At 63.2% G+C, this 57,671-nt stretch carries 49 protein-coding genes (2 of these 49 only partly in view); 11 read left to right on the forward strand and 38 right to left on the reverse strand.

The window, feature by feature from the left end; genetic code table 11:
- The 8 genes from ilvD to NBW56_RS02140 form a co-directional block, all read right to left on the reverse strand.
- A protein-coding gene (ilvD, locus tag NBW56_RS02105; RefSeq protein ID WP_250257794.1) for a dihydroxy-acid dehydratase crosses the window boundary here: on the reverse strand, window positions 1-424 show its 5' portion. Its footprint begins 1,409 nt before the window's first position; 424 of the gene's 1,833 nt are visible here — the first part of the coding sequence; its start codon is at window positions 422-424; its stop codon lies beyond the left edge, outside the window.
- A 92-nt stretch (window positions 425-516) separates the two neighbouring features.
- Window positions 517-2,112: an alanine/glycine:cation symporter family protein gene (locus NBW56_RS02110; protein ID WP_250257795.1), complete on the reverse strand. Its 1,596-nt coding sequence runs from the start codon at window positions 2,110-2,112 to the stop codon at window positions 517-519.
- Window positions 2,113-2,366: 254 nt separating this feature from the next.
- Window positions 2,367-3,956, reverse strand: a complete 1,590-nt coding sequence (locus NBW56_RS02115; RefSeq protein WP_250257796.1) for an alanine/glycine:cation symporter family protein — start codon at window positions 3,954-3,956, stop codon at window positions 2,367-2,369.
- A 117-nt stretch (window positions 3,957-4,073) separates the two neighbouring features.
- Window positions 4,074-5,585: an Asp-tRNA(Asn)/Glu-tRNA(Gln) amidotransferase subunit GatB gene (gatB, locus tag NBW56_RS02120; protein ID WP_250257797.1), complete on the reverse strand. Its 1,512-nt coding sequence runs from the start codon at window positions 5,583-5,585 to the stop codon at window positions 4,074-4,076.
- Window positions 5,582-7,087, reverse strand: coding sequence for an Asp-tRNA(Asn)/Glu-tRNA(Gln) amidotransferase subunit GatA (gatA, locus tag NBW56_RS02125; RefSeq protein WP_250257798.1), 1,506 nt, complete (start codon window positions 7,085-7,087; stop codon window positions 5,582-5,584). Before gatA ends, gatB begins: the two co-directional genes overlap by 4 nt.
- A gap of 3 nt (window positions 7,088-7,090) precedes the next feature.
- Complete coding sequence (gene gatC, locus NBW56_RS02130) at window positions 7,091-7,387, reverse strand: Asp-tRNA(Asn)/Glu-tRNA(Gln) amidotransferase subunit GatC (protein ID WP_065248772.1); 297 nt, start codon at window positions 7,385-7,387, stop codon at window positions 7,091-7,093.
- A 17-nt stretch (window positions 7,388-7,404) separates the two neighbouring features.
- Entirely contained in the window at window positions 7,405-9,819 is a 2,415-nt protein-coding gene (ligA, locus tag NBW56_RS02135; protein ID WP_502799321.1) for an NAD-dependent DNA ligase LigA, read from the reverse strand.
- A gap of 4 nt (window positions 9,820-9,823) precedes the next feature.
- A complete protein-coding gene (locus NBW56_RS02140) occupies window positions 9,824-10,672 on the reverse strand; it encodes a hypothetical protein (RefSeq protein ID WP_250257799.1) in 849 nt (282 codons plus the stop codon).
- Window positions 10,673-10,830: 158 nt separating this feature from the next.
- Here NBW56_RS02140 and NBW56_RS02145 point away from each other — a divergent pair, with 158 nt between their 5' ends.
- Genes NBW56_RS02145 through NBW56_RS02165 form a run of 5 tightly spaced genes read left to right on the forward strand, consistent with a single transcriptional unit; the run spans window position 10,831 to window position 14,900 of the window.
- Window positions 10,831-11,547, forward strand: a complete 717-nt coding sequence (locus tag NBW56_RS02145; RefSeq protein ID WP_250257800.1) for a DUF4129 domain-containing protein — start codon at window positions 10,831-10,833, stop codon at window positions 11,545-11,547.
- Window positions 11,544-12,098, forward strand: coding sequence for a hypothetical protein (locus tag NBW56_RS02150; RefSeq protein WP_250257801.1), 555 nt, complete (start codon window positions 11,544-11,546; stop codon window positions 12,096-12,098). Before NBW56_RS02145 ends, NBW56_RS02150 begins: the two co-directional genes overlap by 4 nt.
- Window positions 12,095-13,060 carry an AAA family ATPase gene (locus NBW56_RS02155; protein ID WP_250257803.1) on the forward strand — a complete coding sequence of 322 codons (966 nt, stop codon included), beginning with the start codon at window positions 12,095-12,097 and terminating at the stop codon, window positions 13,058-13,060. Before NBW56_RS02150 ends, NBW56_RS02155 begins: the two co-directional genes overlap by 4 nt.
- Before the next feature lie 2 nt (window positions 13,061-13,062).
- The gene (locus NBW56_RS02160) at window positions 13,063-14,292 is read left to right on the forward strand and encodes a DUF58 domain-containing protein (RefSeq protein WP_250257804.1); all 1,230 of its coding nucleotides are present in this window, start codon (window positions 13,063-13,065) and stop codon (window positions 14,290-14,292) included.
- Entirely contained in the window at window positions 14,289-14,900 is a 612-nt protein-coding gene (locus NBW56_RS02165; protein ID WP_250257805.1) for a hypothetical protein, read from the forward strand. The genes NBW56_RS02160 and NBW56_RS02165 overlap by 4 nt, the downstream gene beginning before the upstream one ends.
- Here the strand turns inward: NBW56_RS02165 and NBW56_RS02170 are convergent.
- The 9 genes from NBW56_RS02170 to NBW56_RS02210 all read right to left on the reverse strand — a co-directional run bounded on the left by NBW56_RS02170 (window position 14,897) and on the right by NBW56_RS02210 (window position 23,630).
- Window positions 14,897-15,985: a hypothetical protein gene (locus tag NBW56_RS02170; protein WP_065247997.1), complete on the reverse strand. Its 1,089-nt coding sequence runs from the start codon at window positions 15,983-15,985 to the stop codon at window positions 14,897-14,899. The two genes, NBW56_RS02165 and NBW56_RS02170, sit on opposite strands and share 4 nt — an antisense overlap.
- The gene (gene mnmA / locus NBW56_RS02175) at window positions 15,982-17,085 is read right to left on the reverse strand and encodes a tRNA 2-thiouridine(34) synthase MnmA (protein ID WP_250257806.1); all 1,104 of its coding nucleotides are present in this window, start codon (window positions 17,083-17,085) and stop codon (window positions 15,982-15,984) included. Before mnmA ends, NBW56_RS02170 begins: the two co-directional genes overlap by 4 nt.
- Window positions 17,086-17,169: 84 nt before the next feature.
- Entirely contained in the window at window positions 17,170-18,315 is a 1,146-nt protein-coding gene (locus tag NBW56_RS02180) for a cysteine desulfurase family protein (protein WP_250257807.1), read from the reverse strand.
- Window positions 18,309-19,193 carry a hypothetical protein gene (locus NBW56_RS02185; RefSeq protein WP_250257808.1) on the reverse strand — a complete coding sequence of 295 codons (885 nt, stop codon included), beginning with the start codon at window positions 19,191-19,193 and terminating at the stop codon, window positions 18,309-18,311. The genes NBW56_RS02180 and NBW56_RS02185 overlap by 7 nt, the downstream gene beginning before the upstream one ends.
- A 2-nt stretch (window positions 19,194-19,195) precedes the next feature.
- Window positions 19,196-20,200: a vWA domain-containing protein gene (locus tag NBW56_RS02190; protein WP_250257809.1), complete on the reverse strand. Its 1,005-nt coding sequence runs from the start codon at window positions 20,198-20,200 to the stop codon at window positions 19,196-19,198.
- A complete protein-coding gene (locus tag NBW56_RS02195; protein ID WP_250257811.1) occupies window positions 20,197-21,219 on the reverse strand; it encodes a vWA domain-containing protein in 1,023 nt (340 codons plus the stop codon). The genes NBW56_RS02190 and NBW56_RS02195 overlap by 4 nt, the downstream gene beginning before the upstream one ends.
- Window positions 21,210-21,674 (reverse strand): hypothetical protein, encoded by a 465-nt coding sequence (locus NBW56_RS02200; RefSeq protein WP_065248003.1) that lies wholly within the window; start codon window positions 21,672-21,674, stop codon window positions 21,210-21,212. Before NBW56_RS02200 ends, NBW56_RS02195 begins: the two co-directional genes overlap by 10 nt.
- Window positions 21,661-22,554, reverse strand: coding sequence for a DUF58 domain-containing protein (locus NBW56_RS02205; protein WP_065248004.1), 894 nt, complete (start codon window positions 22,552-22,554; stop codon window positions 21,661-21,663). The genes NBW56_RS02200 and NBW56_RS02205 overlap by 14 nt, the downstream gene beginning before the upstream one ends.
- Window positions 22,555-22,562: 8 nt before the next feature.
- Window positions 22,563-23,630 (reverse strand): AAA family ATPase, encoded by a 1,068-nt coding sequence (locus NBW56_RS02210; RefSeq protein ID WP_065248005.1) that lies wholly within the window; start codon window positions 23,628-23,630, stop codon window positions 22,563-22,565.
- A 134-nt stretch (window positions 23,631-23,764) separates the two neighbouring features.
- On the opposite strand from NBW56_RS02210, the gene glgX reads away from it, so the two are divergent.
- From glgX to glgB, 3 genes are all read left to right on the forward strand, one after another.
- Window positions 23,765-25,966, forward strand: coding sequence for a glycogen debranching protein GlgX (gene glgX / locus NBW56_RS02215; protein WP_250257812.1), 2,202 nt, complete (start codon window positions 23,765-23,767; stop codon window positions 25,964-25,966).
- A gap of 61 nt (window positions 25,967-26,027) precedes the next feature.
- A complete protein-coding gene (locus NBW56_RS02220) occupies window positions 26,028-28,022 on the forward strand; it encodes an alpha-1,4-glucan--maltose-1-phosphate maltosyltransferase (RefSeq protein ID WP_250257813.1) in 1,995 nt (664 codons plus the stop codon).
- 24 nt (window positions 28,023-28,046) lie between these two features.
- Window positions 28,047-30,251 carry a 1,4-alpha-glucan branching protein GlgB gene (glgB, locus tag NBW56_RS02225; protein ID WP_250257814.1) on the forward strand — a complete coding sequence of 735 codons (2,205 nt, stop codon included), beginning with the start codon at window positions 28,047-28,049 and terminating at the stop codon, window positions 30,249-30,251.
- A gap of 86 nt (window positions 30,252-30,337) precedes the next feature.
- Here the strand turns inward: glgB and NBW56_RS02230 are convergent, their stop codons facing one another.
- Genes NBW56_RS02230 through NBW56_RS02240 form a run of 3 tightly spaced genes read right to left on the reverse strand, consistent with a single transcriptional unit; the run spans window position 30,338 to window position 33,509 of the window.
- The gene (locus NBW56_RS02230) at window positions 30,338-31,210 is read right to left on the reverse strand and encodes a tetratricopeptide repeat protein (protein ID WP_250257816.1); all 873 of its coding nucleotides are present in this window, start codon (window positions 31,208-31,210) and stop codon (window positions 30,338-30,340) included.
- A 32-nt stretch (window positions 31,211-31,242) separates the two neighbouring features.
- A complete protein-coding gene (locus NBW56_RS02235; RefSeq protein WP_065248009.1) occupies window positions 31,243-32,277 on the reverse strand; it encodes a DUF8094 domain-containing protein in 1,035 nt (344 codons plus the stop codon).
- Complete coding sequence (locus NBW56_RS02240; RefSeq protein ID WP_250257817.1) at window positions 32,274-33,509, reverse strand: hypothetical protein; 1,236 nt, start codon at window positions 33,507-33,509, stop codon at window positions 32,274-32,276. The genes NBW56_RS02235 and NBW56_RS02240 overlap by 4 nt, the downstream gene beginning before the upstream one ends.
- Window positions 33,510-33,674: 165 nt before the next feature.
- Here NBW56_RS02240 and nucS point away from each other — a divergent pair, with 165 nt between their 5' ends.
- Both nucS and NBW56_RS02250 read left to right on the forward strand, forming a co-directional pair.
- The gene (nucS, locus tag NBW56_RS02245) at window positions 33,675-34,358 is read left to right on the forward strand and encodes an endonuclease NucS (protein ID WP_250257818.1); all 684 of its coding nucleotides are present in this window, start codon (window positions 33,675-33,677) and stop codon (window positions 34,356-34,358) included.
- Window positions 34,359-35,567 (forward strand): N-acetylglucosamine-6-phosphate deacetylase, encoded by a 1,209-nt coding sequence (locus NBW56_RS02250; protein ID WP_250257819.1) that lies wholly within the window; start codon window positions 34,359-34,361, stop codon window positions 35,565-35,567.
- Window positions 35,568-35,693: 126 nt separating this feature from the next.
- On the opposite strand, the gene NBW56_RS02255 is transcribed toward NBW56_RS02250, so the two are convergent.
- The 17 genes from NBW56_RS02255 to lysA all read right to left on the reverse strand — a co-directional run bounded on the left by NBW56_RS02255 (window position 35,694) and on the right by lysA (window position 52,353).
- A complete protein-coding gene (locus NBW56_RS02255) occupies window positions 35,694-36,017 on the reverse strand; it encodes a F0F1 ATP synthase subunit epsilon (RefSeq protein ID WP_250258522.1) in 324 nt (107 codons plus the stop codon).
- Window positions 36,018-36,022: 5 nt separating this feature from the next.
- The gene (gene atpD, locus NBW56_RS02260) at window positions 36,023-37,507 is read right to left on the reverse strand and encodes a F0F1 ATP synthase subunit beta (RefSeq protein WP_250257820.1); all 1,485 of its coding nucleotides are present in this window, start codon (window positions 37,505-37,507) and stop codon (window positions 36,023-36,025) included.
- Window positions 37,508-37,534: 27 nt separating this feature from the next.
- On the reverse strand, window positions 37,535-38,452 hold the full coding sequence (locus tag NBW56_RS02265) for a F0F1 ATP synthase subunit gamma (protein ID WP_250257821.1): 918 nt from the start codon (window positions 38,450-38,452) through the stop codon (window positions 37,535-37,537).
- Between the two features lie 44 nt (window positions 38,453-38,496).
- Window positions 38,497-40,125, reverse strand: a complete 1,629-nt coding sequence (gene atpA / locus NBW56_RS02270; RefSeq protein WP_250257823.1) for a F0F1 ATP synthase subunit alpha — start codon at window positions 40,123-40,125, stop codon at window positions 38,497-38,499.
- A gap of 71 nt (window positions 40,126-40,196) precedes the next feature.
- On the reverse strand, window positions 40,197-41,009 hold the full coding sequence (locus tag NBW56_RS02275; RefSeq protein WP_250257824.1) for a F0F1 ATP synthase subunit delta: 813 nt from the start codon (window positions 41,007-41,009) through the stop codon (window positions 40,197-40,199).
- 14 nt (window positions 41,010-41,023) lie between these two features.
- A complete protein-coding gene (locus tag NBW56_RS02280) occupies window positions 41,024-41,566 on the reverse strand; it encodes a F0F1 ATP synthase subunit B (RefSeq protein ID WP_250257825.1) in 543 nt (180 codons plus the stop codon).
- Window positions 41,567-41,578: 12 nt separating this feature from the next.
- Window positions 41,579-41,809, reverse strand: coding sequence for an ATP synthase F0 subunit C (gene atpE, locus NBW56_RS02285; protein ID WP_250257827.1), 231 nt, complete (start codon window positions 41,807-41,809; stop codon window positions 41,579-41,581).
- 92 nt (window positions 41,810-41,901) lie between these two features.
- Entirely contained in the window at window positions 41,902-42,708 is an 807-nt protein-coding gene (atpB, locus tag NBW56_RS02290; RefSeq protein WP_250257828.1) for a F0F1 ATP synthase subunit A, read from the reverse strand.
- A gap of 185 nt (window positions 42,709-42,893) precedes the next feature.
- Window positions 42,894-43,313, reverse strand: a complete 420-nt coding sequence (locus tag NBW56_RS02295; RefSeq protein WP_250257829.1) for a Cg1360 family ATP-synthase-associated protein — start codon at window positions 43,311-43,313, stop codon at window positions 42,894-42,896.
- Window positions 43,310-44,434: a glycosyltransferase family 4 protein gene (locus NBW56_RS02300; RefSeq protein ID WP_074299575.1), complete on the reverse strand. Its 1,125-nt coding sequence runs from the start codon at window positions 44,432-44,434 to the stop codon at window positions 43,310-43,312. Before NBW56_RS02300 ends, NBW56_RS02295 begins: the two co-directional genes overlap by 4 nt.
- A complete protein-coding gene (locus NBW56_RS02305) occupies window positions 44,431-45,210 on the reverse strand; it encodes an L-threonylcarbamoyladenylate synthase (RefSeq protein WP_250257831.1) in 780 nt (259 codons plus the stop codon). The genes NBW56_RS02300 and NBW56_RS02305 overlap by 4 nt, the downstream gene beginning before the upstream one ends.
- Window positions 45,207-46,133: a N5-glutamine methyltransferase family protein gene (locus NBW56_RS02310; protein ID WP_250257832.1), complete on the reverse strand. Its 927-nt coding sequence runs from the start codon at window positions 46,131-46,133 to the stop codon at window positions 45,207-45,209. The genes NBW56_RS02305 and NBW56_RS02310 overlap by 4 nt, the downstream gene beginning before the upstream one ends.
- Window positions 46,134-46,139: 6 nt before the next feature.
- The gene (prfA, locus tag NBW56_RS02315; RefSeq protein WP_065248023.1) at window positions 46,140-47,237 is read right to left on the reverse strand and encodes a peptide chain release factor 1; all 1,098 of its coding nucleotides are present in this window, start codon (window positions 47,235-47,237) and stop codon (window positions 46,140-46,142) included.
- A 104-nt stretch (window positions 47,238-47,341) separates the two neighbouring features.
- Complete coding sequence (gene rpmE / locus NBW56_RS02320) at window positions 47,342-47,554, reverse strand: 50S ribosomal protein L31 (RefSeq protein WP_016664822.1); 213 nt, start codon at window positions 47,552-47,554, stop codon at window positions 47,342-47,344.
- 156 nt (window positions 47,555-47,710) lie between these two features.
- Window positions 47,711-49,600, reverse strand: coding sequence for a transcription termination factor Rho (rho, locus tag NBW56_RS02325; protein ID WP_250257833.1), 1,890 nt, complete (start codon window positions 49,598-49,600; stop codon window positions 47,711-47,713).
- Between the two features lie 278 nt (window positions 49,601-49,878).
- Window positions 49,879-50,808: a homoserine kinase gene (gene thrB, locus NBW56_RS02330; protein WP_250257834.1), complete on the reverse strand. Its 930-nt coding sequence runs from the start codon at window positions 50,806-50,808 to the stop codon at window positions 49,879-49,881.
- Window positions 50,809-50,940: 132 nt separating this feature from the next.
- Window positions 50,941-52,353 carry a diaminopimelate decarboxylase gene (gene lysA, locus NBW56_RS02335; RefSeq protein WP_250257835.1) on the reverse strand — a complete coding sequence of 471 codons (1,413 nt, stop codon included), beginning with the start codon at window positions 52,351-52,353 and terminating at the stop codon, window positions 50,941-50,943.
- Window positions 52,354-52,517: 164 nt separating this feature from the next.
- On the opposite strand from lysA, the gene NBW56_RS02340 reads away from it, so the two are divergent.
- Complete coding sequence (locus NBW56_RS02340) at window positions 52,518-54,776, forward strand: bifunctional alpha,alpha-trehalose-phosphate synthase (UDP-forming)/trehalose-phosphatase (protein ID WP_250257836.1); 2,259 nt, start codon at window positions 52,518-52,520, stop codon at window positions 54,774-54,776.
- A 52-nt stretch (window positions 54,777-54,828) separates the two neighbouring features.
- On the opposite strand, the gene NBW56_RS02345 is transcribed toward NBW56_RS02340, so the two are convergent.
- Window positions 54,829-57,671 carry the 3' portion of a type I restriction endonuclease subunit R gene (locus tag NBW56_RS02345; protein WP_349815702.1) on the reverse strand. 319 nt of this gene lie beyond the right edge of the window, so 2,843 of the gene's 3,162 nt are visible here — the last part of the coding sequence; its start codon lies off the right edge, out of view; it ends in the stop codon at window positions 54,829-54,831.

Genomic DNA, 57,671 nt, shown 5'->3' on the forward strand with positions numbered 1-57,671 from the left:
AGACCACGGGAATGTTGAGTCGCATGGCGGCCATGAGCATGCCCGGCGTGATCTTGTCGCAATTGGAGATGCACACGAGTGCGTCCGCGCAGTGCGCGTTGACCATGTACTCCACGCTGTCGGCAATCACGTCGCGGCTCGGGAGCGAGTACAGCATCCCCTGGTGCCCCATCGCGATACCGTCATCGACCGCGATGGTGTTGAATTCCTTCGACACGCCCCCGGCCCCGCGAATGGATTCAGCGACCATCTCGCCAACGTTTTTGAGGTGAACGTGCCCGGGAACGAACTGCGTGTACGAGTTCGCGATCGCGATGATCGGCTTACCGAAGTCGTTCGAGCCCATGCCGGTCGCGCGCCACAGCGCGCGAGCTCCCGCCATGTTGCGGCCGTGAGTTGAGGTACGTGAACGAAGATGTGGCATGCAGCCCAGCATAGGGCGAAACGTGAGATCCCCGCCCAAATCTTGGACGGGGATCTCACGTTTCAAAACACTCAGCGAACTACTGAGGCGGATCAGCCTTCGCGGTGCGGCCAATCAGGATCATCCGCAAGGCGCTGCTTGAGAGCCTCGTAATCCGCCTGCTCTTGCTCCTCGAGCGCACGCGCCTCGGCCACCTGCTCCTCCGTAGGCTCGTGATCACCCATACCCACGGCGAGATCGGGATGCACGACCGCAATCGCGCCCGTCTCGAGCTTCACCTTGTGGCGAAGAATCTCGTAACGCACAACCTTCGCGAGGAAGTAGATACCAAGGAGGTTCGGGATCGTCATGAGGAAGAACACGGCATCCGAGAAGTTGATGACAGCATCCATCGACACGGCAGAGCCAAGAATGACGGCCAGAATCCACACGATCTGGAAGGCACGCTTCACAAAGGTCGAACGGCCAAAGAGGAACTCAGCGGCGAGATTGCCGTAGTAGTAGTAGCTCAGGATCGTGGAGAAGGCGAAGAGCGCCACGGCAACGGTCAGAATGTAGGGGAACCAGCTTGCCACCGTGCCAAACGCGGTCGCCGTCATCACAATGCCATCACCGCTGCTATCGGTGTAGACGCCCGTCACGGTGATAGCGATCGCCGTGAGGGTACACACGATGACCGAGTCCACGAGAGGCTCCCACATCGCGGTGAAGCCCTCCGTTGCCGGCTCCTTGGTTTTCGAGGCCGAGTGCGCCATGCCCGCGGAACCCACACCGGCGGCGTTTGAGAACAGCGCGCGCTGAATACCAACGATGGCTACGCCGATCGCGCCACCGGTCACGCCCTCGCCGGTTGTCGCCGTCGTAATGATCTCGACGACCGCCTCCGGAACAGCCTGAATGTTCATCACGATGATCGTAAGAACGCAAAGGAAGTACACGATCGCCATAAGAGGAGTGATGCGTGCCGTCCACGTGCCGATCGATTGGATGCCACCAACGATCACGAGCGCTGCAAGCGCCGCCATGATCGCGCCGATCACCCAACGGTTGTCTTGGAGGAAGGCAATCCCGAGCTGATCGCTGAGAATCGCCGCTCCCTGATTCGACTGGAAGAGGTTGCCTGCACCGAACACACCGATGAGGGTGAAAGCCGCGTACATAAACGACAGCACGATGCCGAACTTCTTGAAGCCAATTTCTGCGAGACCGTGCTTGAGGTAGTACATGGGGCCACCGTGAGTGTGGCCATCCTCATCGATTTCGCGGTACTTCACGCCGAGGGTCGCCTCGGCCATCTTCACACTCATCGCAAGGCAGCCGAAGAGCACGATCCACAGGGCCGCGCCAGGGCCACCAACCGAAATTGCAACCGCGACACCCGCGATGTTGCCGAGACCAACGGTGCCCGAAAGTTCGGTGGCGAGCGCCTGGAACGAACTCACCTCACCAGGATCAGTCTTGCGCGTGAATTTTCCTCGAATCACGTCAATCGAGTGCGCAAAGCCCGTGATGGGCTGGAAGCGCAGCCACACCGTGAGGAAAAGGGCGGCGGCGATGAGCCACAACACGATGATCGGGACCTCGACACCCGCGATGGTCGGGGCGTAGAACACGATTGCCGACAGGAAGTTCGCAAAGGGGGCAAAGTAGGTATTTAAGAACTGGTCGATCACACCAGAACTGTGCATCGGTCTCTCCTAGTGGGGAAAAATTTTCGCCAAACAAGCACTACTTTTCGGAAGCACGGGGACGGACTCAAGCACATTCGCCAAAACGAAATCTTGGCGACAAAAGGCATTTGCCCGCATCCACACTCCCCTAGACAAGGGCTCACCTCAATAAAATCACAGGTCAGAGGCTTGACGTAGCAGGCGTCGGAAAATCAGTCAAGAAGTTCCTCGCTGATCCCCGCCGTGTGACTTACGCAACCTGGTGGTCCCCATCACTCTTTTTCGCTCTGCTGGCCCCACTCGCCGTCCTCGTAGAGACGCTCGCGAATCTCGTGCCACTCGCGTGCCTCTTCTTCGTCGCGCTCGCGCGCCTCGGCGATCTGCTCTTCGGTGGGCTCATGATCGCCCATGCCCACCGCGAGCTCAGGATCAATCTGCGGGATCGCCCCCGTCGTCACCTTGACCTGGTGACGGAGAATCTCGTAGCGCACGATCTTCGCGAGCGCGTACACGCCGATGAGGTTCGGAATGGTCATGATGAAGATCAGCGCATCCGCGAGGGTCACGACCGAATCAATCGTGATAGACGAGCCGACCACGAGCAGCCCAATCCACAAGACCTGAAAACCGCGCGTGACCCACTTCGAGTTGCCGAGAATGTACTGGATCGCGCTCAGCCCGTAGTAGTAGTACGCGAGCGCCGTCGAGAACGCGAACGGCACAACGATCACCATGAGCACGTACGGGAACCACGGCGCGACGGTGCCGAAGGCGCCTGCCGTCATGACGATGCCATCTGCCTCCCCGCTTTGGTAAGCACCGGTCACGACCACCACGAGAGCCGTGATCATGCACACCACACACGAGTCGAGGAACGGACTCCACATACCCGTGTACCCCTCGGTCGCCGGGTACCGAGTTTTCGCGGTCGCGTGGGTCATGCCCGCAGTTCCGACGCCTGCCGCGTTCGAGAAGAGCGCACGTTGGATGCCGATCACCGCGGCACCGGCAGCACCGCCGGCAACACCTTTCGGCTGGAACGCCTCCGTGACGATCGTCATGAAGGCCGAAGGAATCTGCGGAAGGTTGAACAGGAGAATGAGGATCGCGCTCACCATGTAGATGGTGGCCATGAGCGGAACAGCCTTCGACGTGATCTTGCCGATCGACTTCACACCGCCGATCACCACGAGAGCGAGAAGCCCACCGAAGATCACGCCCACGATCCACCGGTTGTTCATGAGGAAATCGCTGCCGAGCTGTTCGCTGAGGATGAGCGCAGTTTGGTTCGACTGGAACATGTTGCCGCCGCCGAACACGCCGAGGAACGCCGAAATGGCGTAGATCATCGCGAGAACCTTGCCGGCCTTTGCCCAGCCAATCTCCTTGAAGCCGTACTTGAGGAAGTACATGGGGCCCGCGTGAACGGTGCCATCTTCATCAATGACTCGGTATTTCGTGCCGAGAGTCGCCTCGGCCATTTTGAGGCTCATCGCGAAGAAGCCGAAGATCGCGATCCACAGCGCCGCGCCCGGCCCACCGAGCCCAATCGCGACCGCAACGCCCGCGATGTTGCCGAGCCCAATCGCGCCCGAAAGCTCGGTGGCAAGCGCCTGAAAGCTGCTCACCTCACCGGGGTCGGTTTTGCTCGCGTAGCGGCCGCGCACGACATCGATCGCATGCTTGAAGCCCGTGATCGGCTGAAAACGCAGCCATACGGTCATGAAGATCGCCGCGACGGCGAGCCACACGACAATGAGCGGGACTTTGATACCGCCGATATTCGGAGCGTAAAACACAACGGAGCTCATGAACTGAGCAATGGGCGCGATCAGTTGGTCAACGTACTGGTCGAAATTCATGGGTGCCTCTCGGTGGGCCCGGATCTGTTTTAGGCCGCAAAATGGGGCCTCGGTCTGCTAAGCCCGGGGCCCCATTTCATGCTAGGTAGTTCTTGAATACCTATTATGTCCGGCGGATTAGCCCACCTCAAGTTTGGCCATGATGATCTCGCGGACGCGGCCGGCATCGGCCTGACCACGGGTAGCCTTCATCACCGGGCCGATGAGCGCGCCGATCGCCTGGACCTTGCCCCCCTTGATCTTCTCGACCACGTCGGGGTTGTCGGCAATGGCCTGATCGACGGCGCCTTCGAGAACCGAGTCGTCGGAAACAACGGCGAGGTTCTCCTTCTCAACGATCGCGGCGGGGTCACCTTCACCGTTGAGAACTTTCGCGAGAACCTGGCGGCCGATCTTGTCGTTGATCTTCTTCCCTTCGACGAGCGACACGAGTTCGGCGACCTGCTTCGGGGTAACCGAAAGCTCCTCGATTTCCTTTTCCGCTTCCTTCGCGATGCGGGCGAGTTCGCCCATCCACCACTTGCGCGCAGCCTGCGGCTTCGCGCCTGCAGCGACGGTGCCCTCGATGAGGTCGAGCGCGCCGGCATTGATCACGTCGCGCATCTCGAGATCGGTAAAGCCCCACTCGCCGAGCAAACGGCGGCGACGCGCCGCGGGAAGCTCGGGAAGTGCTGCACGCAGTTCCTCGACCCATTCGCGGCTCGGCGCCACGGGAACGAGGTCCGGTTCCGGGAAGTAACGGTAATCCTCGGCGTCGCTCTTCACGCGGCCCGGGCTCGTGTGGCCCGTGTCGTCGTGGAAGTGGCGGGTTTCCTGGATAACTTCGACGCCGCTTTCGAGAACACCGGCCTGGCGGCCGATCTCGAAGCGCACGGCGCGCTCGATCGAGCGGAACGAGTTCACGTTCTTCGTCTCGGTGCGCGTGCCAAGCGGAGCTTCCGGCGAGGGGCGAAGCGACACATTGATATCGGCACGCACATTGCCGCGTTCCATGCGGGCTTCCGAAACCTCGAGGGTTCGGAAAATATCGCGGAGAGTACGCACGTACGCCGCGGCGACCTCGGGTGCGCGGCCACCCGTGTTCGGGATCGGTCGCGTCACGATCTCCACGAGGGGCACGCCCGCGCGGTTGTAGTCGACCTGCGAATGGGTCGCACCCTGGATACGGCCCGTGCCACCAATGTGGGTGTTCTTACCGGCGTCCTCCTCCATGTGCGCGCGCTCAATGTCCACGCGCACGATCTCGCCATCGTCGAGCTCGACATCAACGTAACCGTCAAACGCGATCGGTTCGTCGTACTGCGAGGTCTGGAAGTTCTTCGTGAGGTCGGGGTAGAAGTACTGTTTGCGTGCGAAACGGCAGTTTTCGGCGATCGAGCAGTTGAGCGCGAGACCAATCTTGATCGCGTACTCGACGGCCTTCTCATTCACGACCGGGAGCGTGCCCGGGAGACCGAGCGAGACGGGCGTGATCGCCGTGTTGGGTTCGGCGGCGAAAACATTGGGCGCGCCGTCGAACATTTTGGTTGCCGTGCCGAGCTCGACGTGGACCTCGATGCCGAGGACCGGGTCGTACTTCTCAATCGCCTCATCGTAGTCGAGAGGCTCGATGTCGGTGTAGGCGTTCACTTGGCGCCTCCTTCCAGGGCCGTAGCGTTGTTCAGGATCGGCCCTCCCCAGGAATCTTCGAGCAGTGCCTCGAGCGCACCACCGGCGCGGTAGAGACGGTCATCGCCCATCGCTGGTGCGAGGAACTGGAAGCCCGCGGGCATCGAATCCTCAGCGAGGCCGCTCGGGAGCGAGAGGCCGGGAACGCCCGCGAGGTTCGCGGGGATCGTCGCGATGTCGTTGAGATACATCTTGAGGGGGTTGTCGGTGTTCTCACCGAGGCGGAAGGCCACGGTTGGCGCGGTCGGCGAGGCGAGAACGTCACACTTTTCGAAGGCCGCGGTAAAGTCGCGCTGCACGAGGGTGCGCACCTTCTGGGCACTTCCGTAGTAGGCGTCGTAGTAGCCCGAGCTCAGTGCGTAGGTGCCAAGCAGAATGCGTCGCTTGACCTCCGCACCAAAACCCTGGCCACGGGTCGCGGCCATGACCTTTTCGGCGGTCGGGTGATCCTCGGGAACGACACGCAAACCAAAGCGCATGCCGTCAAACTTCGCGAGGTTGCTGCTCGCCTCGGACGGCATGATGAGGTAGTAGGCGCCGAGCGCATACCTGAAGTTCGGGCAGCTCACACGGACAATTTCCGCACCTGCCTTCTCGAGAAGCGCGAGCGCCTCTTCGAAGCGCTGCTTCACGAGCGGATCGAAGCCTTCGCCCTCGAGCTCTTCGATGACGCCGATGCGCATGCCCTTGACGTCCTTGGTGCGCGCGGCTTCAACAAAGTTGCCGAAGCCGCCCTTGATCGAGGTCGAATCCTTCGGATCGTAACCGCCGATGACCTCGTGCAGGAGCGCGGCATCTTCGACCGTGCGCGTACACGGCCCGGCTTGGTCGAGCGAGCTCGCCATCGCGATGAGGCCGTAGCGCGACACGGAACCGTAGGTGGGCTTCACGCCAACGGTGCCGGTCACAGCCGCAGGCTGGCGGATCGAGCCGCCCGTGTCCGTACCGATCGCGAGCGGAGCTTCAAAACCGGCGATGGCCGCGGAGGAACCGCCGCCCGAGCCACCGGGGATACGGTCGAGATCCCACGGATTGTGGGTGTTGCCGTAGGCGCTCGTCTCGGTCGAGGAGCCCATCGCGAACTCGTCCATGTTGGTCTTGCCAAGGATCGGGAGCTTCGCCTCTTTGAGGTTCTCCACGAGCGTTGCGTCGTACGGCGGGATCCACCCTTCGAGAATCTTCGAACCGGCCGTGGTCTGGGTGCCCTTCGTGACGACGACGTCCTTCACGGCGACGGGAACGCCCGCGAGCGGCGCAAGGTTTTCGCCCTTGGCGCGCGCCTCATCGACGGCGTCGGCGGTGGCACGTGCATCTTCGCCAGTCACGGTGAGGAAGGCGTTGAGCTGGCTCTCGACGGCCTCGATGCGCGAAAGGTGCGCGTCGGTCAGTTCACGCGCGCTGAACTCGCCGCTGTCGAGGCCCTTCGCCATTTGCGCGGCGGAAAGCTTCACAAGGTCAGTCATCGGTTACTCCTCCCCCAGGATCTGCGGAACGACAAAGCGGCCGTCGGCGGCTTCGGGCGCGCCGGAAAGAGCCTCTTCTTGCGTGAGGGTTTCGGTGACCTCGTCCTTGCGGAACACGTTGGTCATGGGGATCGGGTGGCTTGTGGCCGGAACGTCTTCACTCGCCACTTCGCTCACGGACGCAACCGCGTCCAAAATGGCGTCGAATTCGCCCGCGAAGCGTGCGATTTCGTCGTCGGTGAGCTCAATGCGAGCGAGGGACGCCAGGCGTGCGACTTCTTCAGAACTCATTGCTGGCATGGCATCCATTCTAGGCGCTACGCCAAGGCGTTTTCTCCACCCTCGAGGAGCGATGTGAAACCTTCCTCATCGAGGATCGTGATTCCCAGTTCCTCGGCCTTGGCCGCTTTCGAGCCGGCGTTCTCGCCTACGACCACGTAGTTCGTTTTCTTCGAGACGCTTCCGGAAGCCTTGCCCCCACGCTGCAGGATCGCCTCTTTCGCACCGTCACGCGTGAAGTTTTCGAGCGATCCCGTGACCACAATCGTGAGTCCCTCGAGGGTTTTCTCGATCCCGCTCGCGGATTCATCAACCATCACCACGCCCGAGCGCTTCCACGCCTCAACGAGCTCGGCGTGCCATTCCTCCTGGAAGAACGCCGCGACGCTCTTCGCGATCGTCTCTCCCACACCATCGGTTTCGGAGAGCTCCTCGACGCTCGCGTTCGCGATCTGGTCGATGGAACCCCAGGCGGTCGCGAGAGCGCGGGCAGCCGTCGGACCCACGTGGCGGATCGAAAGGGCCACGAGTACTCGCCAGAGACCTGCCGATTTAGCCTTGTCAAGTTCGCTCATGAGAACCTCGGTGGTTTTTCCGACGGTCGCCGGCTTCACGAGGCTCCAGGATTTTTTGGACTTGTAGTAGCGCCACTGCGGGCGGTTCCAAAAAGCGCTCACGGTGCGCCACTCGCCCGTTTCCTCACCGTCGCGGCGCACGCTCTGGTACACGGTCACGTCGCGCAGATCCTCGGGGGTGATCTCGAAGAGGTTCTCCCCCGTACGCACGACGCCGTCTTGGGGCGCGGGGATGCGGGGATCCTCGGGGTCGGTGATGCGGAGCATGGGAACGCCGTCGATGTCGTCTGTAGCGATGCCATTCTTGAGCGTCACGAAGGCATCGCTCGCAAAATCCTCTTCCGTGAGTACCGGGAGGTAGAGCGCATGGCCGGCCTTGAGGGAGGCGAGGGCTTCGGCGCGGCGCTTATCGGGGTCGGTGAGGGCGATCGCGGACTCGTCGCCGAGCGCTTCGATGTCGAAGGCCCCTCGGCTTGCGGCGTGCGCGATGCGGCCGGTGACCTGGGAGGGGCAGTCCTTCTGGTTGGGGCAGCGCCAGTCTTTATCGCCCTCTTTTTCCGGCCGAATCTCTGCCCCGCAGCTCGGGCATGTTTTCGGCATGACGAACGGTTTTTCGCTGCCGTCGCGGAGCTTCTCAACGGGGCCGAGAATCTCGGGGATCACATCGCCGGCCTTGCGCAGGATGACCGTGTCGCCGATCAGCACGCCCTTGCGTTCGACATCGAATTGGTTGTGGAGCGTCGCACGCGCGACCGTCGAGCCCGCAACCTTGACCGGTTCCATCACACCGAAGGGCGTCACGCGGCCAGTTCGGCCCACGTCGACCTGAATGTCGAGCAGCTTCGTTGTGACCTCTTCGGGCGGGTACTTGTAGGCGATGGCCCAGCGCGGAGCCCTCGACGTTGCTCCGAGAGCACGCTGATGAGCGAAGTCGTTGATTTTGATGACGATGCCGTCGATGTCGTGCTCGAAGTCGTGGCGTTTCTCCCCCGCCCGCGCGATGTACTCCGTGACCTGCTCGAGCGAGTCGAAAACCTCAAAGTGTGGAGAGGTGGGAAGGCCCCACGAAGCGAGCATCTCGTAGACCTCACTTTGGCTCTCGGGGTATCCGACGGCGCCTTCGTGCGCGCCGATCCCGTGGACGTACACCTCGAGGGCGCGTGAGGCCGTGATCGAAGAATCCTTCTGGCGAAGCGATCCCGCGGCGGTGTTGCGAGGATTCGCGAACTCGCGAAGCCCCGCCTCGCGGCGCTCCTCGTTGAGTTTTTCGAACTCGTCGACCGGGAAGAACACCTCGCCGCGCACTTCGAGAAGCGCGGGCGGCTTTTCGGTGCTCAGAGTGTGCGGTACGTTGCGAATCGTCTTGACATTCGCGGTGACGTCCTCGCCCACGCGGCCGTCGCCGCGCGTCACGCCGCGCACGAGTGTGCCGTTTTCGTAGACGAGCGAAATGGCGAGGCCGTCAATCTTGAGCTCCGTCAGGAACTGGGGCGTTTCGGGCGCATCCTCCTGGCAGCGCTTCGCCCACTCGCGAATCTCGTCGAGGCTGAAGGCGTTGTCGAGGCTCATCATGCGCTCGATGTGGGGCACCGAGGCGAAGCCCTGGGCAACCGCGCCGCCTACGGTTTGTGTGGGCGATTCTTCACTCGCAAACTCGGGAAACTCCTCCTCGAGACTCTTGAGCTCGCGTTCGAGGGCGTCGTATTCGCCGTCGGCCATGATCGGTGAGTCGTTCTCGTAGTACTCGATGCGCGCCTCGCCGAGGCGTTCGCGCAGTTCGAGAATGCGTCCTTCGGCCTCGAGTGCGGTCATCTCCGAAAGGTCAGCGCTTGCCGAGGGGTCGATGGCGTGTGTGCTCGGTGTCTGCTCGGTACTCACGCTCTCAGTCTACGGGCCGCTCCGCTTCACCCTCCTGCTCGCGCTTCGCTTTTCGCCACAGGAAGAACGAAGAGAGTACACCCACCGCAAAGATCGCGAGCCACAGGATGAGCGCTCCCGTGCCGAAGGCACTCTTTGCCTCACCGCCCAGGTTCAAGGTCAGCACGATACCGGCGAGCACCACGAGGGCAAGCTGGAAGTACAGCTTGCGCTTTGCGACCGTCGCGCGATCCTTCGGGAGGCTACGCGCGTAGCGCACGGGATCGCCGCACTCCTCCCCCACGCTCCGGTGCGCGGCCCCGGCGCGCGCGTACGCGTCGTCTGCGAGCGCCTCGATGCGCTTGTCTGTGAGATCCCCGCGCACGCGTGCGGCGCGGATGAACTCTTCGCGCCAGTCGCCCCGGTCCTCGCCCGGACCAAAGAGCCGCGGCTCTTGCTTCTTTGGCGCAGGCCAGAGAGCGAACACGGCCCACGCGAGAGCACCGTACACGGGCACACCGATGAGGAACACAAACGACGAAAGCGCATACCTCTGGTCCGTGGTGAGCTCGAAAATTTTCGCACCCACGAGCGCGAGCACAAGGATGCTCACGGCGACAACAACGCACATCCATGCAAACGGCAAACGCCGAAGCGTCACGTCATACACCGCACGGCCGACCGCAATAAAAACTCCGAGCATGAGTGGGGCGATGAGCCCGCCGAGCGAGATGTCGGCGCTGAGACCATCACTGAGAAGCCACACGATCGTGAAGAGTATGGAAAGGCCCGCGGCCGCGATGAAGGCGAAGGCAACCATGAGACGCGCCGTCATGGGCGCGTCATCGTCAAGAGTTCCATTGCTGTTGCTCATCGCATCTCCGGTAATTTTCCGCTCGCATGTGCACTGACGTGACACTCTCACACGCTGGCGAGCGGGCGCAAGGCATTCAGGGCACCGGTATAGGCTTCCAAGACATATATAGGCGTTCTATGAGAACGCCATTGGTGCGGTAAGGAGGGAGATTCGCGATGAAAGTCGAGCGGTTTTTTCCCGCACTCATCGCGATTGCCTGCGCCCTTCTCTTCGGGTGTGCAACGGCCGCGCATATGCCGCCGCTTGTGGACATTGGCGCTGGCCCCTCGGCCCTCGATGTTTTCCACCGAGAGAACGAGACGAGCGAAACGCCACACGCCAATACGGAAATCTCGGGCACTTTCGAGCAGTATCAACCCGAGGGGAAAGGCCCGTTCGGCCCCGCCCTCGAGGTCATCGTGTGGGTGCTTCTCGCACTCGCAGGCCTGTGCCTCCTCATCGTCGTCGCACGCGTAGCCTTTCGCGCGTGGCATTCGAGGCGCGCCCTCACCCCGGAAACCGGCGTCGACGAGACACCGCTCGAGGTCGAGGCCTCCACCGTTGCCGCATCGCTCGAGGATGCTGCGGCGGCGCTCGAGCACCATACCGGCGACGATAAGCCCATCGTCGCCGCCTGGCTCGCGATCGAAAGCCGCCTCACGGCCGAGGGACACGGCCGCCACTCCTACGAAACCTCAAGCGAGTTCGTGCAGCGCGTCGTGGGCCCCGTGGGCCTCGACCTCTCTCACCTCGCGCGCCTCGCCGAGCTCTACCGCGCCGAACGCTACTCGAATCACGAAACGCCACCCGCCGTTCTCGAGGAAGCGCGCGATCTCTTACGACTACTGAGCCAACAGCTCGCACTCGGCCGCACCGGAGGTGGGCCTTCGTGAAACGTCTCGCGCTCACCTTCGCGGTCACGACAGCGGCAACGGTGGCGATCGTCCTCGCGCTGCACCTCGTGGATGTTCGCCTCAACCTCGCCTACGCTCTTGTATTCGTTCTCGGTGCACTGCTCGCCAGGGAGCTTACTGCCACGGGGCTCGCAGTCCATGAGGCACCTGAATTTCCACGCGTCCTCTACCGCGCAACCCCTGAGCTCGAGGCCGCGAAAGATCGCCGCGTGCGGCGCATCGAGGACGACCTCTTTCGCACAATTGAAACGAAGCGGCAAGGCCCGCGGCTTCCCGCGACGTATCTCCACAAGATCGCCTGCGAACTCGACACGCTCGCCGCCTCGCGCGGGGAAAGCCTCGCGCTCACGCAGCAGACGTCGGACCTCATCGCCCTTGCCCACGAAACCGGATCCCCCACCGATTCCCCGCGCCCGCGAGGCCCACGAGCACGGCTCACGCGACGCGCACTCGTGGCGGCGCTGCGCGACCTCGAACACGAATACACACGACTCACCGCCCCCGCCACCCACGCCAAGGAGAGGCCATGACCGACATCTTCACCCCCCGCGAGGCCGCCGAACTCAGCGCGCGCATCCTCGATGAGGCAGGCCGCGCCGTTGTGGGCAAACGTGAGGCCCTCACCAAGCTCCTCGCGGGCATCCTCGCGGGTGGCCACGTGCTCCTCGAGGACTATCCGGGCCTCGGCAAAACCCTCACGGCGAGGTCGTTCGCCCTCGCGCTCGGGCTCGAGTTCCGGCGCGCCCAGTTCACGCCTGACCTTCTTCCGGGCGACCTCACGGGCTCCGAGGTGTTCAACCAAAAAACGGGCGAGTTCGAATTCCGCCCAGGCCCCGTGTTTACGGGCCTCCTGCTCGCCGACGAGATCAACCGTACGCCCCCAAAGACCCAGGCCGCCCTCCTCGAGGCGATGCAGGAGCGCCAGGTGAGCATCGAGGGCACAACCCACGCGCTTCCCCACCCCTTTCACGTGCTCGCGACAGCGAACCCCGTGGAGACCGAAGGCACCTATCCCCTGCCCGAGGCCCAGCTTGACCGCTTCCTCATGCGCCTCACGTTCGGCTACCCGAGCGCGGACGACGAATGGGACGTCATCGCGCGTCGAATCGAGCGCCGCGAGGACACCATCGACGTTGAGCGCGTGCTCGCGGCCGGTGAGCTGGAGAAGCTCCAGCACTCGGTCGAAGCAATCCACGTGAGCGAAGCCGTGGGCCGCTATGCGGTCGCGCTCGTGCGTGAAACTCGCGAGCACAGCGATACCGCAATGGGGTCGTCTCCACGTGGTTCCCTCGCCCTCATCCAGAGTGCGCGTGCCCTCGCGCTCATCAATGGCCGCGAGTTCGTGATCCCCGAAGACATCAAGGCTCTCGCCCACGCGTGCCTCGAACACCGCGTGGTGATTCGGCCCGAACTGTGGCTCCAAAACATCTCCTGCGCGAGCGTAATCGACTCGATCCTCACACGCATCGACGCACCTGAGGCAGCTGCCTGAGCATGCACAGAACTCAGGCCTACACGCGCGCGGTGCTCGCTTCGGCGGCCTTCGTGCTCTACGGCGTTCTCGGCTCGCGGCTCGATGCGCTGCTCGTGGGATGCGGGCTTCTCGCGTGGATCGCGGTTGCACACGCCCTTCGCCCTCGCGCCAATACTCCGGCAACGCTCGAGGCTGCGGAGGCCAAAGTCAACGAGGGCGAGAGCGTCACCGCGACCGCCCGGGGTGCGCGCGGCATGCTTGTAACCATCGGTGCGCGTATGAAGGGCGGGCTCGAATACTCGCCGCGCTGGGCGGTCACAACCGATCTCGAAACCGCGCGCGTGAGTGCTAAAGCGCGGGTGTGGGGAACACATGAGTTTGGCCCGTTCACGGTGCAGGAAACGGATGCGCTCGGGGCATTCCGACGCCACCGGCGCCACGAAGCGCGCAAAATTTCCGCGGTTGCGGGCGCAACGGCGAAGCCGAGGCCTCTGGCACTCACGCATGTTCTCGGGGTGAGCGGTCCACACGCGTCTCGCACGAAGGGCGAAGGCACGGCGCTCGCCGACATTCGCCCCTACCGCCCAGGCGACCGTCTCAACAAAATCAACTGGCGCGTGACGTCACGCCGCGGCATCCTCCACACGAACGAAACGTTTTCCGAGCGAGACACCGACGTTCTCATCGTCGTCGACACGATGGCTGACATCCGCCCGATCGGCGCCGAACCCGGCGACGGGCGCGCCTCGAGTCTTGATATGAGCGTGGAAGCGGCAACCGTGCTCGCGCGCCACTACCTCGCCCTTGGGGACCGCGTGGGCATCCACGACGCGGGAGCGTTGATCGGCTCGATCCCCTTTGGCACGGGTGAGCGCCAGATGAGGCGCATCCTCGAAGCGCTCTCGCGTCTCTCGCGCGAAGATGCCGTGTCCCCGCGCCTTCGTCGAGCTCCACGTCTCCGGTCGGGCACACTCACCATCGCGTGTACCCCCCTTCTCAGTGAGGAGTTCATTGAGCAGATCGGCCTCATGCGCGCGCATGGCGCCGACCTCACGATCATCGATACGCTCCCCGCCGAGCTCACCGACACCTCGCGACTCACGGGTACGCCAATGCGGCGCATCGATGGCCTCGAGGATCCGCACCTGTGGGACGAAGCGTGGGTGATCCGCGGTTTTGAACGGCGCTTCGTGATCGCCGACCTTGAACGCCGCGGGATCCCAGTACTCACGCTCGAGGAGGCGCTGTGATTCGTCACCTCACCGATCGCCTGCTCGACGCGATCGACCTTCTTCGCTCGGTCGCACCTGCCCAGTGGTGCGCGAGGCTTGGCGCGCTCGCGTGCCAACTCGCCGCCGCCGTGCTCGTCGCGTGCGAAGCCACGAGTAGCTTCGCCGCTCCACTCACGATGGGGCTCATCCTCCCGTTCATCGCGCTTGCCGTGCTGAACCTGCTTCAGCTCGCCCAGCCCGGTTCGGAAGCGGGGCTTCTCACGTTTGCCGCGTGGCTTTTCGCGCTGTGGGCCTCACCGCCGCTCTCGATCGCCGCGTCGATCGGCCTCGCGGCTTCCTTGCTCGCGTCGCATTCCCTGTGGGCTATTGCTGCGCGTTCCCCCGCTCACGCGCACGCGAGCGGGCGTGCTGTCAGGCGGGTGCTCGGCACGCTCGCGCTCGTTTTCGGACTCGCGACCGCGCTCGTCGTATTTGCCCTCGTTCCGCTCTTGTTCATGCCGCAAGGGGCAATTCCGAGCGTCATCATCCTCGTGGCGATTCTCGTGGTATTCGGGGCTCTCGCGTGGCTCCTTTTGCCCCACAAGGATGAGGAAGAGAGCCAATCCCCGGTGAGTGGAAAGCGCTAGTCGCTCACACGCTCGGCGAACGCGGGGGCGGCGTGCATGATCTCGTCCATGTCACACGACCGCACGAAGGCCGAAGCGCCTTGTTCGCGCGCGGGGTCAGCGGCCCGGCGCCTTGTCACGGCGAAAGCGAAGCCCCGCGCCTCTTGGGGTGCATAGCCAAGCTCGTGCCACGCGGCGAGGACGTGCCTCATCGACGCCTCAACCGCACCCGCCGTCGTCAAAAAACGAAGCTCAACGCCCTTCTCACGCGCCTCGGCGAGGGCCTCCCACGCTCCGCCAACGGCCGCGAGGTCCCGCGAGAGTGGGTCAACGGCAACGCTTCGCACGCCTGCGTCAAGCGCCGCACGCACGATGCCCACGCGCGCGTCAACAGCGAGCGTGAGTTCTTCCGTGGCGATCCCGCGTTCAGCGGCTCCGGTCACGCACGCCGAGAAAAGGTCGGTGAGCGCCGCGCGGCCAATGGCGCGATGGAAACGATAACCGGAAGCCGTGCGCACACGGCCTTCGACAGCCCTGAGCGCGCCTCGCTCATCGAGCATGACGCGCGGCCGCGCGCCGGGTACCCGTTCGCGCAGCACAGATACCTCCGCGCCGATGCCCTCGGCAATGAGGGTGGGAAGTTCGCGCACGAGTCCCGCATCGGCGAGCGCGAGCTCGCCGGAGGCCATAAACACCGAAGAGGCGCACGAAACGGGCCCGAGTCGCACGAGGCTCAACGGGCCCTCATATTCGAAAAAAGCAAGACGGGCCGCGTCGAGACGCGCAAAGGCCGCGTCGCGGTTAGCGCGCCATCGTGTGCCTTCGCCCGGACCGATCCGCCAACCATAGGGCGCGAGGTCTCCCGAAACTGGAAGCATCGCAAGGGACGCGGGGAGCACGTGATCGAACGGGCCCTCGCCACCGAGCGCGAGCGACGGCTCGGCCTCGATTCCTTCCTCGAGGCTCGAGCCGAGTAGGGAACGCATACGCTCAAAGCGCGCAAAGAGCGGCCCGGCGACGGATGTCGACGTGGCCTCGCTCAGAGCGAAGGTTCCGTCGGAAAAAAGCGTGAGGAGCGAAGAGGGCGCTCCCTCGTGCACTGTCATGCGCGTGAGTCGAGAGTTGCCGAGGCGAGCACGCGATCGCCCGAATAGAGCACGAGAGTCTGCCCGGGGGCGACACCTCGAATCGGCCTCGAAAGCTCGACCGTGAGACCCGCGATTGCGCTCGCGCTGTCGTCGCCAGGCTCAACATCCGTGATCACGCCCGGGATCGCCTCTCCGTGCGCGCGAATCTGCGCCTCGACCTCGCGCCCGGAGTCGAGATCTTCGAACGGCACGACCTCGCTCGCCATGAGCGTGCGCGTTGAGAGCAGTTCCGCCGCCCCCACGATCACCTGGCGCGTGTCGGGCTTCACGTCGAGAACGTAGCGCGGCTTGCCATCGGGGGCCGGGCGGCCCAAGTTGAGGCCCTTGCGCTGGCCCACGGTGTAGCCATACGTGCCCGAATGCTCGCCAAGCACGCGGCCATCCACATCCACGATCTCGCCTGGCTGCGCACCGAGCTCGCGCTCGAGAAAACCGCGCGTGTCGCCATCGGGGATGAAGCAAATGTCGTAGCTATCGGGCTTGTGGCCCACGCCGAGCCCACGACGGTCCGCTTCGGCGCGCACCTCGGCCTTGTCGGCGAAGCCGCCGAGCGGGAAAACCGAGCGCGCGAGACCCTCGGGCCCCATGACGGCAAGAACGTAGCTCTGATCCTTGTGCATGTTGGCGCTCCGGTGGAGCGAGCGCGCCCCACCGGGCCCCTCGTTTCGCACCGAGGCATAATGCCCCGTGCACACCGCATCGAAGCCGAGAAGACGAGCACGGTCCATGAGGGCCGCGAATTTGATGCGTTCGTTGCAGCGCACGCACGGATTCGGGGTGCGGCCGCGCGAATACTCCGAAAGGAAATCCTCCACCACGAGGTCGTGGAAGTCGTTCGAAAGGTCCCACACGTAATACGGAATCCCAATGTGGTCGGCCGCGCGGCGGGCATCAGAGGCATCTTCGACCGTGCAGCAACCGCGCGAGCCGTTGCGGGTCTGTTCGCGGTTTTTTGAGAGCGCCATGTGGACGCCTACGACGTCATGCCCCTGCTCAACGGCAAGCGCCGCGGCTACGGCCGAATCGACGCCGCCACTCATCGCGGCAAGAACCTTCACCTCGCACCTTTCGCTCGAAAATCTCGAAAACGCCCTCCACTGTACAAAGCCCAGACACCGCGCACACGCGATGCGCGGGGCATCTCACGAAAATTTTCCACCATTCGAGGCAACCGCGCGTGCCTTCTCAAGAACGCTCGGAAGAACCCTTACAAGCGCCTCCACATCGGCCTTCGTGCTCGTCCAGCCAAGTGAGAAGCGAATCGCGCCGCGCATGAGGCGATCGGAATACCCCATCGCGGTGAGCACGTGGGAGGCCTGCGTGACGCCCGCGTGGCACGCGGAACCCGCAGAACAATCGATGCCCTCCTGGTCGAGAAGAAACAGGATCGCATCCTGATCCGCGCCCTCGAAGCACACGTGGATCACGTGCGGGGATCGCGGCGCATTTTCGGCCGTGAAGTGGGCCCGCGGGTCCATCTCGCGGATGCTCTGGCGCAAAAGCTCGGCGAGCTCATCGCGCTCAGTGCCACGAGCCTTCCGTTCCTCGGCGCTCTCGCGCAGCGCCACCGCCAGCGCGGCGGCGTGGGGCGCATCGAGCGTGCCTGAACGGATCCCGCGCTGCTGGCCACCGCCCGTGCCGAACGCGGAAAGCTTCACGGAGGGATCTGCAACGAGAAGACCCGCGCCCACGGGCGCGCCGATCTTGTGCCCCGTGATGGAACATAGCGGGATCTTCGAGAAATCCGGCGGTGCCATGTGCGCCATGGCCTGCACGGCATCGGTATGCACCACTGTTCCGTAACGCGAAGCAATCTCGACGAGAGCCTCGAGATCCTGAATCACGCCCGTCTCGTTGTTCACGAGGGCCGCGCTCACAAGGGCTGCGGCTTCACGACCCTCGACGGCCGCAAGAAGTTTTTCGGTCGCGGCAAGATCAAGGCGACCGTCGGAATCCACCGGCGCAAGCTCCCCACCGAGCGCACGCACGGTGTCCACGACCGCGGGGTGATCCGTCGAAAGCCCCACGACGCGTCCGCCGATCCCGCGCAGAGCAAGGTTATCGGCCTCCGTGCCACCCGAGGTCATGATGATCCAACCGCGCGGAACACCGAGCACATCCGCGATCTCCGCCACGGCGTCGTCAAAAATCCCTCGTACGCGGCGGCCCGACGCGTGCTGACTCGAAGGGTTGCCGAGCGTGCGGGCAGCCTCCGTGTATGCCTCGAGTGCGCTCGGGCGGATCGCCGTTGTTGCGGCGTGATCGAGATACACGCGGCTTTCTACCATGGTTTCGTTACTCCCTCGTCGTCGCCCTTGCCGCCGTCGTCGCCCTCGCCATTCGAGGGATCGTCGCCGCCGTTTTGCTTCTTGAGCTCTTCCTGCTTCTTCTGATCCTCGGGGTCAGGCGTGGGGCTCTGGCCGTCCTTGCCATCACCGTCAGGGTCGGTCTTCTTGGGATCGTTTTCGGGGTTCTCCTCGTCGTTCTCCCCTTTGTCGCTCGGCCCCTCGCGCTCTTCTTTGCCGGCCTCGCGGTCGGCCTCTTTGCGTTCTTCTTCGATCTGCTCGCCCGATTTGCCGGTCGAGCTCTTGTCCTCATTTGAATCGGAGGCACTACCGCCGTTTTGACATGGCGCAAGAACCTCTTCTGCCGAATACAGAAGATCCCCGCGCTCGCCTGGATCCTTCACACCCCGTGCCTCGCCCGCCATCGCCACCGCGAGGTTATTTCGGATCTTGCACTCGGCATGCGGCGGTTTGTTGAGGTCCATCCCCGTCGTCCACTCGCTCAAGGCTTTTTCAAGCTCTCCTCGCGCCTCAGAAAACTTGTTCTCACGGAGGTATGCGGTGCCTTTGGTGAGGTGCGGGAGGTAGGGCTCGAAGATATTGACCTTCTCGACTGGGCCTAGACGGTCCCTCGCGTCCTCGTAGTGTTCATTCGAATACGCGCCAAGCGCCCAGGCCTGGGTCAGCGGCATCGAAACGAAGCGCACGATACCCGCGGTGAGCACGAGCACGGGGATCGCGATCAGGAGCGCGCCGATGATCCGCAATGAGCGAAATCGTGAGCGGTCAATCCCGAAGTTTCGGCCCTGACGGGCCGAACGGCGAAGGCCTAAGCGCTCTCGCCACGTGAGCTTTGGAGCATCGTGCCTGTTCTTCACCATGGCTATCTCCTTCCGGCACGAGCCACATCTGCGCGACTCAGGGACTTGGGCAGGCGGAGAGTCAGCTCTGCGAGCTCCCAGATCGCCAACAGCGTAAAGGCGATCGAGGCGATCCAGTACCAGTCTTCAAAACTCGGAACGGCCTGCTCCTCGGTCGTATCAATGAGCGTGAGGTTGAGGTTCTTCCACGTGCCTTCAAGGCCGTCTTTTCCGCCCGTGCGGTGAAGGTAGCTCACGCCCATCTGCTGCGCGATAAATTTGAGGTTCTTTTCGTCTATTTTCGAAAGGCCGCGGCCACCCGAGGGGTCCTTGATGTATTCGCCATCGTTCTCGCCGCCAACGGCCTTCATGGGCCCGCCTTTGGGGGTACCGTAGCCCAGGACCGCCCCGCCATCGAGCTTCCCACCGAGCGCCCCGAACGGTTCGGATTCTTTGTTGTCGGTGTTTTCGCCGTCGCTCAAGAAGTACACGAGCAGGCGCGAGTGAGGATCGTCTTTTCGCGTTTGGTCCACGAGTTTCTGCAACGCTCCGCGCGGGCGGTCCACGTTGGAGCCTCGCGAATAGGCCGTCAATTCGGTACGTGCCGTGTCGATCCACGCCTTGACAGCGCCGGCATCAGTTGTGAGTGGAAGCTGCGCGGAGGCACTCGAATCGAACGTGATAATCGAGAATCGCGCGCCCTCCATGCCGTCCATAATTCGCCTCATGTCGGCTTTAGCCCCGTCGAGGCGCGGCTTCGAGCCATCGAAATCCTCGGCACTCATCGAGCCCGTGAGGTCCACAACGAAGATGACGTTGGCGTTGAGGCGCTGCGTACTGAGCGCTTCATCACCAGTCACGGGGCGCAGGGCCACAACGGCGAGTGCGAGCACCATGAGAAGACGCCGCAGCCAATCGAAGCGCGAGCCCTTGCGAACGCCGAGAAGAACGGCGCATGCGCTCACGCTCGGCACGAAGATGAGTACGATCGCCCACCACGGCATGATCGGGTGGATTCCCAGGTTCATCGCTGCCTCCATCCCACGACGATCATGGCGAGCAGCCCGATAAGAGAAATCGTGAAGAACAGTGCCGGGTGGTCGGTGCGGATCACACGCGGAATCGCGCCCATGTCGGCAGCTTGAGCCTTTTGAATCTCGGCGATGATCGAAGGGATCGCCCCAGGATCGCCCGAGGCCCAAAATTTTCCGCCCGAACGCTCGGTCTCGCTCTGTAGCTCTTGCGCGCAGTTACCCGTGCATGAGGTCGCTCCTGGGTAGAACGTCCACATCGTGATATCCCTGTTGATAAGGGTGTCGACCGCAGCGGGGGTTTCGTAGATGCCCGTGCCTCCCGGTTCATTGTCGGTCGCGACCACCACGAAGCGGGAGCGCTCCTCTTCCGCGTGATCGAAGAGCTGCCCGCATGAGGCCAGGCCATTGCCGATAAGCGAGGGCGGCAATGTTTCATCGTAGGTACCGCCCATAAAGTCCCAAAACTTCTCGATGTCTTCTTCGCTGTATTGCGCCGTACCCATGCGGTGGGCAACGGGATTGTATTTGAGCGCGTCGATCCCTCGCTTAAGTTCGCGGCGGATCAAGCCGTAGTCATTTGTGAGCGGGAAAACTGTGCGTGAGGCCGAGTTGAACACCGACAGGCCCACGCGCTCCCCCTTAAAGCCCTCCACGAGCTTGAGGTAACTCTCGAGGATTTCGCGGTCATAGGGCAGCATCGAGCCGGAAACATCGAGACACAGCACGATGTCGCGGTTCTTGAACGAGGGAGTTTCCACGCGCTCACTCGCGAGGCGTCCCGAAAGGAGCGCCCCCGTGAGCACGAGTGTGCCCGCGAGTGCAACGCTCACGAGGCGGAGAACGCGCGAGGCGCGCTGGGCACGGCGCACGCTTGGGAGGTGGTCGAGGTAACTCGTATTTCCCACGAAAAGTGCGCGATGGCGCACTACGCGTCGGTTGAGGTACGCGAGGGCCCAAGCGATGAGGCCCGCGATGAGAAGCAGACAGCTCAGCCACCAGAAACTCATGACCATGCGCGCACCACCGCTCTCGCTGCGTGAAGGCTTTCGGAAAGGCGCGTGCGGCTTTCGCGCGCATATCCGGCTTCGTGCGTGCGGGTGAGGAGAGTTCCGACGGTTGCCGTGCGGGGATCGAGCACGACTCTCTCGAGGGGTTCTTGGCGAATATCGAGCCCCTCGCTGCGGAGCACAAAAACGCGCAGAACTGCTTCGAGTTCGCGGTGGCCATCACGGGCGCTCATGGTGCCTGCCTCGACCTTCTCGCCGATGGCATTGATCGCGCGGAGGAACTCGGCCTTGAGGGCATCGGTCGCGCCGGGACGCTTTGCGTAGGCGCGACGCTCCACGAGCCATCTCGTGAGCCGAAGAAGCGTAAGGATGAGCGCGATGATCATGAGCGCGCACAGCACGGCGAGAATGAGCCACGCGATCGAATACTGGGGTGGGTCAATAATCTCAAGGCCGTCCATGGCGCGCCCCCTGCCTGCGGAACATCTCGATCATGTCGTCGACAACGTGGTCGTCGCCGTCGGTGAGAGTGTGGACGATCCCGAGTGAATCGAGCATCGCCGTGATCTCGGCTTCACGTTTCTCACGGAAGGCATCGGCTTCTTTTTGTACGGCCGCGACCGTTCGCGTGTGGCGCAGAATCTCGCGGGGATAACCCGGGTCAATGATGTCGGCTTCGAGGTCAACGCGACCGAGTGGGTCGGCGTCACGAATGCGCACAACGAGCACGTCGTGCCGGGTCATGAGGCGGCGAAGCACGCCTTCGCACTCGGGGCCCGGGTTCGCCTCATCGGTGATCAGGAGCATGAGGCTTGAGCGGCGCGTGAGACGCAAGGCGCGCGTGAGCGCCCACTCGACGTTCGCGGGAGCTCCGCCGAGGACTGTGTTCTTTTGGAGGGTACGCAAAAGAAGTTCAAGATGGCCACGCGAGGAGCGCGCAGGCAGCTGCAATTGATCGCCGGGGGTGCCCGCGACTAGGCCCACCAGATCGCCGTTCGCGTGCGCGAGGTAGCACAGGACACCGGCCGCGGTCACGAGCGCATCGCGTTTCACTGTGCCATCGGCGGCATTCGCTGCCATCGCACCCGAGGTATCGCCAATCACGCACAGGTAGCGCACGCGCTCCTCGTTGAATTGGCGAATGAGGGGCTCGCCGCTTCGCGCGGTTGCCTTCCAATCAATATCCGAGATCTTGTCACCCGGCTGGTAGTACTTCAGGTCGTCGAAATCCTCGCCACTGCCCTTGAACAGGGAGCGACCACGACCAGCGATCAGACCACGCACCTTTTTGGTGGTCGTGATCTCTACCTTGGCCTTGACCCTCGTGAGAAGCGACGCCAAAGCGGCCCCTACGGAAGCGGAACCGCGGAGAAAACCGCGTCGATGATCGTCTCGGGCGTAATTCCGCTCGCGAGCGCATCAAAGGTGAGCACGAGTCGGTGACGCAAAACCGAATAGCGCAGCGCGCGCACATCGTCCGGAGTGGCGTAGTCGCGCCCCTCCACGAGCGCGTGCGCCTGCGCGACGCGCATGAGGGCGAGCGAGCCACGGGGCGAGGCGCCCACGCGCACCGACTGCGTGAGGTTCTGAATGGGGCGCGGGCCGGAGCCACGCGTCGAAAAGACGAGGTCGATGATGTAGCGCTTGACCGCGGCATCCACGTATACGCGATCGACAGCTCGCTGGAGGAACTCAATGTCGTCGAGGCTCACGCTCGGCTGCACACTCTTCGGCGCGCTGAGCGTGCCCGATGTCGAGCGGTCGAGAATTTCATGCTCTTCCGCGGGCCTCGGATAGGTGAGGATCTCCTTCATGAGGAAGCGGTCCATCTGCGCCTCGGGCAACACGTAGGTGCCCTCTTCCTCAATCGGGTTCTGAGTCGCGAGCACCATGAACGGGTGCGGAAGGGGATACACCTCGCCACCGATCGAGGTCTGGCGCTCCTGCATCGCCTCGAGCATCGCCGACTGGGTTTTCGCACTCGAACGGTTAATCTCGTCAAGGAGCACAATGTTCGCGTGCACGGGGCCGAGCTGGGTCGTGAACTCGCCCGTACCGTAATTGAAGATCTGGGTACCAATAATGTCGTTCGGCATGAGATCTGGCGTGCATTGAATACGGCGGAACGAGCCGCCGATCGCACTCGCGAGCGCCTGTGCCGCGGTCGTCTTCGCGAGACCGGGAACGGATTCGAGGAGCACGTGGCCGCCAGCTGCGAGGCTCGTCAAAAGTGCAAGCCTCAAGCGTTCCTGGCCCACAACGCGCGAGCCGAACACGCGGGCAATGCTCTGGACGATATGCGCCGCCCGCTCGCGCTCGGCTGGCCCGAGTACGGGACTTTCTGGCTGGAATGTACGCGTACGCCCTGGCTGCTCGCCCACCGGACGCGGCGCGGGAGCCCCACCATTCACACTCATGTACGTACCTCTTTTGCCGCTTCCCAATCGATCACTCGTGCGCGAAGGCGCGCACCACGCCTCGACAATACCGAACCGCCCTCCAACGCACGTCATAAACACGGCAAACAGCGGAAGTCTGGAACAATGTTGCCGTGAACGTTCCTCCTCCCCCCACGACACCCGGCCTCACCGTAAACGCGGCAGGCGTCGGAACATACTCGATCCCCGCCCCGCGCGCCGAGCGAATTGACCTATGCATATTCGAGGGAGGGGATGAGCGCCGCATCCCGCTCCCCCACGTTGATGCGGGAGTGCACTGGGGTGCTGTTGAGGGACTCACCGAAGGCACACACTACGGTCTGCGCGCCCACGGACCCTGGGCTCCCGAGCAGGGCCTCGTGTTCAATCCGAACAAACTCCTCATCGACCCCTACGCCCACGGTATCGACCACGCCTCCTCACTTCTCGAATCGATGTTCGCCCACACGGTCGATTCGGGGCTACGCCCCGTCGAACCCCTCCAACTCGACCCGCACGACAATGCTGCCTCAGCGATCCACTCCGTCGTCACACGCGTGAGCCCCGAACGCTTCGACCCTTCACTGCGCCCCCGGACCTCGCTTCGCGACACCGTCATCTATGAAGCGCACGTGCGCGGTTTCTCAAAGCTCAATCCCCACCTCCCGCCCGAGCTGCGCGGTACTTACGCCGGGCTCGCCCACGAGGCGTCGACCACCTACTTACGCGATCTCGGCATCACCGCCCTCGAACTTCTCCCGATCCACGCGGCTCTCGACGAAGTTCACCTCACGCGCCTCGGCCTCACAAACTATTGGGGATACAACACCCTCAGCTTCTTCGCGCCAAACCCGCGGTACGCGACCAAAGCGGCACGCGAGATGGGCCCCGGCGCCGTGCTCGCCGAAGTGCAAGACATGGTGAACGCCCTTCATGCCGCTGGGATCGAAGTGATTCTCGACGTCGTCTACAACCACACGGCCGAAGGCGCTAAGGATGGCCCCACCGTCTCCTTCCGCGGGCTCGATGCGCGCGAATACTACTGGCAGGATTCGGGTCACCTCGCCGATTTCACGGGCACGGGCAACACGTTCGACGCACGCAGCCCCTACGTCGTCGACCTCGTCATGCGCTCGCTGAGGTTCTGGGCCAACATCGTGGGAGTCGACGGCTTCCGCTTTGACCTCGCGACGACCCTCGCCCGCACCTACCACGGCTTCGACCCGCGGCACCCGCTGCTCACCGCGATGCGTACCGACCCCGCGCTCGCGGGCATCAAGCTGATCGCAGAGCCTTGGGATGTGGGCAGCTTCGGCTGGCAAACAGGGAACTTCCCCGCAGGCATGAGCGAGTGGAACGATTCGTTCCGGGACGACATACGCGGATTTTGGCTCTCGAGCAATCGGGAGCTGAGCGAGCACGGGGCTCCGCAGCACCCGTATATTCGCGATCTCGCCACGCGGTTCGCAGGCTCCGCGGATGTGTTCCGCCGGGCTGATCCGCACGACCTTCCCCGAGGCCGCTCGATGCGCTCGCCACTTGCGTCCATCAACTTCGTGACCGCGCACGACGGTTTTACACTCGCCGATCTCACGACCTACAACGACAAACACAATGTCGACAACGGCGAGGACGGCCGGGATGGCACCGATAACAATCGCTCGTTCCACCACGGCACCGAAGGCCCCGATACCGCGCTGGAGGCCGTCCGAGATCGAAGCGCACGCAACCTTCTCGCAACGCTCCTGACGAGCGCGGGAGTCCCCATGCTGACCGCCGGCGACGAACGCCTGCGCACGCAAGCGGGCAACAATAACGCCTACTGCCACGACAGCGCTCTCACGTGGCTTTCATGGGAGTCAAACGAGCGAGTGGAGCGCCACCTCACCTTCACAAAACAGGCCATCGCTGTGCGCCACTTGCTCAGCTCTCTTCGCCCCTCGACCTTCTTCGACGAAGCGAGCCTTGAGGATCGCGACTCGGGAGGCATCACGTGGCTTAAGGGCGATGCCTCCCCCATGAGCCACGCCGACTGGTTCAATCCCGAGCGCCGCCATTTGAGCATTGCCATCCCTCACCGCGACGGTCTCACCGTGGTGGTCATGAGCAACGAGCAGGGCCCTCGAGAGGTGCAACTGCCCGCGAGCGCCTGGGGCGCGGGCCCGCTTCGCATCGCCCTCGACTCCTCACTCGGCGGTGCACGCCTCGACGTCGAACACGAGCGTCTCCACCTCGATGGGCCCACGCTCGTCGTGGTCCAGTCCAACGGTTGGCGCTCGTCCACATCGCAGGCGGAAAGTGCCGACAATCTCCCAGCGCATCCCGATAAACTTTGAGGCGCAGATCACGACCGGGCCGAGTTTGGGAGGCACAATGGCCACGAGGGCGAAAGCAGCGATGACCACCGGGATCGGGCGCATCCCGATCACGTACGTTTCACCGAATGTCGACGGTGGTCGCTTCCCCGTCAAAGCGGTCGTGGGTGAGCGCGTTCGGGTGCACGCCACGAGCTTTCGCGAGGGCCACGATCAGATGGGCATGCAGCTCCTCGTGACCGACCCCGAGGGCGAGACGCTGCGTTCCCCCATGGTGTGCACGAACCCCGGTCTCGACCACTGGGAAGGCAGCTTCCGCCCCGACCGCGAAGGGGAATGGTCCTACCGCGTGGAGTCGTTTGACGCTCCGTATCTCACGTGGGCCCATAACGCCGAGGTCAAAATCGCCGCGGGCATCGATGAGGAACTCATGTGCGCCGAAGGCGTGATCGTGCTGCGCGCCGCGCTTGCCGAAATCGCCAAGAAGAAAAGGCCGAAAGCCTATAAGGCGCGCCTCGAAGCGGCGATTGATGCCCTCACCAACACGAGCTTGCATCCGTCGGCCCGCATCGCCCCCGCGATCGCCACCGATATGCACGAGGCGATGACCGAGTACCCCCTGCGTCGCTGGCCCACGCGCTCCACAAAAATCGCGGTGCGCGTTGAGCGCGAACGCGCACTCTACGGCTCGTGGTACGAGTTCTTCCCGCGCTCCGAGGGCGCCCACTTTGACCCCGAGCGGGGTGGCTGGGTCTCCGGCACCCTCGAAAGCTCTCTCCCACAACTCGAGCGCATCAAACGCATGGGCTTTGACGTTGCCTACCTCACCCCAATCCATCCGATCGGCACGACCCACCGCAAGGGTCGCAATAACACGCTCGAGGCACTCGAGGGGGATCCGGGCTCGCCTTACGCGATCGGCTCTTCCGACGGCGGCCACGAAGCCATCCATCCCGACCTTGGCACGATTGAGGATTTCGATCGCTTCGTCGCGCACGCGAAGAGTCTCGGGCTGGAGGTGGCCCTCGATATCGCGCTTCAGTGCTCGCCCGATCACCCGTGGGTGAAGGAGCATCCCAAGTGGTTCGTTGTGCGTGCGGACGGATCGATTGCGTACGCGGAGAATCCCCCGAAGAAGTACCAGGATATTTACCCGCTCAGTTTCGACACCGACTACCGGGGGCTCTACAACGCCATCCGCGATGTGCTGGAGTACTGGATTTCGCACGGCGTGACCCTCTTCCGCGTGGATAACCCGCACACCAAGCCCGTGCGTTTTTGGGAGGAGCTTCTCGCGGAGTTCCGCGAAACCCACCCCGAAGTGCTCTTCCTCGCCGAGGCGTTCACGAAGCCGGCAATGATGCACACGCTCGCGAAGGTTGGCTACCACCAGTCGTACACGTACTTTGCGTGGCGCCACAGCCCCGAGGAGCTGCGCGAGTACATGGAGGAGCTCAAGGCCTCCGCGCACTACATGCGCCCCAGCTTCTGGCCCACGACTCACGACATCTTGACGCCGTTTATGTCGAATGGCGGCTGGAACGCGTTCCGCCTCCGCGCGATCCTCGCGGCCACCCTCTCGCCCACGTGGGGCATCTATTCCGGCTTCGAGCTCGTGGAGAGCACGCCGCGGCCGGGGGCGCAGGAGAACATCGACAACGAGAAGTACGAATACAAGCCTCGCGACTACGAGGGCGCATTGAACTCGGGTCGTTCGCTCGAGCCGCTCCTCACTCGCCTCAACGAAGTGCGCAGGGCCCACCCTGCGCTTCAGACTCTTACGACGACCCGCTTCCACGGCTGCGACGACGACCGCGTGCTCGTGTTCTCGAAGCACGTCGAAGGCCGAGACACCGAGAACGGTCTGGATGACACGATCATCGTCGTCTCGATGACCGAGGCGCAGGGCGGAACGTCGACGTGGGTGCACATCGACACCGAAGCGCTCAACATCCACTCCGACTACATGGTCGAGGATCTCCTCACGGGCGAGCAGTTCCTGTGGGATCGCGACAACTACGTCGAACTGAGCGCCGACTACCGCCCCGCCCACATCCTCCGCGTCATTCGCTACTGAGCGCCGTCACCAAAGGAGATAGACATGAGCGCAGCACTTCCCCTCCTGCCCGCGAGCGAGCACGAGCTCGGTTCGGTCGCCACCGGCTCGTACTATTCACCGCACTCGATCCTCGGCCTTCACGAGTACGAGGGCGGGTACACGATCCGCACCCTCAAGCCTTTCGCCGACAAGGTCGAAGCCCTCGTGCGGCTCGAGAATGGTGAGCGGCTCGAGATTGAGCTCGCCCACGAGTACAACGGCATCTTTAGCGCCGCTTTCGAAACCCCCGATTCACCGATCGTGCTGCATCGCTTACGCGTCACATGGCCGGGCGGGGGCACCGAAATCGTCGATGAGCCTTACCGTTTCCTCCCCACGATCAGCGACTTCGATCTGCATCTCATCCGCGAGGGGCGCCACGAGGAGCTGTGGCGTGCGCTCGGTGCGCATGTGCGCACGCTCGACGGCATCCAGGGCACGAGCTTCACCGTGTGGGCACCGAATGCAGCGGCCGTGCAGGTGATCGGTGACTTCAATGGTTGGAATGGCCGCCGCACGGCCATGCGTTCGCTCGGTGACTCGGGCGTGTGGGAGATTTTCCTTCCCGGTGTGCGCGCGGGCGCGGTCTACAAGTTCCGCATCCTCGGCGCCGACAAGGTGTGGCGCGAGAAGGCGGACCCGATGGCACGACTCGCAGAAGTGCCCCCTGCAACGGGAAGCGTCGTCGTCGACTCAGATTTCGAGTGGAGCGACGACGCGTTCCTCGCCGAACGCGCCGCGAAAAACCCACTCGAATCGCAAATGTCGATCTACGAAGTGCACCTCGCCTCGTGGCGCCCCTACACTTCGTACCGCGATGTTGCCGAGCCTCTCGTGGAGTACGTCAAGGGCATGGGGTACACGCACGTCGAGTTCCTTCCGCTTGCCGAGCACCCCTTCGGCGGCTCGTGGGGCTATCAGGTCACGGGCTACTATGCGCCGACCTCGCGTCTTGGCCACCCCGATGACCTGCGCTATCTCATCAACGCGCTCCACGAGGCCGGGATCGGCGTCATCATGGACTGGGTTCCCGCGCACTTTCCGAAGGATGAATGGGCGCTCGCCCGCTTCGACGGCACCGCGCTCTATGAACACGCCGATCCGCGCAAGGGTGAACACCCCGATTGGGGCACCTACATCTTTGATCTCGGCCGCACCGAGGTGCGCAACTTCCTCGTCGCGAACGCGTGCTACTGGCTCGAGGAATTTCACGTTGATGGCCTCCGCGTCGATGCCGTGGCGTCGATGCTCTACCTCGACTACTCACGCAACGAAGGCGAATGGATCCCGAACGAATACGGCGGGCGCGAGAACCTTGAGGCGATCGACTTCCTCAAGGAGGTCAACGCGACCGCGTACAAGCGTGCTCCCGGCATCACGATGATTGCCGAGGAGTCCACGTCGTTCCCGGGCGTCACGAAGCCCACTGACCAGGGTGGTCTCGGCTTTGGCTTCAAGTGGAACATGGGCTTCATGCACGACACACTCGAGTACCTCGGTCAGGATCCGATCTACCGCCAGTACCGCCACCACGAACTCACGTTCGCGATGGTGTATCAGTACTCGGAAAACTTCATCCTGCCGATTTCTCACGACGAGGTCGTGCACGGCAAAGCTCCGCTCTTGCGCAAAGCTCCCGGCGACGATTGGCAGCAAGCCGCGAACCTCCGCGCCTACCTGAGCCTCATGTGGGCGCATCCCGGCAAGCAGCTGCTGTTCATGGGCTGTGACTTCGCGCAGGGAACGGAGTGGAACGAAAACCAGGCCCTCCCGTTCTGGCTGCTTGATTTCCCGCTTCACCAGGGCGTGAACGATTACGTGCGCGACCTCAATCGCGTGCAACGCACGTACCCGGCACTCTTTGAGCTCGATCAGGAGGGCGCGGGATTCCGCTGGCTCGATGCCGATGCCGCGGGCCACAACCTCGTGGCATTCGCGCGCTATGACCGCGCAGGAAATCCCGTTGTCGCGATCATCAACTTCTCCCCCGAGCCCTGGCGCGCCTTCCGCATTGGGCTTCCCGAGGGCGGAGCGTGGGCCGAGATTCTCAATTCTGACGCCGTGAGCTACGGCGGCAGCGGCGTGGGCAATCTTGGCCGCGTCCAGGCGGAGCCGGTCCCGTACGGCGGCCTCGACTACTCGGTACGCGTGAGCGTTCCGCCGCTCGGAGCCGTGTTCTTCACCCCCGAGAGCAACGTGCGCCAATAACTATGCGAGCGTAGAAAAGAGGCTTGCGATCCCCGAAGGGTCGCAAGCCTCTTTTTCTCTGTGTTCTGTGCCTTCGCTCGGGGCTTCTAGAACATGAGGCGGCTGAGTTTCTTTCGTGCCTGGAGCACGCGGTCGTCCTCGGCTCCTACAACATCGAAGAGTTCGAGCAAGCGCGCGCGGATGCGATCCCGTTCGGCGGGCGTATCGCGGAAAGAGGTGAGAAGGCGCGCGAAGGCATCGTCCACGTGCCCGCCGAGAAGGTCGAGGTCGGCGGCCATAAGCTGCGCGTCGGTGTCCTTCGGGTTCGAGGCGGCGGCCTCACGGCCTGCCTGCAACTCAACGTCCTGAGTCCGTCGCATGAGTGCGATCACCGCGAGCCCCTTCTTGGCCTCACTTTCGTCGGGGTGCTCCTCGAGATAGGCGGTGAACGCCGCCTCAGCACCGCCCATGTCGCTGCTTTCCATCGCGGAGTAGGCCTTCTCAAGTGCCTCGGGAAGCGCCGGCTGCTCGGCCTCCTCTCGCGGTGCTTCGGTGTGCATGCCTTCTTTCGCGGCGAGCGCGGCAAGCTCGTCCATCACGGGGGCAAGCTGTTCCTTCGTCACCACGCCTTCGAAAAGCGGCTGCACCTGCCCTTTCATGAGCAGCACTGCCGTGGGGAGGGACTGAACGCGAAGCGCCGCCGCAACACGCGGCTGCTGATCGGCATCGAGGATCGCGAGGCGAATCGTCCCGGCATGTTTCGCGATGACCGAACGGAGTTCGTCGGTAAAGGCCGCACCGCCGTTCACTCGCGCACTCGTCACGAAAAGGATCGTGAGGTGCTGCTCAGAATCCTTGATGAGGCTCTCGAGGTTCGCCTCGCTCACCGCTACTTCGCCCTCGAGCGGATCAGACGTGCCGCCAGTCTGGTTTTCTTTCTTGAGCGTGTTGAAGTCCATCACGCCATATGAGCTCGTCATCGTTTCTCCTTCGTCGTTCGCCTGGTTCTCGATCAGCTGCCAGAGACCGAGAGGAGGACCTTATAGGCCCCGATCGGCTGGATTTTTGCGCCAGATTCAGCCGCGGGAATGTGCAAGAGCACCGTGGTGCCGTAGGTGCGCACGAGTTCTTTTTCGAACTTCTTCGTGCCCGCGAGCTTCGTGTAGAGGTTGTCATCCGAGTACGAGATTGAACCGGAGTTCACGCTCACGCGACGAGTCGAGGTGAGGGTGCCCATCACGACGGCGCCGCCTTCTGCGGTCGCGAGGCCAAGGAACTCGCCCTCCTTGACCGCGTACTCCTCACGAACGGAAGCGACTTCATCCCAGTCCACCCCCTCGTTCATTTGCGCGCGCTCACCTTGAATTTCCGCGTGGGCGCTCTGCTGGAACGGGTCCTCGAGAATCAGGTCGTCAGGATCAGCGTTGTCATGCCCGTCGGTGAGAACGGCGGCGTACTTGGCAAACGCCTCCTTGGGCGTAAGCACGAGGCCTTGTTCCTCGAGGCCAACCTGCGTCGTTCCAGCCTCGGCACTCGGCACGGTCGGCATCTCAATACCGGCGGCCTGGCGCGCCCAACCCCACGAGGTGTATTCGGAGCGTGCGTCCTTTTGTTCGAGGCCAACGAAAAAACGCGCCTCGCCCGCGTTCGCCGCGTCGTCGACGAGCGCGAGCGCGTAGCGGGGGAAGCCTTCCGCTGTTGAGGAGATCGGTACCACTAGCGAGTCACTTGGGCGCTGGAGGGCGCTTTCGTGTTCGGGAACCTTCCCGATGATGTCGTATGTCGCGCGGCGGAACTCGGCGGCACTTCCCGAGATGCGCGGGGCGAGGAGATCGGCATTCTTCTCTCCGTCAGCCTTTTCAAGTGCACTCGCGTACTGCGTGAGGATCTCACCGAGCTTCGTTCCCGTGAGTTCAGGGGTGGGGCTCGCGAGTTTGGGGCCGGGATCGACCTTGGGCGGTTTTGTTTCGCTTCCGCATGCACTCAGCGCCCCTGCGGCGGTGAGCGCGGTCAGCCCGAGGAGGCTGCGCCTCGAAAGTCCTGTCATCGTTCTTCCTCGATCGGTGTGGCAATGGGGTCGGTCATCGTGGTTGTGGCGTTGCTTCCGTTGGCGCGCCTGCGGCCGGGGCGCACACTCGCGCCTCCCGCGCTGGTCTCGCTCTTATCGAGCTCGAGAGCCTTGAGCCGGTCGGTCACGTCATCGGGCGTGCCGCGGCGGCGGCCTGGACGCGTAACCGTCACGGGAGTATTGGCGGCGGTCGCCTCGACGGCTGGAGCGGGTTCGGAATCCTCCGCCGTTTCGGCAACAGCGGCTGCGGCAGGCTCGGTTTCGGTCTCCCGAGCCTCGACCGGCTCAGGTTCGTGGGATGCCTCAGCCTCAGGGGCCGGTTCCGGCTCGAGCGCCCGCCCGGGCTCAGCGGCAATCTGAGATTCGTGGGAGGCATCGGCCTCGGGGGTCAGCTCCGATTCGGCGGGCTCACCGGTTCCGACGCCTGCCTCCGCGACGCGTGAGCCCTGCGATGAGGCCTCTTGCACCGACGGCTCCTCCTCACCTGAAGCCTCACCCGGGGTGGAGCTAGCGTCGGACTCTCCTTCGCCCTCGTTGAGAACGGGCCGGTCTCGCAGCACTTCTTCGAGCTCCAGATCACGCTCAGGACGCGAATTGAACGCGATGAGGAGCAGCACGAGACCGATGATGAGCAGCACGGCGCCGACGGCATACGCGTACGGCGTCCACGGGTTCGAGGCGTGAGACGGCCACGTAATCTGGACCTCGGTGATGGTCGAGGCATCGCTATCGTTCGCGAGGAGAATTGCCCGATAGGGCTGACGGTTCTTCGGATCGAGCTCCGCCTTCGACCAATCCTCGATGGCAAAGGTCTCTCCCGATTTTTTCTGCTCGACGTCGGACCACAGATCCGAGTTCTGGACGCCCTGGGTCCCCTCGCTCTGATCGGCATTCTCGGTGCTCGTGGCAAGGGTCGACCAGTTCGAAGCACCCGTGATCGCCGTGTACTTCGATTTTGCGAGGTATTCCTTCACGGTGCCTTCGGGGGCAGAAATCATGAAGTAGTCACCGCTCGACTTAATCGTCACGGTGCCTTTCTGCCCTCCTACGTACAGCACTCCGGGGTTGATCACGACCGCTGCCCCGGGATTATTGAAGCTTGCTTTCGCGGTGTGGTTCTCCTTTGGTGCCCACACGGTTTGGCCGGCCCATCCGAGCGCGAGTCCCGCAAGACCGAGGAGGATGAGGATGCCCGCTAGCCACTTTCGCACGAGGACACGACCTTTCGCTCTTCCGACGTCATGAATGCTGCTTTTCACAGTACCCACCTATTTTGTCGAAGTTTCCCGGCGATGGTCTGAAGGCCGCGAATGGTAGTGGGCAGGCCAACACTTCATGTAAAGAGCGTTCAAAGACCCATCACGTAGGCTTTACCGGTGCGATTAGTTCTAGCGGAATGCTCTGTCAATTACGTCGGTCGGCTTACGGCGCACCTCCCGCGAGCCCCTCGGCTTCTCGTGGTGAAAGCTGACGGAAGTGTGCTCGTCCACTCCGACGGCGGCAGCTATAAACCCCTCAACTGGATGGCACCGCCGTGCACGCTCGCGATCGAACCCGCCGAGGCCGAGGACGCCCTCGAAATGTGGAAGGTTACGCATAAGAAGACCGGTGACAGCCTTGAAATCACGGTGTTCGAGTTTTTCGAGGAGATGAGCCGCGATCTCGGAATCGACCCTGGTCTCCAAAAGGCAGGCGTCGAGGCTCATCTGCAGGCGCTCCTCGCCGAAAACATGGCAAGCATCGGGGAGGGCTGGAAGCTCGTGCGCCGCGAGTACCCCACCGCTATCGGCCCCGTGGACATTCTGGCGAAGAACCCCGAAGGCGGAACGGTCGCGATCGAAATCAAGCGCCGCGGCGAGATCGACGGAGTCGAGCAACTGACCCGCTACGTCGAGCTTCTCAACCGCGACCCGCTCCTCGCCCCCGTGACCGGGATGTTCGCCGCGCAGGAAATCAAGCCGCAGGCCCGCACGCTTGCGAAGGACCGCGGCTTCGAATGTCTCACCCTTGACTATGACGAACTTCGTGGAATCGACAACTCTGAATTGAGGCTCTTCTAAATGGTCACGCGCATCGATGGCACCGCCTTCCTTTCCGGCTCCTTCGTTCCGGATGCCGCGATCCTCCTTGAGGACGACACGATCACCTACGCCGGCCCGGCACGTGGTGTGCCAAGCGGCCTCACCTTCGACGACCACGTGTGCCACGACGGTCTCATTCTTCCGGGGCTCGTGGACCTCCACTGCCACGGCGGCGGTGGATTCTCCTTCCCTGACACCGAGGACCCGGCGCAGGCGGCACCGGCGATCGCGGAGCACCGCGCCCACGGCACGACGAGCATCGTTGCCTCACTCGTGACCGCCGCGCAGGACACGCTCATGTCGAGGGTGCGCGCGCTACGGTCGCTCGTCGAGGCCGGCGAGTTGGCCGGAATTCACCTCGAAGGTCCTTTCATCTCCCACGCTCGCAAGGGTGCTCACGACCCCCAGTTCATCGCTGAGGGGGACGCCGCGCGCACGCTCGAGCTGCTAGAGGAAGGCGGCGGCGCCATCGCGACCATGACAATCGCCCCCGAAGCCGATCTCGATGGCAGCGTGTCCCGCGCCCTCATCGCGCACGGCGCCCTCCCGAGCTATGGCCACACGGACTGCACCGGTGAGCAGATGGTCACCGCGATTCAGAGGGCTCAAGAAGAGCTGGCAAGCGTCGGACCCGTCGCCCGTTCCCTGAAGCCAACCGCCACCCACCTGTTCAATGCGATGCGCCCCATCCACCATCGCGACGCCGGCCCTGCATTCGCCGCCATCGACCAAGCCGCCGCCGGCACGGTAGTCGCCGAGCTCATCGCCGACGGCGTCCACACGTCCGCCGACACCGTACGCTACACGTTCGACCTCATCGGCGACGGGCACATCATGCTCATCACCGACGCGATGGCCGCGACGGGAATGGCCGACGGCGACTACGTTCTGGGCTCGCTTCCCGTCACGGTCAAAGACGGCGTTGCAACCCTCACCGAAGGTGGCGCGATCGCGGGAGGCACCGCCCACCTACTCGACGTCGTACGCTTCGCCCACCTCGAGGCAGGCGTGCCTCTTGAGCGCGCTATTCTCGCCGCAACCGCAACCCCCGCGACGGTACTGGGACGCGACGATATCGGCGAGATTCGTGAGGGTGCCCGCGCGGACCTCGCGCTCGTGAGCGCCGAGGGGCTCGAGCCCGAACGGGTCATGCACGCGGGTGAGTGGTTCAGTTCCGACGCCTCCTAAGCGGCCCCGTTCCTTTCGTTTTCGCATCGCGGCATTCGGCCGCCCGGAGACAGGGCACAGGAAAGCGGCCCCGCCGCGCACACGGTGCGCTGGCGGGGCCGCTTTTCACGAGAGGAGGAAAGACCCTTAGTCGGTCTCGGCCTCTCCTTCGAGCTCTGATGACGGAGTAGAGCGTGGAAGAGCCGCCTCGCGGGCCGCTTCCTCGGTGAGGACCTCGTCGGCAACGACGTTCACGGCCTCGTCGTCAACGGAGCAGAAACCGCCCGTGACCTGGAACTCGTGCTTCGCCCCACCGACTTCGGTAATCACCACGGGGCCCTCGCTCAGGAGCGCAAGGTGCGGCTCCATGCCGGCCATGATGCCCATCGCGCCGTCGATGGCGAAGACCGAAACGTACTCGGCTTCGCCTTCCCAGATGCTGCCCTCGGCCGACACGAAGTTGACCTTCATGGCACTCACTTCGAAGTTTCCTTCTGGATGCGATCCCAGTTCTTCAGCACGTCGTCAATACCGCCAACGTTGAAGAACGCCTGCTCGGCGATGTGGTCGAACTCGCCGTCGCAAATGCCCTTGAAGCCTTCGATGGTGTCGCGCAGCGGCACGTCCGAGCCGTCCACACCCGTGAACTGCTTCGCCATGTGGGTGTTCTGCGAAAGGAACTGCTGGATGCGGCGTGCGCGCGCGACGATGACCTTATCCTCTTCCGAGAGCTCATCGACACCGAGCATCGCGATGATGTCCTGAAGTTCCTTGTTGCGCTGAAGAATCTGCTTGACGCGAACCGCGACATCATAGTGATCCTGGCCGATGTAGCGCGGGTCGAGGATGCGCGAGGTCGAAGCAAGCGGATCGATCGCGGGGTAGAGACCACGCGAAGCGATCTCACGGCTGAGCTCGGTCGTCGCATCGAGGTGCGCAAACGTCGTGGCCGGAGCCGGGTCGGTGTAGTCGTCAGCGGGAACGTAAATCGCCTGCATCGACGTAATCGAGTGGCCGCGCGTCGAGGTAATGCGCTCCTGGAGCACACCCATCTCGTCCGCGAGGTTCGGCTGGTAGCCCACCGCCGAAGGCATGCGGCCAAGGAGGGTCGACACCTCGGAGCCTGCCTGCGTGAAGCGGAAGATGTTGTCGATGAACAGGAGCACGTCCTGGTTCTGCACGTCGCGGAAGTACTCCGCCATCGTGAGAGCCGAAAGTGCCACGCGAAGACGCGTGCCCGGCGGCTCGTCCATCTGGCCGAACACAAGGGCAGTCTTCTCGATCACGCCCGATTCGGTCATTTCCTCGATGAGGTCCCAGCCCTCACGCGTGCGCTCGCCAACACCGGCGAACACGGAGACGCCGTCGTGGTTGTTCGCCACGCGGTAGATCATCTCCTGAATAAGAACGGTCTTGCCCACGCCGGCGCCGCCGAACAGGCCGATCTTGCCACCCTGCACGTACGGGGTGAGGAGGTCAATCGACTTGATGCCGGTCTCGAACATCTGAGTCTTCGACTCAAGCTGATCGAAGTTCGGGGCCTTGCGGTGAATGGGCCAACGCTCGTTGATCTCGAGCTTCTCACCCTTGTCGCCGTTGAGCACATTGCCCACGACGTCGAAAACGCGTCCGAGGGTGAAGTCGCCAACGGGAACGGAGATGGGTGCGCCCGTGTCGCGCACGGCCTGGCCGCGCACGAGACCGTCGGTCGGCTTGAGCGCGATGCCGCGCACCATACCGTCGCCGAGGTGCTGGGCGACCTCGAGGGTGAGGGTCTGCGTGCTCGTGCCGCCGTCCTCATCGCCCGTGGGCAGCTCAATCTCGGTGACGAGAGCGTTGTACATGTCGGGGATCTGGCCCGCGGGGAATTCGACGTCGACAACGGCGCCGGTCACGCGAGCGACACGACCGATGACGGCGCTAGCCTCGGTCTGTGCCGGGGCATTTTCGGTGATGGTCATTCTTTTACTCCAAATGTGCTTTCGTGCTCAGCGTTCTTTCCTGCCGGAGGCATTGAGGGCGTCCGCACCGCCCACGATCTCCGTGATTTCCTGCGTGATCTCGGCCTGGCGAGCGGAGTTTGCGAGGCGCGTGAACTTCTGGATCTGCGTTTCCGCGTTGTCGGTCGCAGTCTTCATGGCCTTCTGCCTGCTCGCGTGCTCCGACGCGATCGATTGAAGAAGGATGTTGATGATGCGCGACTCGACGTAGCGCGGCACGAGCTGTTCGAACACCTCTTCGGCGTTCGGCGTGTACTCGTACAGCGGATACTGCTTCGTCAATCGGCTCTCGGCGCCTTCGGCACTCAACTGCAGCGGCACGAGGCGCACGACGTTCACGTCCTGGCGGAATCGGTTCGTAAACCGGTGCCCCACGACGTAGAGCTCGTCGAGATGGTCCTCGATTTCTTCCGTGAGTAGAGCCTCGCGGAAGAGTGAGGCGATTTCGCGACCGAGTTTCGGAAGGTCTTCTTCCTTAACGCCGATCCACGATTTCTCCGCCGGTCGGTTACGGAACCGGTAGTACGAATCGCCCTTGCGGCCAACGACGTACATGATCGGTTCTTTGCCCTCGTCGCGAAGCTTGTTCGTGAGGTGCTCGGCCTCGCGGATGGCGCTCGGCGAGTACGAACCGGCCATACCGCGATCCGAGGTAATGAGCAGAACCCCCACGCGATTCGAGAAAGTACGATCCGCTTCAAGAAACGGGTGGTTCGTCTCTTCCGAGTGCTGCACGACCGAGGCGATCGCGTTCGTGATCGCCTGCGCGTAGGGGGTCGTGGCCTGCACGCGCGCGTGTGCCTTCGAGATTCGGGCAGCCGCGATCATTTCCTGGGCCTGGAAGATCTTCTTCATGCCCTTCGCGGAGCCGATCCGCTTCTTGTATTCCCTTTGCTGGGCTCCCATATCTCTCCCTCGTGACTAACGTTCTCTTACTCGAACATCCGCCACTACTTGGAGGACTTGAGGATCGACTCTTGCTCGATGGCCTCGTCTTCGATCACGCCATTGTTGTCGTACACGGCGTCCTTCTGCTTCTCAGCGAAGTAGTCGCGCTTGACGTTCTCGATCACGGTCTCGAGTTCCGCTTCGGTTTCCGGCGAGAACTTCCTGGTCTCGCGGATGGTTTCGAGGATCGTGCCGTTGTGGCGCAGGAACTCGTGCAGGCGCCCCTCAAACTCGAGGATGTCCTCGACCTCGATCTCGTCAAGCTTGCCCTTCGTGCCGGCCCAGATCGACACCACCTGTTCCTCGAACGGCATGGGCTTTGCCTGGCCCTGTTTGAGGAGCTCGGTCAGGCGAGCGCCGCGCGCAAGCTGCTGCTTCGAAGCCGCGTCGAGATCCGAGGCGAACATCGCGAACGCCTCGAGGTCGCGGTACTGCGCGAGCGAAATCTTGAGCGTACCGGAAACACCCTTCATGGCCTTGGTCTGCGCCGAACCGCCAACGCGCGACACCGAGATACCCACGTCGACTGCGGGGCGCTGGTTGGCGTTGAAGAGATCCGACTGAAGGAAGCACTGGCCGTCGGTAATCGAGATGACATTCGTCGGGATGTAGGCCGAGACGTCGTTGGCCTTCGTTTCGATGATCGGCAGACCAGTCATCGAACCGCCACCCATGTCGTCGGAGAGCTTCGCACAGCGCTCAAGCAAACGCGAGTGGAGGAAGAAGACGTCGCCCGGGTAGGCCTCGCGGCCCGGCGGACGGCGAAGCAGAAGCGACACGGCGCGGTAGGCCTCGGCCTGCTTCGAGAGGTCGTCGAACACAATGAGGACGTGCTTGCCCTCGTACATCCAGTGCTGGCCGATTGCCGAGCCCGCGTAGGGAGCGATGTACTTGAAGCCCGCGGGGTCGGAGGCAGGGGCGGCAACGATAGTGGTGTAGTCGAGCGCGCCGTTTTCTTCGAGGGTCGCGCGCACGGAGGCGATCGTCGAGCCCTTCTGGCCCACGGCAACGTAGATGCAGCGCACCTGCTGATCCGGGTCGCCCGTTTCCCAGTTGGCCTTCTGGTTGAGGATCGTGTCCACGGCGATCGTGGTCTTGCCGGTCTGGCGGTCGCCAATGATGAGCTGGCGCTGGCCGCGACCGATCGGGGTCATCGCGTCGATGGCCTTGATGCCGGTCTGGAGCGGTTCCTTCACGCTCTTACGCTGCATGACGCTCGGCGCCTGGAGTTCGAGTGCGCGGCGGCCCGTGGTCTCGATGTCACCGAGGCCGTCGATCGGGCGGCCCATCGGGTCAACGACACGGCCGAGGTAGCCGTCGCCAACGGGGACCGAAAGGACCTCCCCGGTGCGGCGCACCTCCTGGCCTTCTTCGATGCCGGTGAATTCACCGAGAACAACGACGCCGACCTCGCGAAGTTCGAGGTTGAGGGCGAGTCCAAGCGTGCCGTCCTCGAAGCGCACGAGCTCGTTTGCCATGAGGTTCGGCAGACCCGAGACGCGTGCAATGCCGTCTGCTGATTCGGTAACGCGGCCGATTTCTTCGCGACCTGCGTTCTGGGGCTGGTAGTTCGACACCGCAGTGTCGAGTGCGTCCCGGATGTCCTCGGGACGAATGGTGAGCTCGGCCATCGCGCTCCGCTTCCTTCTTGGTCATTCCCGGCGCTACCGGGAGGGGTGGTACGTGTTCTCGTTGGTGATTCTTAGGCGGAAATGCGTTCGCGCGCATCGCGAACACGGCCGAAGATCGTGGCGTCGTAGAGGTCGTCACCGATCGTGATGCGGAGGCCGCCAATCACGCTCGGGTCGATCTCGTAGTTCAGGCTCAGCTCCCCGCCGTAACGGGCGGAAAGGATGCGCGTGAGGCGTTCCTGCTGCTCGGGAGTCAGTTCGACCGCGCTCGTGACTACGCCGGAACGGCGGTCACGTTCGGCGCTCGCAAAGTTCGCGAACCCGAGGAGTCGGGCGGGAACCTTGGCAGAGGGCTCGAAGCTCACCGCTTGAGCGGCAATGGCGACGGTTGCCGAATCCACCTTGCCACTCAGGAGCCTCTCGATGATCCCCACGCGCGCCGAGATGTCGTCGCGCTTGGAGTCGAACGCTTCGGAGAGCTCCGGGGTGTCCTCGACGAGGCGCGCGACCTGAAAGAGTTCTTCTTCCACGGTGTGCGCTGCACCTCGCCCTCGAGCTTCCTCGAGAACGAGGGAAACGCCCGCAAACTCAATTCCTTCGAGGAGGTGGTTTTGCTCCGACCAGGTGCACCGCGAAGCCTCAAGAAGAACCTCGAGGGCGGCCTCGCTGACGCGGCCGCCAAAAAGGCGCCGCACGACATCGGCCTTGAGGTCCTCGTCGCGACCGGGGTCGCTCAAGAGGCGCACGAGCTGATTGCTCGAGTCGATGACGCGCACGGCTTCGAAAAGCTCGTGTGCGATCTCGGTGGTGGGGGCGTTCGCCGAGGTGGACTCCGAGGCGTGCCTAAGCACGCTGTGGAGCGACTTGGCGGAAACTCCGCGCATATGCTGTGCCTTCCTTACTTCGCCGCGGTCGACGATTCAAGCTCGTCGAGGAAACGATCGATCACGCGGCGCGAGCGCTCGTCGTCGCTAAGCGACTCGCCCACGATCTTCGAGGCGAGGGTGCTCGCAAGCGAGCCAACTTCGCCGCGAAGCTCGGCGCTTGCCTGCGCCTGCTCGGCCGCGATCTGTTGCTTGCCCGCACCGATCATGCGCTCGGTCTCGAGGCTTGCGCGAGTGCGAGCCTCTTCGATGATGCGCGAGCCCTCTTCGCGGGCCTTTTCGCGCATCTCGGCGGCTTCACGGCGTGCGGCAGCGAGTTCGCCTTCCTGCATGGCCTTGAGGCGATCGGCCTCGTACTGGGCCTCCTCCGCCTTACGGATGCCACCCTCGATCTTCGCTGCACGTTCGTCCAGGACCCGATTCATCTTCGGGAGAACGAACTTCATGAATACGACGGCAAAGATGAGGATGAAGATGGCGCTCCAAAAAATTTCAGGGACATGGGGGATCAGCAGGGCGTACTTGCTGACCTCTCCTTCTCCACTTGCCAGATACATGGGGAATTAACCTCAGGAAAAGAGGAGGCCGGTCACGATCGCGAGAAGCGCGATGATCTCGACAAACGCGATAGCGATAATCATGGTCGTCTGAAGCGAGCCGCGGATCTCGGGCTGGCGCGCCATCGACTCAACGGTCTTGGCGCCGATCATGCCGATACCGATTCCCGGGCCGAAGGCCGCGATGCCGTAGGCGAGCGATGAGAGATTGCCGTTGATTTCAGCGAGAATGGTGGTGCCCACGAGGGTATTCCTTTCAGTTTTCTGCCGCGTTGCCGGGCAGGGTTTCGGTTGTGAGCCGAAGCTCTAAGGGAAAATCTAGGTGACTCGGGTGGTCAGTGGCTTTCGCTCGTGGCCATGTTGATGTACACGGACGCGAGGATCGTGAAGATGAAGGCCTGGAGGAGGGCAACGAAGACTTCGAAGCCGTAGATGCCGAGGGCGAAGACGCCCGCGAACGGGCTCGCGATCATGAGCAGCGATCCGGAGAGCAAGAGTGCTTGCGTGAGCGAGATGAACACGACGAGCATCATGTGGCCCGCGACCATGTTGGCGAGAAGACGGATGGTCAGCGAGAACCAGCGCACGACGGCGAGCTGAAGAAATTCGATGGGCACGAGCAGGAAGTACACAGGCTTCGGAACGCCCGGGGGCATTGTTTCGTGCTTGATGTAGCCGAGCACACCGTGCTGCTTCATGCCGCAGATGACGTAGGTGGCGAAGGTCCACAGCGCGAGCATGAGGGGCATGCCAATCACGGAGGTGCCCGCGAGGTTGAGACCGGGGGTGACGCCCGCGAGGTTCATCGAGAGGATGAGGAAGAACAGCGTGTAGAGCATGGGCGCGAAGCGACGTCCCTTTGCTTTACCGAGCACGGGCTCGATCGCATTGTCGCGAATGAAGCCCATGAACATCTCAAAAATGCTCTGGATGCGCCCCGGCACAACCTTGGCCCGGGAGGCTATTGCGTAGGTAATCGCGAGGCATCCCACCACAACGATGAGGCGCACGAGTTGCACGCGGTTGAACTCAAACGGGGTGCCCGCAAAGAGGATCGCGTCGGGGAAGAAGTCGGCAAGGGAAGGGGTATGGAAATCCAGCCCACTTTCAGCGACGAGACGAGTAGTTTCGCTAGGAATCAACTGCTCTTACTCCAGGGTTCTCGGCTCACGCTTGGCGTGTGCCACGGGCACGGGACGGTCTGTTCGAAACGGCTTCGATGCCGTGCACGCGCTCTCAGCACCCGTGCAGACTTCGCCGTTTTCGTTCAGCATTCTGCATCAATATAGCAGAGGACGAGCCGGGTTTTTGACTCAGGATCAGCGCGCTACACCTCAATTTTCGGGCGCGTGCGCGCGAGCAGCACACCTTCGACCGCGATCGGCGCTACTGCCCCGAAGAGAAGCGCAATTCCCACCCACGGCATGGACAGCCAAGGCTCACCGCGCAGCACGATCAAGATCAGAATCAGCACGACCATCTTGAGTGTCCACGTGAGTAGTACGGTGCCGAACATGAGAGTGGGGCTCTGCTTCACGCCCCAGTAGGCGACGATGAGCGACGGCAGGGTAATCACGAGTGAAAGTCCCGCCCCCACGAGCGCGCCGTTGCGTGCATGCGCGTCGAACCCTAGCCACGCGACGAGCACGACGATCGCGGAGATCACGATGCCAACGAGGACCGAAGTGACAGCGCCTTTTTGCACCAGGGCGTTGTTGTGCGCGCGGTTCTTTTCTGCGGTGCTCATGAGGTTTTCTCCAGGTCCTGATTTTTTCGAGCGCGAGCGAGCGCCCGCAGGGGGTCAAGGGTCACGACTATAGCGATGACGAGTGAGCCGATCCAAATGATCATTGCGGTCTTGACCTCGAAAAATACGGGCGCAAGAAGGCATAGGCACACGAGCGCGGTCCACGTGTACATGATCAGCACGGCGCCGAGTTTCGAGTGGCCAAGGTTGAGCAGGCGATGGTGCAGGTGCCGACGGTCCGCATGAAAGGGGGATTTTCCGCTTCCCACGCGCCGCACAACCGCAAGCACCATGTCGAGGGCGGGAAGGATCATGACGCCCACGGGCATGAGGATCGGAAGAAGCTGGCCGAAGGCATCGGAGGGGGCGAGACGTGCCGGATCAACCTGGCCAGTCACGGCGATGGTTGCCGAGACCAGCAAAAGACCGAGGAAAAGGGCTCCCGAATCGCCCATGAAGATACGCGCCTTTGAAAAGTTGTGCGGGAGGAATCCGAGGCACGCACCAATCATGACCGCGGTGATCAGCGCGGCCATCGAGGAGTAGTCGGTTGAGGAGACGTCGCGCGTGAGCAGGTAGGCGTAGATAAAGAAGGCTCCTCCCCCGATCGCCATGACCCCGGAGGCGAGTCCGTCGAGCCCGTCGATAAAGTTCACGGCGTTCATCGCTGCCACAATCACGATGACGGTCAAAATGAGCGAGGACCGGGCGGAAATGAGCGTGAGCCCCCCGATCGGGAGGGTAGTCAACTGCACTCCCTGCGACGCGACGAACAGCGCGATGAGCACTTGGCCGGCAAGTTTCGTGAGCCAGTCGAGGTCAAATTTGTCGTCGAGACCGCCGAGCAGGCAAATAAGCCCGCCCGCAATGAGGATCGACCAGACTTTAAAGGAACCGCGAAAAATGGGGTCGAGGAAGGGAACGTTCGAGGCAAGCACCATCGCGACCGCGACACCCGCGAACATCGCCACCCCACCGAGTCGAGGGGTGACATCCTGATGCACATCACGGTCACGCACGGCGGTCATCGCGCCGATGCGCCTCGCAACGACGCGCGCCGCGGGCGTCACGAGATAGGTGACGGCCGCGGCGATCAGGAGAAGAAAGAGGTAAACCCTCAAGCGTCGGCCTTATCCTCGCCGGCAGTGGATTTTTCTTCGGGCGCCTTCGCGCCGTCGGCTTCTTGAACCTCTCCGGGCTCTACAGATTCTTCGGCGTGGTCGACCTCTTCGGGATCGTGCGTCTTTTCCGGCGTGAAGATTTCCCCGAACTTTTCCACGATCTCTTCTTCGCTCAACGCACCACGGCGCAGGATCTTCGGGGGGTTTACTGTCGCGTCGATGATCGTCGAGGACTCACCAATGCGCGATTTGCCGCCGTCGAGGTACACCTCGACTGCATCACCGAGCTGCACGGCCGCGTCCATGACGCTCTTGGCGGCCTCACCACCGTGCTTATTCGCACTCGACACGGCGAGCGGACCGGTCCTCTTAAGAAGCGCGATGGCGGCCTCATGGTTGGGCATGCGCAGCGCCACCGTGCCCTTGGTTTCGCCAAGGTCCCAGTGCAGGGAGGGCTGGGCCTGGACGATCACGGTGAGCGGGCCGGGCCAGTATTCCTCCACGAGATCCTCGATAATCGGAGGAATATCGAAGCCGAGGGCGTGCATAACGTTCGGGTCACCGATCAGCACGGGAGGCGGGAACTGGCGGCCACGGCCCTTGGCATCGAGGAGCGCTTGAACGGCGTCCTTGTTAAAGGCATCGGCACCGATCCCGTACACGGTGTCGGTGGGCAGCACGAGGAGTTTGCCGTCCTTGACGGCGGTGGCTGCCGCCTCGAGGGCGGCCTCGCGCGTGGATTCGTCGGTGTAGTCGTAAACGCTCACGTGCCTCATTCTCTCACTTGTGGTGCGCGGTGCGCCACGAGAAAGCGGTCGCGTCCCGTGAGGTCGCACGCGGTGCGGATCATCTCGAAGTTTCCTGTGGCCCCGGCGAGCGCTCGAGTCGCGTCCCCCTGACTTTCATCGTGCTCCATCACGAGGAGCCCACCTGGACGCAAGAGGCGTGCGGCGAGCTCAATCACGGCGCCGGGAACGTCGAGTCCGCTCTCCCCTCCCCCAAAGAGCGCTTCGTGCGGGTCATAGTCGCGCACCTCGGGGTCGGAAGGGATCTCGCGTGCCGGGATGTAGGGAGGGTTTGCAAGGACGAGGTCGAGCGGCCGCTCGGGAATGTACGCTCGCACAAAGTTGTCGAGTTCTTTTTTCTCCGTGGGCAATTCGGCGCAAAAGACGTCGGAGCGGCCTGGCCCGGCAGCTTCGCAGTTGCGCTGCGCAAGTTCCACGGCGCGCTCATTCACGTCAAACGCGCTCACGTGGGCGGCGGGGAATTCGTCGAGGAGCGCGGCGGCGAGGGTTCCGCTTCCGGTGCAGGCGTCAAGGGCGCGCAGGGGGTCCGACGCTTGCTGGCCTTCGTCGTGCACCCACGTGTGGGCGATGTCGAGCGCGAGCTCGGTCTCGGGCCGCGGGAGAAACACGCCGCGGGCGGTTTCGAGGGTGAGACGGCGAAAGGGGGCTTCGCCGAGGATCAGCTGAAGGGGCTCGCGTTTTTCGCGGCGTGTGAGCACCGCGTCGACGTCAGCCTCGAAGGTTTCGGGGAGCTTGTCGAGGAGCACGAGGGACGTGCCCGCACGCGCGGCGTGGGTAACAATGAGTCGCGACTCAGCCTCGGCGGAGTCAATGCCTGCCGCATGCAGCCTCGAGCATGCATTGCGCCGCGCGAGCGCGACGCGCTGCGACACGCTGAGCCTCCCGCGAGTCATGTGTGCCTACTCGTTCGAGCCTGCGGCGGCGAGCATCGCTTCACGATCGGCATCCATGAGGGATTTCACGACCGGCTCAAGATCACCGTTGAGAACCTGGTCGAGGTTGTTGGCCTTGTACCCGGTGCGGTGGTCGGCGATGCGGTTCTCGGGGAAGTTGTAGGTGCGGATGCGCTCGGAGCGATCCACGGTGCGCACCTGGGAGCGACGGGTGGCGGAGGCTTCCGCTTCCTGCTCGGCGTGCACGGCGTCGAGAAGGCGCGAGCGGAGGATTCGCATGGCCTGCTCCTTGTTCTGGAGCTGACTCTTTTCGTTTTGGCAGCTCACCACGAGCCCCGTGGGAAGGTGCGTGATGCGCACGGCCGAGTCGGTCGTGTTCACGCTCTGCCCGCCTGGGCCAGACGAGCGGTAGACGTCGATGCGCAGGTTGTTCGGGTGGAGTTGTTCCGCGAGAAACTCGTCTTCATCTGCCTCGTCGGCCTCGGGCACAACGAGAACACCGACAGCCGAGGTGTGGATGCGGCCCTGGGATTCGGTCACGGGCACACGCTGCACGCGGTGCACACCGCCCTCGTATTTGAGGTGCGCCCACACGCCTTCAGCGGGACCCACATTGCCGCGCGTGCGGATCGACATCGAGAGATCTTTATAACCGCCGAGGTCATTCTCGGTCTCGGTAATGATCTCGGTGCTCCAGCCATTCCTTGTGGCGTACGCCTCGTACATGCGCACGAGATCTGCGGCGAACAGGGCTGACTCGTCGCCGCCCGCACCGGCCTTGACTTCGAGGATCACGTCGCGCGCGTCGTTGGGGTCGCGCGGCGCGAGCAGGTCCTCAAGCGTAGCCGTGAGTTCTTCGCGCTTGGCTTCGAGCGCCTTCGCTTCCTCCGCCATCGACGAATCCTCTTCGGCAAACTCGCGCGCCGTTTCGAGGTCCTCGCCCGTCGCAAGCCACTCGCGGTACGCCCTCACCACGGGACCGAGCTCGGCGTACCGGCGCCCCACGCGCTTGGCCTTGTTGTGGTCGTTGTGAAGCGCGGGATCGGCCATTTGCTGCTCGAGGGCCGAGAATTCATCAACGAGCGAGGACACGTTCTCAAACATGAGGGTCTTTCTTGACGTGGTGTAGCGGGCGTGGAGGTTTCGCGTACGCGAAAGCGGCGCCGACATCCCACATGGAGGCGGGGTGCCAGCGCCGCTTTGAAAAGCTACTTCTTGCGCTTGCCGTAGCGTGCTTCGAAGCGGGCCACGCGGCCACCGGTGTCAAGAATCTTCTGCTTACCGGTGTAGAACGGGTGGCAGGCCGAGCACACCTCGGAGTTGATCTTTCCGTCGGCTTTCGTGCTGCGGGTCACGAACGTGTTGCCACAGGTGCAGGTCACCGTGGTCTCCACGTATTCGGGGTGGATCCCCTTCTTCATGTGATGTCTCCTTTTCATTCATGGCCGCTGGGTCGGCTCCGCGACGCGGGCCGTGAACCAGAACCGCCGTCCAGTTTCCCATGAAAGGAAGCCGGAGCTCCAGTTGGCGGCCTGTAACTCTGCTTACAGGCCGCTTCCCACGAGCGTCGCCCGGACTTATTCGCCCTGGCGAGGAACTTTCGGGGTGGATTTCGACACGGCGAGCAGGAACTCCCCGTTGTTTTGCGACTTCTTGAGGCGTTCGAGGAGAAGCTCGATCGCTTGCTGCTGCTCGAGCTGGCTGAGCACGCGGCGCAGCTTCCACATGATCGCGAGCTCTTCGTTGCCCATGAGCTCTTCTTCGCGGCGCGTGCCTGACGCATTGACGTCGACGGCGGGGAAAATGCGGCGCTCGGCAAGCTTGCGGTCAAGCTTGAGCTCCCAGTTGCCGGTGCCCTTGAACTCTTCGAAGATCACTTCGTCCATCTTCGAGCCGGTATCCACGAGCGCGGTCGCGAGGATAGTGAGCGAGCCGCCATTTTCCACGTTGCGGGCTGCACCGAAGAAACGCTTTGGCGGGTAAAGCGCCGAGGAGTCGACACCGCCCGAGAGGATACGTCCGGAGGCTGGCGCCGCGAGGTTGTAGGCGCGGCCGAGGCGCGTGATCGAGTCGAGGAGCACAACCACGTCGCGGCCCATTTCCACGAGACGCTTCGCGCGCTCGATCGCGAGCTCGGCGACGGTCGTGTGGTCGTCAGCGGGGCGGTCGAAGGTCGAGGCAATGACCTCACCCTTGACGGTGCGCTGCATGTCGGTGACTTCCTCGGGGCGCTCGTCGACGAGCACAACCATGAGGTGAACCTCGGGGTTGTTCTGCGTGATCGCCTCGGCAACCTGCTGCAGGATGATGGTCTTACCGGCTTTCGGCGGTGCCACGATCAGGCCGCGCTGCCCCTTACCCACGGGAGCAACGAGGTCGATAATGCGCGGCGTGAAGTTCGTGGCCTTGTTCTCGAGGCGAAGGCGCGTATCGGGGTACAGCGGCGTGAGCTTGTTGAATTCAACGCGAGCTTTCGCCTTCTCCGGTGTCATGCCGTTGACGGTGTCGACGCTCACGAGTGCCGCGAACTTCGAGTGGGCCTTGTTGCCTCGCCCGCGCCCACGGCCGCCACCGTGGTGGAAGTCCTGCTGGCGCTGCTGCTCTTCGCCGTCCTTGGGGGCCTTGACCTGGCCCACGATTGCGTCGCCTTTTCGCAGGCCATACTTACGCACCTGGTTCATCGACACGTAAATATCGCTCGGGCCGGGGAGGTAGCCGGTGGTGCGCACGAAAGCGTAGTTATCGCGAATGTCGAGAATGCCCGCAACCTTGACGAGCACGTCGTCTTCGCGCACCTGCGGCTCGCCGTTGTTGTCGTGATCGCGGCGGTTGCGATTGCGGTTGCGCTCGCGACCACGCGAGCGGCGACCGCGACGGTCGTTGGTGTTGTCGTCCCCATCGCCGCGGTTATTGCGGCGGTCGCGGCGGCCTTCACCTTCACGGTTCTTTTGATCGGAGTCGTTGCCGCCCTGCCCGCGGTCGCTGCGGCGATCGCGACGGTCCTCGCGCGCGTCCTTGCGGCGCTCGCGCGCGGTCTCGGAATCAGGGAGTTTGATGTCTTCGACGCGGCGGGGGCTGTCCCCCCGGCGGCGATCGTGGCGGTCGCCACGCTCGTCGTCGTTGTCGCGGGCTTCAGCAGCGCGGTTTTCGCGAGCGGTGCCCTGGTCGTCGCTCGACTTTTCGCTCTGGTCTTTGCGGGTGCGCGCGGGCTTCTCTGCCTGCTCAGCGCTCGCAGCGCTCTTCGTCTTCGCCTGGGCAGGTTCGGCCGTGCCCGCGGTTTCAGCGGCGCTCGCCTTGGGAGCGCGCGCGGCGGGGGCCGACGGTGCCTTGCCCGTGCTGATGGCTTCGATCAGCTCGCCTTTGCGGAGCTTACGCACGCCGCGGATGCCCATGGAAGTCGCGATGGCCTGAAGCTCCGGGAGCCTCTTTGCCGAAAGCTCGGCGGCGTCGGTGTAGTTGTCGTTCACCCGGGGTCCTTTCTGAGGTGTGTGTCCCGTGGTTGTTCCCAGTTTCGTGAGGTGACGGTGCTCTTTTCGGGGAAAAACGCGCGCTCGGGCGCTTGGCGAGAGGCTCGTGATGCTTTCACGCCGAAGGAGGGGCACCAGTCGGTGTCAGGAATGCTCGGCCGCCATGAGAATGACTCGTATGCGATCGCCTACCGCCGAGGGAAGGATTGTGGCTTTACGCGGTGGCGGTTCGCCAGCCTTCAACGAGGGCGGGGCCACGTTCGCGTGGCCGAGCACCCTCACGATAACACAGTGCGAATGCCCTCTTGTGCAAGGGGCACGCGGGCGAGGCGCCAGTCGTCCGGGTCTTCCACCACTTCACTCACGATGCGCGCGATATCGCCAGGGGCATCGGCGGGGATGAGTATCGTTGGCCCCGCCCCCGAGATTACGGCGGGAACGCCCTGCGAGCGCAGCACATGCACGAGACTCACGCTTTGAGGCATGTGCTCCCTACGGGGATCCTGGTGAAGGCGATCGGCGGTGGCCGCGAACAGGCGCGAGGGGTCCTCCGCGAGGGCGTGGACAAGCAACGCGGCGCGGGCAATGTTGTGAGTGGCGTCGCGACGACGCACGTCGGGGCTGAGGCTCGCACGAGCCGCGATGGTGGAGAGCGTGCGGTTCGGCGAAATGATGAGGGGGCGCAGAACGGGGCGACCGTCGGCAGCATTCGCGACGCGCAAGCGCACGGCACGAACTTCTTCTCCCTCGGTGTAGGCGAGGCATGCACCTCCGTAGATGGCAGGGGCAACGCTATCGGGATGCCCCTCGATCGAGGCGGCGATCTCGAGCATCGCCTGATCGTCGATGGCGCTTGGGTCCTGGAGAATTCCTCGCGCCAGGGCAATTCCGCCCACGATTGCTGCGGCGCTCGAACCCAGCCCCGCTTCTTGGGGGATAACGTTCGTGCACGTGAGCCGCACGCCAATTTGGGGCGCACCCACCCATTCGAGGGTCTCGCGCAGCGTGCGCACGATGAGGTTCGTGTCGTCGACGGGCAGCTCACCTGCCCCTTCGCCGTTGATCACCACCTCGGTGGCGCCCGTGGTGACCTCGAGCGTGTAGCGGTCGCGAAGGTCAAGGGCAACGCCGAGGCTATCGAAGCCCGGCCCAAGGTTGGCGCTCGTCGCGCACGGCTGAACCGTCACGCGTTCTCTCGCGATTCTCACACTTGCCTCTCTTTATCGCGCTGCTGCCGCGGCGCTTCACCGGTGACTCGCACCGGCCTGATGCGGGTAGCGTCGCTTCAAGCGTAGCGAGTTTCGGGGGTGCGGTGTCCGACGGTTGCCACTTTTCTGCCGCTACCCGAGGTCTCGCGCGAGGAGGTCCTCGAGGGTTTCGCGGCGGATCATTTCGGTGACCGTGCCGTCTTTGACGGAGACGACGGCGGGTTTGAGTGCGCTGTTGTAGTTGGAGGCGAGGGCATAGCAGTAGGCGCCCGTGACGGGCACGGAAACGAGGTCGCCGCGCTTCACGTCGCCCGGGAGGTATTCGTCTTTCACCACGATGTCGCCGCTTTCGCAATGTTTGCCGACGATGCGCACAACGCGCGGCTCAACCGCGGAAGTGCGACTCGAGAGCAGGCACGAGTAGTCGGCATCGTAGAGGGCTGTACGGATGTTGTCGCTCATGCCACCGTCGATCGACACGTACAGGCGTTTTTGACCCGCGCCGAGCTCGACATCCTTGAGCGTGCCCACCGTGTAGAGCGTTTGTGTGGATGGCCCGGCAATCGCGCGCCCGGGTTCGAAGCCGAGCCTTGGGATCTCCAGCTCGAGTGTGCGGCAGGAGTTTTCGACGATCGCGGCGAGCTGTTCGGCCAGTTGCTCGGCCGTTCGGGGCGTGTTCTGAGTCGTGTACATCACGCCGAAGCCGCCGCCAAGAACGATGTGAGTAAGGGGGCGGCCAATCGCGTCGCGCCCTTCCTTTGCGAGGGCAAGCACGCGCCTCGCCGCGACCTCGAAGCCGTTGGTATCGAAGATTTGTGAACCGATGTGCGAGTGGAGACCGTCGAGCGCGAGGGCCTCGGCGGCTTCCACACGCCGGATCGCCTCGAGGGCCTCCCCCGTGGCGATCGAGATGCCGAACTTCTGATCCTCGTGGGCCGTCGAGATGAACTCGTGCGTGTGCGCCTCCACGCCCGAGGTGACGCGCAGGAGCACGCGTTGACGTACGCCCCTCGCCACGGCGATGTCGTTCACGCGGTCGATCTCCTCGAGGGAATCGATCACGATGCGCCCCACCCCGGCCTCGATCGCGTACTTGAGCTCCGCATCGCTTTTGTTATTGCCGTGGAATGTGAGCCGGCGAGCGTCGGACCCCGCGCGTAGCGCGATCGCGAGCTCCCCGCCGGAGCACACATCGAGGCCAAGTCCTTCGGAACGCACCCAGCGCGCCACCGCGGTCGAAAGAAAAGCCTTGCCCGCATAGCTCATGTCCACGCCGGAAAGCGGCGCGAAAGCCCGCTCGAACGTGTCGCGGAAAAGTCGGGCGCGCGAGCGGAAATCTTCTTCGTCGATCACGAATGTGGGCGTCCCGAACCGCTCCTTAATCGCGCTGACCCCGACTCCCGCGACCTCAACCTCGCCGTGCGCGTTGCGCGTCGTCTTCGCGCTCCACAGCCCTTCGATGAGGTGGTTAACGTCGGTCGGGTACGGCAGCCACTGGGGAACCAGATCGTTTCCGTGGAGGGCTCCCGCTTCGTGTGCGCGCATGCTGGCTCCTTGCTTGTGGATGGCGTTCGGTGAGCAAAACCCTAGGTCGTGGGCCTTCGCGAGCGCACAGGTGTCCACGTGGGAAGATGCGGAACTTTACGCGAGCACCCATCCACAATTGATAGCGTCAAGGCGTGAAGCACGTGCCTCGGTAAAGGAGCATCATGTCCCGCGCATCCCTCGTCGTCGTTGCCAATCGCCTCCCTGTCGATCGCAAAACCGCCCCCGATGGCTCGACCGAGTGGGTGACGAGCCCAGGCGGCCTCGTGACCGCAATGGAATCGGTCATGCGCAACGCTGAATCGGCCGCGTGGGTGGGCTGGGCCGGAGGCGCTGAGGAGGACATCGAACCTTTCGATATCGACACGATGCACCTCGTGCCCGTGACTCTTACGGCCGAAGAGGTCGAGAAGTACTACGAGGGATTCTCGAACGACACGCTGTGGCCGCTCTACCACGACGTGATCGCCGACCCGAACTTCCACCGCACGTGGTGGGACGTGTACGTGGAAGCGAACCGCAAGTTCGCGAAAGCCGCGGCTGCCGCGACTTCCGAGGGCGGCACGATCTGGGTGCACGACTACCAGCTCCAGCTCGTTCCCGAAATGATCCGCAGCCTCCGCCCGGATGTGACGATCGGCTGGTTCAACCACATCCCCTTCCCCCCGTTCGAGCTTTTCGCGCAGCTGCCAAAGCGCGACTCGGTTCTGCGGGGTCTGCTCGGCGCGGATCTGCTCGGCTTCCAGCGCGAGCGGGATGCCATCAACTTCACGACGTGCGTGCGGCAGATCCTCGGCTACCGCGCGAACGAGCACCAGATCATCGTCCCGGGCCTTGGCCTTGAAGACGACCGTACGGTCGAGGCGCGCTGCTTCCCCATCTCCATTGACGTGAGCGTGTACGACGAGCTCACGAAGGACCCGGCCGTGCTCGCGCGGGCGAAGGAAATTCGCGAGCAGCTCGGCAACCCGAAGAAGGTCGTGCTCGGCGTGGATCGCCTCGATTACACGAAGGGCATCCGCCACCGCCTCAAGGCCTACGGCGAGCTCCTCAACGACGGAGCGATCGACCCGCACGAGGTCACGATGATCCAGGTCGCGACCCCGTCGCGCGAAAGGGTCGATGCCTACAAGCAGCTGCGCGATGAGATCGAGCTAACCGTCGGGCGCCTCAACGGTGACTTCGCCCCGATTGGCCGCCCTGCAATCTCGTACATGCACCGCACGTTCCCCCGCACCGACATGACCGCGCTGTACATGTGCGCGGATGTTGTGCTCGTGACGAGCCTTCGCGACGGCATGAATCTTGTCGCGAAGGAGTACATCGCCTCGCGCGTTGATGAGCGCGGCGTTCTCGTGCTTTCGGAGTTCACGGGCGCCGCCGATGAGCTTCGCGCCGCGACCCTCGTCAACCCACACGACATTGACGAGCTCAAATCGGCGATCCTCCACGCGCTCGCGATGAGCGAGGAGGAGCAGCAGGACAACATGCGTTCGCTTCGCCGCCAGGTGTTCGATCACGATGTGCAGCGGTGGGCGTCGGATTTCCTCGAGGCACTCGAGAGGGTCGGTGGGGACCGGGGCGCAGAAGCCCGGAAGGCTCCGGCTCGCCCCACTCTTAGTGCCGACGCTTGCCCGCCCCGCGCCGACCTCGATTCCGCAATCGAGGCTTTCGCAGCAACGCCGCGCGTGCTCATCGCCTCGGATTTCGACGGAGTTCTCGCACCGATCGTCGCGAACCGCGATGAGGCGCGCGCCCTTCCCGAGTCGCTTCAGGCCCTTCGCTCCCTTTCGGGTCTCGACGGCACGAACGTGGCGCTCGTCTCGGGCCGTTCCCTCGAGGATCTCGATTCGCTCACGGAAATGCCGAGCTCGGTGGTGCTGATTGGCTCGCACGGCGCCGAGGTTGGGGCGCTTCCCGAGAGCATGGATGCGGGGATCCTCGATTCGTCGTCGCTTTCGATGACGGATGAGCGCCGCTCGCAGCTCGCCTCGATCACGGCCTCCCTCGAGCGGATCTCCCGCAAGTACCCGGGCACCGAGGTAGAAAAGAAGCCCACGGCCGCCGTGCTCCACACGCGCAACGCGAAGGGCCGCGGCGCCGCGAACGCGACCGAAGAGGCACTCGAGTATGCGCGCTCGATTCGCCACGCGAAGGTCACGCCCGGCAAGGCCGTCGTGGAATTCTCGGTGATCCCCGCAACGAAGGGCGAAGCGATCGACGCTCTCGCTCGCGCGTGCGCGTGCGACGCCTGGCTCTATCTCGGCGACGATGTCACCGACGAGTCCGTGTTCAATCGCGCCGGCAGTAGCGACCTCACCATCAAGGTTGGCCCCGGCGAGACCGCGGCGAGCTTCCGCGTCTCAGGCCCAGACGAGGTCAAAGAACTGTTCGCGCAGCTGCTCGCGAAGCGCGCGGGGTGAGCCGCAGAAAGCCTGCGACGCTCAACCGAGCGGTGCGAAAGGCTCGCGGCGCTCAGCCGAGCGGTGCGTAGCGTTCCAGGAACTCCGTGATTTTGTCGAGCACGCGCTCTTTCTTTTCCGCTCGGCTCTCGCCACCGGTGGTGTTGTCAAAGAAACTCATGCGCGGCAGCACTTTCCCGATGTCGGTGCCGATGCGGGGGACTACTCCGGCGTCGAAGGCACTTTGTACAAAGTCCCACGCGGCGGGTTCACGGAGTTTTTCTTCTTTGATGAGGGTGCCGAGTTCTTGTGTGCGGCGCTTGGTGATGAAGGCAATCCACTGCTCGGCAATGCTCGCATCCGGATTCACACCTTCGATGAAGTCCATGAACAGGTCGCGTTTGTCGCGCAGGGTCGGGCTGGATTCAATCGCTTGCAATACTCGTTCTTTGTACCGGTCGTCAGGAGCCTGGGATTTCAACAGCGGTTCGCGGAACTTCTCGACCAACATCAGGATGTAATCGACGGTGACTTCCACTTGTCTGAGCAGCTCAATCTCGAACACGAGTTCCAGTTGTTCTGATTGCGGCTCATTTGCGTCGGCATCGGCCCGCATCTCGTCGCGCACCGCGAGATAGACGCTCTGCAGGTCTTGAAGTTGACGCGGGGTGAGGTCGTCATCGTCAGGGAACTCATCGAACCCCGCCAGGAGGTTCCGTAGCCGCAGGATCTCGCCGAAAACTTCGGCGAAGTGGTGTTGTTCGCTTTCGCTAGCCGGGACCCCGGTACCGGGTTTGTGAAAGGCGAGCATTTCCGCGACTTTGAGCCGGTACTGCTCCAGGTAGTGCTCGTATGGCTCGAGCAGGGCGATGCCTTGAGCCTCAGCGTTCCCGAACAGGGCGAGGGCGTCTTCGGTGTTCTCTTGGAGGTCACGGAAACACACGATGTTCCCGTACCGTTTGACGGTGTTGAGGATGCGATTGGTGCGTGAGAACGCCTGAATTAGCCCGTGGTATTTCAGATTTTTATCGACATAGAGCGTGTTCAGCGTCGGGGCGTCGAAACCGGTGAGGAACATGTTCACGACCAGCAGCAGGTCAATTTCTCGGTCTTTCACCCTCATGGAGAGGTCGCGGTAGTAGTTCTGGAAGTTGTCGCCGTTCGCGTCGTAGCTGGTGCCGAAAATCTGGTTGTAGTCGGCGATGGCGGTGTCGAGGAATTCGCGGTTCTCACCGCTCAGCCGTTGAGTGTCGAACCCTTCTTCTGCGAGGATTCCGGCTTCGGGGTCTTCGTTGGCTCCGTAGCTGAAGATGGTGGCGACTTTGAGCCGCTGATCTTCCGGTAGCCCTGCCTGCTGCTTCTTGAATTCGGTGTAGTAGAGCTTGGCAGCTTCCACAGATTGCACGGCCATCATCGCGTTGAATCCGATGACGCGGCGCTTCGCGGTGATTGCCTCGCGAGCCCCGCCCTTTTTGCGTGCGACCTCTGCAGTGTTGCTCGTGATGGTGTGCAGGTAGGAGGTAGTGGGTTCGCCGGTTTCGATCTGGCGGCGGGTGTGCTGGTTGAAGTGTTCGAGGATGTAGTGGGTGACGGCGCTGATGCGTTTGGGCGCCATGAGTGCGGCTTCTTCTTGAGCCCGGCTCGCGCCTTCTTGAACGGTGCCGCCGGCACGTGCAAGCACGTTGTTGTACGCGAGTTTGAAGGGGAGGACGTTCTTATCTTCGATCGCGTCAACGATTGTGTAGGTGTGGAGTTGTTCGCCGAAGGTTTCTTCGGTGGTGCGTAGCGCTACGCGGCCGTCGCGTGCCCCGTAGGATTTGCCGGCGTTGTCGCGGAAAATTGGGGTTCCGGTGAATCCAAAGATGTTGTATTTCTTGAATTTTTTGGTGATCGCCTTGTGCATGTCACCGAATTGGGATCGGTGGCATTCGTCAAAAATTATCACCGTGTGTTCGTTGTAGATGGGGTGTTTCGCGTTCGCTGCAACGAAGTTGGAGAGTTTTTGGATGGTGGTGATGATGATGCGCGCGTTGGGATCCCCCATTTGTTCGGTGAGGATTTTGGTGGAGGTGTTGGAGTTCGCCGCACCCTTTTTGAAGCTGTCGTACTCCCGCATGGTTTGGTAGTCGAGGTCTTTACGGTCGACGACGAACAGAACTTTGGGGTTGCTTGGGAGCGCGGTGGCGAGCTGCGCTGTTTTAAAGCTCGTGAGTGTTTTCCCTGAGCCGGTCGTGTGCCAGATGTAACCGCCGGCTTGGGTGGTGCCGAGCATGGCGTTGTTGCTGGCGACATCGATGCGTTGGAGGATGCGTTCGGTGGCAGCGATTTGGTAGGGCCGCATGACGAGGAGGTTGCCGTCTTCGCGAAGCACGCAGTATTTGGTGAGGATGTTGAGGATGGTGTGTTTGGCGAAGAAGGTGCGGGTGAAGCCGCTCAGGTCCGGAATGACTTTGTTTTGGCTGTCTGCCCACCAGCAGGTGAAGGCCCACGTGTTGGGGGTGCGTTTGGTGTTGTCGGCTGGTTTGGGGCGCGTGGTGTTGGAGTAGTACTTGGTGAGTGTGCCGTTGGAGATGACGAACACTTGCACGTAGTCGAAGAGTCCGTGGCCGGACCAGAGGGATTGGTTTTGGTAGCGGGCTATTTGGTTGAACGCCTCGCGGAGGTTGACGCCGCGGCGTTTGAGTTCGATGTGGATGAGCGGCAGCCCGTTGACGAGGATGGTGACGTCGTACCGGTTGGAGTGCGTCGCGGAGCCCGGTGTGGTTCCTGCCTCGACGGCATATTGGTTAATGACCTGGAGTTTGTTGTTATGAATCTGGCTCTTGTCGAGGAGACGGATGTTTTTGGTCGTTCCATCCTCGCGCTGCAGGAGTTGGGTGTTGGCGTTGTGGAGCCGCCAGGTTTTTTCTTTCGACC

This window comes from Dermabacter sp. Marseille-Q3180 (assembly GCF_940792985.1).
Lineage (GTDB): Bacteria > Actinomycetota > Actinomycetes > Actinomycetales > Dermabacteraceae > Dermabacter > Dermabacter vaginalis.

Coding starts and splice junctions, on each gene's coding strand:
- NBW56_RS02110 (WP_250257795.1), bottom strand. CDS start 2,112: ATGCACAGTTCTGGTGTGATCGACCAGTTCTTAAATACCTACTTTGCC.
- NBW56_RS02115 (WP_250257796.1), bottom strand. CDS start 3,956: ATGAATTTCGACCAGTACGTTGACCAACTGATCGCGCCCATTGCTCAG.
- gatA (WP_250257798.1), bottom strand. CDS start 7,087: ATGACTGACCTTGTGAAGCTTTCCGCCGCGCAAATGGCGAAGGGCCTC.
- gatC (WP_065248772.1), bottom strand. CDS start 7,387: ATGCCAGCAATGAGTTCTGAAGAAGTCGCACGCCTGGCGTCCCTCGCT.
- NBW56_RS02140 (WP_250257799.1), bottom strand. CDS start 10,672: ATGAGCAACAGCAATGGAACTCTTGACGATGACGCGCCCATGACGGCG.
- NBW56_RS02145 (WP_250257800.1), top strand. CDS start 10,831: ATGAAAGTCGAGCGGTTTTTTCCCGCACTCATCGCGATTGCCTGCGCC.
- NBW56_RS02155 (WP_250257803.1), top strand. CDS start 12,095: ATGACCGACATCTTCACCCCCCGCGAGGCCGCCGAACTCAGCGCGCGC.
- NBW56_RS02160 (WP_250257804.1), top strand. CDS start 13,063: ATGCACAGAACTCAGGCCTACACGCGCGCGGTGCTCGCTTCGGCGGCC.
- NBW56_RS02170 (WP_065247997.1), bottom strand. CDS start 15,985: ATGACAGTGCACGAGGGAGCGCCCTCTTCGCTCCTCACGCTTTTTTCC.
- NBW56_RS02180 (WP_250257807.1), bottom strand. CDS start 18,315: ATGGTAGAAAGCCGCGTGTATCTCGATCACGCCGCAACAACGGCGATC.
- NBW56_RS02185 (WP_250257808.1), bottom strand. CDS start 19,193: ATGGTGAAGAACAGGCACGATGCTCCAAAGCTCACGTGGCGAGAGCGC.
- NBW56_RS02190 (WP_250257809.1), bottom strand. CDS start 20,200: ATGAACCTGGGAATCCACCCGATCATGCCGTGGTGGGCGATCGTACTC.
- NBW56_RS02195 (WP_250257811.1), bottom strand. CDS start 21,219: ATGGTCATGAGTTTCTGGTGGCTGAGCTGTCTGCTTCTCATCGCGGGC.
- NBW56_RS02200 (WP_065248003.1), bottom strand. CDS start 21,674: ATGGACGGCCTTGAGATTATTGACCCACCCCAGTATTCGATCGCGTGG.
- NBW56_RS02210 (WP_065248005.1), bottom strand. CDS start 23,630: ATGAGTGTGAATGGTGGGGCTCCCGCGCCGCGTCCGGTGGGCGAGCAG.
- NBW56_RS02220 (WP_250257813.1), top strand. CDS start 26,028: ATGACCACCGGGATCGGGCGCATCCCGATCACGTACGTTTCACCGAAT.
- glgB (WP_250257814.1), top strand. CDS start 28,047: ATGAGCGCAGCACTTCCCCTCCTGCCCGCGAGCGAGCACGAGCTCGGT.
- NBW56_RS02230 (WP_250257816.1), bottom strand. CDS start 31,210: ATGACGAGCTCATATGGCGTGATGGACTTCAACACGCTCAAGAAAGAA.
- NBW56_RS02235 (WP_065248009.1), bottom strand. CDS start 32,277: ATGACAGGACTTTCGAGGCGCAGCCTCCTCGGGCTGACCGCGCTCACC.
- NBW56_RS02250 (WP_250257819.1), top strand. CDS start 34,359: ATGGTCACGCGCATCGATGGCACCGCCTTCCTTTCCGGCTCCTTCGTT.
- NBW56_RS02255 (WP_250258522.1), bottom strand. CDS start 36,017: ATGAAGGTCAACTTCGTGTCGGCCGAGGGCAGCATCTGGGAAGGCGAA.
- atpD (WP_250257820.1), bottom strand. CDS start 37,507: ATGACCATCACCGAAAATGCCCCGGCACAGACCGAGGCTAGCGCCGTC.
- NBW56_RS02265 (WP_250257821.1), bottom strand. CDS start 38,452: ATGGGAGCCCAGCAAAGGGAATACAAGAAGCGGATCGGCTCCGCGAAG.
- atpA (WP_250257823.1), bottom strand. CDS start 40,125: ATGGCCGAGCTCACCATTCGTCCCGAGGACATCCGGGACGCACTCGAC.
- NBW56_RS02275 (WP_250257824.1), bottom strand. CDS start 41,009: ATGCGCGGAGTTTCCGCCAAGTCGCTCCACAGCGTGCTTAGGCACGCC.
- NBW56_RS02280 (WP_250257825.1), bottom strand. CDS start 41,566: ATGTATCTGGCAAGTGGAGAAGGAGAGGTCAGCAAGTACGCCCTGCTG.
- NBW56_RS02295 (WP_250257829.1), bottom strand. CDS start 43,313: ATGAGCACCGCAGAAAAGAACCGCGCGCACAACAACGCCCTGGTGCAA.
- NBW56_RS02305 (WP_250257831.1), bottom strand. CDS start 45,210: ATGAGGCACGTGAGCGTTTACGACTACACCGACGAATCCACGCGCGAG.
- NBW56_RS02310 (WP_250257832.1), bottom strand. CDS start 46,133: ATGACTCGCGGGAGGCTCAGCGTGTCGCAGCGCGTCGCGCTCGCGCGG.
- prfA (WP_065248023.1), bottom strand. CDS start 47,237: ATGTTTGAGAACGTGTCCTCGCTCGTTGATGAATTCTCGGCCCTCGAG.
- rpmE (WP_016664822.1), bottom strand. CDS start 47,554: ATGAAGAAGGGGATCCACCCCGAATACGTGGAGACCACGGTGACCTGC.
- lysA (WP_250257835.1), bottom strand. CDS start 52,353: ATGCGCGCACACGAAGCGGGAGCCCTCCACGGAAACGATCTGGTTCCC.
- NBW56_RS02340 (WP_250257836.1), top strand. CDS start 52,518: ATGTCCCGCGCATCCCTCGTCGTCGTTGCCAATCGCCTCCCTGTCGAT.